This is a genomic window from Pseudomonas savastanoi, from assembly GCF_020917325.1.
GTDB classification, from domain to species: Bacteria; Pseudomonadota; Gammaproteobacteria; order Pseudomonadales; family Pseudomonadaceae; genus Aquipseudomonas; species Aquipseudomonas amygdali.
In genome coordinates this window covers 4,279,949-4,336,326 of record NZ_CP076652.1, presented here as the reverse complement: position 1 = coordinate 4,336,326, position 56,378 = coordinate 4,279,949, and the positions used below count along the sequence as shown (strand labels likewise).

Below are 56,378 nucleotides of genomic sequence, written 5' to 3'. Positions count from 1 at the left end.
TCTCTACAACGGCAAGACCGACGACGGCCTGCCTATAGAAATGGCCCTGTCCGGGCCCATGCTGCGCCGTGACCCCGAGCTGTGCTGGAAATACATCGCCGAGCTGGGCAGGGCGTGTCTGGGTGGCGAGCCGAATATCGCGCATTACGCCATCGCCCAGTTGCAGCGCATCAAGGCCGAGTGCTGGGTGCTGACCCAGAACGTCGACGGCTATCATCGCGCCGCCGGCAGCCCGCCGGAGCGCCTGATCGAAATTCACGGGCAACTCTCGCCACTGTTTTGCCAATCCTGTGGTGCTGAAGATCCGCAATTGAGTGAGCACTTGCAGCGTCCTTTGCCCCCTTTATGCCCGGCATGTAGTGGCGTTATGCGACCGCCCGTCGTTCTTTTTCAGGAAATGCTCCCTGAAAGAGCACTGGAAACACTGTATGAACAACTGGCTAAAGGCTATGACGCAGTCCTGAGTATCGGTACCACGGCAAGCTTCCCCTACATTCATGAACCGGTCATTCGCACCAGAGTTTCCGGGGGTTTTACGGCGGAAATCAATCCGCAGCCGACCGATCACAGCGCGCAGATGGACGTCTTTTTGCAGTGCCGCGCAGCACATGTCATGGCGGAACTCATAAGTCACATCTAGTTCGATTGAATTTGCAAATCACCTTCATAAAAGGCATAGTCTCGCCATCTTAACTAGTCAGCCACGGTTGTGCCCATGCAGGTTGTTCGCTTCGCACCCCTCGTGCCTCTCGCACTCGTTACATTCCTCTTCGGTTGCTCGGCCAATATGCCGGTCGCACAGCAAGAACAGGCTCAGCCCGTTGCGCGTTATCAGAACGCAGCAAACGCTCAGTCCGCAGCCCGTCGCGCCGACGCCGCAGCCTTGCAGGACGAGATTGCCACCGAAGACGAACTCGCTCACTTCGCCGACAACAAGTCCTACCAGCTGCCGGTTCTGGCCGACAGCATCCTGGAACGTGGCAAATCCCTGATCGGCACGCGTTACAAGTTCGGCGGCACGTCGACTTCATCGGGTTTCGATTGCAGCGGCTTCATTGGTTATCTGTTTCGCGAAGAGGCTGGCATGAGCCTGCCGCGCTCCACGCGTGAAATGATCAACGTTGACGCACCGCTGGTATCGCGCAAAAACCTTCAGCCTGGTGATGTACTGTTCTTCAGTACCCGTGGCCGTGGTCGCGTAAGCCATGCAGCGATCTACGCCGGTAATCAGCAGTTCATTCACTCCAGCAGCCGTCGCAGTGGCGGTGTACGCATCGACAGCCTCGATGACGCCTACTGGAGCAAGACGTTTATCGAGGCCAAGCGTCCTCTGGCAATGGCGCCAGGTACGGTCGCGGTAAAGTCGACGCCTGATGCCGCGCAGACAACAGCGATGACTTCGACTACAGTCAAGACCGCGCCAAAGCGGCGTAAATAAAATAGAACGCGCAGAACAAGACCTTCGGGTCTTTCTGCGTTTTTGAGCTTCTCGGCAGCGTAAGCCGCATCCGGATAGGTTGTTGTGGTTATGTCGATTGCGTTGCGCCTGATAGTCATCTCTGTTGCTGCGTTGCTGGGTGCTTGCGCCAGCGCGCCGCCACCGCCCAAAGCACCCCGGATCGTTCAGCGTCCGGTGGTCACTGCTCCCCCTCAGATTCTTTCTCCGGCTGCCGAAGACGTGCTGTTTCGTGCGTTGGGGCTGGTTGGCACGCCTTATCGCTGGGGTGGCAACACGCCTGACTCCGGTTTTGATTGCAGCGGTCTTATAGGTTATGTCTATCGCGATGCAGCGGGCATTTCCCTGCCGCGTTCCACGCGCGAGATGATCGTGATGGGCGTGCCGAATATCCGTCGCGAGCAATTGCAATCAGGGGATCTGGTGTTCTTCGCCACCTCGGGCGGCTCGCAGGTGTCCCACGCGGGCATCTACGTCGGCGAAGGCCGCTTCGTGCATGCCCCGGCCAGCGGCGGCACGGTCAAGCTCGACAGCCTCGACAAGCCTTACTGGCAAAAAGCCTACCTCAACGCCAAGCGCGTCATTCAACCAGCAAATCTGGCGCAGATTCGGCCGTAGCGCTTCGCCTGCCAGCGGTCTGCCTGGAACCTGCAGCACAAAACCTATCGTGCGGCGCTCCGCGTCGCATGCCGTTCCGGACGTGCGGAACGATCATCGCGCCTATCGTGCGACGCAGAGCGTCGAGAACTGCATTCCCACGCTGGAGCGTAGGGAACGATCATCTCAACTGCCGTACGGCGCTCTGCGTCGACATGCCGTTCCGGACGTGCGGAACGATCATCGCAATTATCGTGCGACGCTCCGCGTCGCATGCCGTTCCGGACGCTCCGCGTCCTCTTGCGACGCAGAGCGTCGAGAACTGCATTCCCACGCTGGAGCGTAGGGAACGATCATCTCAACTAACGTACGACCCTCTGCGTCGACATATCGATCCGGACGTGCGGCACGATCATCGCAATTATCGTGCGGCGCTCCGCGTCGCATGCCGTTCCGGACGCTCTGCGTCCTCTTGCGACGCAGAGCGTCGAGAACTGCATTCCCACGCTGGAGCGTAGGGAACGATCATCTCAACTAACGTACGACCCTCTGCGTCGCATGCCGTTCCGGACGTGCGGCACGATCATCGCGCCTATCGTGCGACGCTCTGCGTCGCATGCCTTTCCGGACGCTCTGCGTCCTCTTGCGACGCAGAGCGTCGAGAACTGCATTCCCACGCTGGAGCGTAGGGAACGATAATCTCAACTACCGTAAGGCGCTCCGCGTCGACATGCCGTTCCGGACGTGCGGCACGATCATCGCAATTATCGTGCGACGCTCCGCGTCGCATGCCGTTCCGGACGCTCTGCGTCCTCTTGCGACGCGGAGCGTCGAGAACTGCATTCCCACGCTGGAGCGTAGGGAACGATAATCTCAACTACCGTACGGCGCTCTGCGTCGCATGCCGTTCCGGACGCTCCGCGTCCTCTTGCGACGCGGAGCGTCGAGAACTGCATTACCACGCTGGAGCGTGCGGAACGATAACTCAACTAACGTCCGACGATCCGCGTCAAACCTCTACGCTCGGCGTTATTGAGCTGCCTTGGCCGAGGTCACGCGCCAGATCTTGTTGCCGACATCATCTGCCACCAGCAAGCCGCCGCGCTGATCATTGACCACGCCAACCGGGCGGCCCATGGCTTTTTCGTCTTTGTTGAGGAAACCGGTCAGCACATCGACCGGAGCGCCGTTGGGCTTGCCGCCGCTGAAGGGCACGAACACCACTTTATAGCCGCTGTGCGGTTTGCGGTTCCATGAGCCGTGCTGGCCAATGAACAGACCTTCGTTGAACGGTGCCGCCAGTGTCTTGCCATCGGCGAATACCAGGCCCAGCGAGGCCGTGTGCGGGCCGACTGCGTAATCCGGTGCGATGGCCTTGGCGACCAGTGCCGGGTTCTGCGGTTTGACGCGCTCGTCGACATGCTGGCCGTAGTAGCTGTAGGGCCAGCCGTAGAAAGCGCCATCCTGCACCGAGGTCACGTAGTCAGGCACCAGGTCGCTGCCGATTTCGTCACGCTCGTTGACCGCTGTCCACAGCTTGCCGGTTTTGGGCTCCCAGTCCATGCCGTTGGGGTTGCGAAGGCCGGAGGCGAAAATGCGGTGATTGCCGGTGGCAGCGTCCACTTCCCAGATGGCTGCACGACCTTCTTCCTTGTCCATGCCGTTCTCGGCCACGTTGCTGTTGGAGCCCACTGTGACGTACAGCTTGCTGCCATCCTTGCTGGCGATGACGTTTTTGGTCCAGTGATGGTTGAGCGTGCCGCCCGGCAGGTCGACCACTTTGGTCGGCTGCGCGCTGATCGAGGTCTGACCCGCTTCATACGGGAAGCTGATCAGGCGGTCGGTGTCGGCGACATACAGCTTGTTGCCCACTAGGGTCATGCCAAACGGCGAATTGAGGTTTTGCAGGAACACGGTGCGGGTCTCCGCGACGCCGTCCTTGTCCACGTCACGCAGCAGAGTAATGCGGTTGGCGCTTGGCACGCCCGCACCGGCGCGGCCCATGACTTTTTCCATTACCCAGCCACGAATACCCTTGGAATCATCCGGTTTGGCCGGCGAATTGGTTTCCGCCACCAGCACGTCGCCATTGGGCAATACATACAGCCAGCGCGGGTGGTCCAGGTTTTCGGCGAACGCTGCCACCTGTGTGCCCGGCGCGGCGACCGGTTTTGCGCCTTTTTCCCAACCTACGGCGGGGGCGATGTTGACGGTCGGGATCAGCGTCTTGTTGGGCTCCGGCAGTTTGGGCGAGGGGCCTGTTCCATCCGAGACTTGCAGGGTCGAAGACTCGCCGCAGGCAGCAAGGCCACCGGCAACCAGAAGCAACACTGCGTAGTGGGGTCTGAGTCTGAACATGGTGAATCTCCATAAACAAGGGCGTGGTCCGATAATTGATAGAGGCACTGCGAACCGTCTGGGTTCAATCACGTTTCACAGCGTCGGTGTCGATTGACGCTCCCAGCCCAACCCTCTACCCTTCGCGGTTTGTTTCAGGTGCTCTGCAATCCTTGATTGGCAGGGTGAAACAGGGAAGCCGGTGTGGATCAATCGATCCGATCCCGGCGCTGCCCCCGCAACGGTAAATGAGTCAAGGCTGTGCCTGACGCCACTGTGTTTCGACATGGGAAGGCGCGCAGCCGGGGTAACCCGCTCATGAGCCCGGAGACCGGCCTGAACCACTCAATGGCATCACGGAGGGTGATGCTCTGTGCAGGGCGTTGCCGTGCTGTCCAGTGCTGTCCTTCCGTCTGTTGTCGACTGCCACGAGCGGAGAACCCGGATGAACGAATCCCCCGAACGCGACGAACGCCATCTGGCGCGCATGCTGCGCAAGAAAGCCGTGATGGACGAGCGCATTGCCAGCTCACCCAACGAGTGCGGCCTGCTGCTGGTCTTGACCGGCAACGGCAAAGGCAAGAGCAGCTCGGCATTCGGCATGCTTGCCAGGGCCATGGGCCACGACATGCAGTGCGGCGTGGTGCAGTTCATCAAGGGCCGCAACAGCACTGGCGAAGAAATGTTTTTCCGCCGTTTCCCCGAGCAGGTGCGCTATCACGTGATGGGCGAGGGCTTCACCTGGGAAACCCAGGATCGCCAGCGTGACATTGCCGCTGCCGAAGCCGCCTGGGCCGTGTCTCGGGAAATGCTTCGCGACCCGGCCATTGGTCTGGTGGTGCTCGACGAACTGAACATTGCCCTCAAGCATGGCTACCTCGACCTTGAACAGGTGCTGAGTGATCTGCAGGCCCGCCCGCCGATGCAGCATGTGCTGGTGACCGGCCGCGGAGCCAAACCCGAATTGATCGACCTGGCTGATACGGTTTCCGATATCGGCGTGGTCAAGCATGCGTTTCAGGCCGGTATCCGGGCGCAGAAAGGTATCGAGCTTTGAACCCTTCATCATTGAGCGCACTGCAATGAGAGCTCCGCGCGATTGCCCGGCGGTTTTGATCGCCGCGCCTGCCTCCGGGCAAGGCAAGACCACCGTCACCGCGGCACTGGCACGTTTGCACCGCAATCAGGGCCGCAAGGTTCGGGTGTTCAAGTGCGGGCCGGATTTTCTCGACCCGATGATTCTCGAGCGGGCCAGCGGCGCACCGGTCTACCAGCTGGACATGTGGATGGTCGGTGCCGACGAAAGCCGTCGCCTGTTGTGGGAAGCCGCAGATGAGGCAGACCTGATCCTGATCGAAGGGGTCATGGGGCTGTTCGACGGTACACCGTCCAGCGCCGACCTGGCCCGCCACTTTGGCGTACCGGTGTTGGGGGTGATCGACGGCACGGCGATGGCGCAGACGTTTGGCGCGCTGGCGCTCGGGCTGGCGCGTTATCAGCCGGATCTGCCGTTTGCCGGCGTGCTGGCCAATCGAGTTGGCACGGTACGCCACGCGCAGTTGCTGGAGAACAGCCTGACCGAAGGCCTGCGCTGGTATGGCGCACTGTCCCGGGAAGTCGGTTTCGAATTGCCCAGCCGCCATCTGGGGCTGGTCCAGGCCAGTGAGCTCAACGATCTGGACGTGCGGCTGGACATGGCTGCCGCCGCGCTGGCCAGCACCTGCGAAGTGGCCTTGCCGCCAGCCATAACCTTCACCGCGCCTGACCCGGTTCAGGTCGAGCCGTTGCTCCGCGGTGTGCGCATCGCCATTGCCCGCGACGAGGCCTTTGCCTTTCTGTACGGCGCAAGCCTGGAACTGCTGCGAAACATGGGCGCAGAGCTGAGTTTCTTTTCGCCGATTCATGACCGCGAGCTTCCCGACGCCGACAGCCTGTACCTGCCGGGTGGCTATCCGGAGCTGCATCACGTTGCGCTGGCGGAAAACCTGACGATGCAGGCGTCGATCAGGGCGCACCATATTGCTGGCAAGCCGATTCTGGCCGAGTGCGGCGGCATGCTTTATTTACTCGAAGCGCTGACCGATGTGGAGGGTGTGCGCGCCGAACTGGTCGGCTTGCTGTCCGGTGAGGCGGTCATGCAGAAGCGTCTGGCGGCGCTGGCCTTGCAAGCGGTTGAATTGCCCGAGGGCACGCTGCACGGCCACACGTACCACCATTCGCTGACCAGCACCGAGTTGCAGCCGATTGCCCGTGGCGTCAGCCCCAACGGCGGGCGTGGCGCAGAGGCAGTCTATCGCCTGGGTCGTCTGACCGCGTCCTACGTGCATTTCTATTTCCCTTCCTGCCCTCAGGCGATTGCGGCGCTGTTCAAACCATGACCGAACAAGCGTTCAGCCCTGAAGAGCGGGCTGCGGTGTACCGGGCCATCGCCGAGCGTCGCGACATGCGCCACTTCGTCGGCGGCACGGTGGCGCCCGAGTTGCTGGCGCGCTTGCTGGAAGCCGCACACCAGGCACCCAGTGTCGGGCTGATGCAGCCGTGGCGCTTCATTCGCATCAGCGATCCGGCGTTGCGCGGAAAAATGCAGGCGCAGGTAGAAGAAGAGCGTATCCGCACTGCCCAGGCGTTGGGTGAGCGCACCGACGAGTTCATGAAGCTCAAGGTCGAAGGCATCAACGACTGCGCCGAGGTGCTGGTCGCCGCACTGATGGAAGGCCGTGAACAGCACATTTTCGGCCGCCGTACCTTGCCGGAAATGGATATGGCCTCGTTGTCCTGCGCCATCCAGAACCTGTGGCTGGCGTCGCGTGCCGAGGGGCTTGGCATGGGCTGGGTGTCGCTGTTCGACCCGGAGGCGCTGGCCGAACTGCTGGGCATGCCTGACGGCGCCAAGCCGCTGGCGATCATTTGCCTGGGGCCGGTCAAGGAATTTTATCCTGCGCCCATGCTGGTCATGGAAGGCTGGGCGCAGGCGCGTCCGCTGCATGAGTTGCTGTATGAGAATCAATGGGGAGTGAGTCAATGAGTGTGGCGCTGTTGAGCGTCGCCGGTGTGGCGCTGGACGCGCTGCTCGGTGAGCCAAAACGATGGCATCCGCTGGTGGCGTTCGGCAACTTCGCCAGCCGGGTCGAGCAGCGTTTCAATAGTGGCGGCCGTGGCTGGCGCAGTCACGGCGTCACCGCCTGGGTCATCACCGTTGTGCCGCTGACGCTGCTGGCCACGCTACTGAGCTGGCTGCCCGGTATTGGCTGGCTGGTCGAGGTTCTGGCGCTTTATTGCGCGCTGGGCATGCGCAGCCTGGGCGAGCATGTTCAGCCGGTGGCGCAAGCGCTGCGCAGTGACGATCTGGTCGAGGCACGCCAGCGGGTCGGTTATCTGGTCAGTCGCCAGACCAGCGAACTGGATGCCACCGAAGTGGCTCGCGCGGCGACCGAGTCAGTGCTGGAGAACGGCAGTGATGCGGTGTTCGCCGCGCTGTTCTGGTTTGTCGTGGCCGGTGCGCCCGGCGTGGTGCTGTACCGGCTGAGCAACACGCTGGACGCCATGTGGGGCTACCGTAACGAGCGCTTCGAGCGTTTCGGCTGGGCTGCGGCAAAGATCGACGATCTGCTCAACTACCTTCCTGCACGCCTTGTGGCATTGACTTACGCGTTGCTGGGCAAGACCCGATTGGCGCTGCGTTGCTGGCGCACGCAGGCTCCGACCTGGGACAGTCCGAATGCCGGTCCGGTGATGGCCGCTGGAGCAGGCGCGTTGGGTGTCGAACTGGGCGGGGCGGCGATCTATCACGGCGAGCTGCATCAGCGTCCGCAACTGGGTGAAGGTGCGCCTGCCGATGCGGATTCCATTGATCGCGGCTGGCAATTGGTGCAGCGCGGCGTCTGGTTGTGGTTGCTGGTCATATGCGTGGTAGCTGAATTCTATGCTTGAGCACGGCGGTCGGTTGCGCGCCGCAGCGCAGCATTACGGTATCGAACTGGCCGACTGGCTGGACCTGTCCACGGGCATTGCACCCTGGTCGTGGCCTGTGCCGCAGATCCCGATGCACGCCTGGGCGCGTTTGCCCGAGACCGATGATGGCCTGGAAGCAGCGGCCTGCCGTTATTACGGCGTGCCTCGCTTATTGCCGGTGTCCGGCTCGCAGGCCGCGATTCAAGCGTTGCCGCGGGTACGCAGCGGAGGTCGGGTTGGCGTGCTGTCGCCATGCTACGCCGAGCATGCACATGCATGGCGCAAGAACGGCTTCGTGGTCCGCGAGGTAGGCGAGCAGGAGGTCGAATACTTTCTCGACACTCTTGATGTGCTGGTGGTGGTCAATCCGAACAATCCGACCGGTCTGCACCTGAGCGCCGAACGCCTGCTGGAGTGGCATGCACGACTGGCCGAGCGCGGTGGCTGGCTGGTCGTCGATGAAGCGTTCATGGATAACACGCCGGGCCTGAGCCTGGCTGCCGAGACGTGGCGCACCGGGCTGATTGTGCTGCGCTCGTTCGGCAAGTTTTTTGGCCTGGCCGGTGTCAGGCTCGGTTTTGTCATGGCCGAACCGGTATTGCTGAGGATGCTCGCGCAGGAAATCGGCCCTTGGTCGGTCAGCGGGCCAACACGGATCATCGGTCAGGTGTGCCTCAATGATCAGGAAGGGCAGGCCCGTCAGCGTGAACGCAGCGAGCAGGCTCGCGAGCGTCTGGTGGCCTTGCTCGACCAGTACGGTCTGAGCCCGCAGGGCGGCTGTGCGCTGTTTCAGTGGCGCATGACCCCTGAAGCGCAAACGCTCTACGAGTTCTGTGCGCGACGTGGCGTATTGTTGCGTCTGTTCCAGGGCGGCACACCCGAGTCCGCCAGCCTGCGCTTCGGTCTGCCCCGCGACGAGGCCGACTGGCTGCGCCTGCACACTGTTCTGCTTGAATACCGCAAGGAATACCCATGACCACGCTGATGGTACAAGGCACCACCTCCGACGCCGGCAAAAGCACACTGGTGACGGCGCTGTGCCGCTGGCTGACCCGACAGGGCGTCAAGGTCGTGCCGTTCAAGCCGCAGAACATGGCGCTCAACAGCGCGGTGACGGCGGACGGCGGTGAGATCGGCCGCGCTCAGGCCGTGCAGGCGCAGGCGTGCTTTCTGGAGCCGCACACCGACATGAACCCGGTGCTGCTCAAGCCCAACAGTGATACCGGTGCGCAGGTGATCATTCACGGTCGCGCCGTCACCACCATGAACGCGGTGGCTTACCACGGCTATAAAGAGATCGCCATGCAGGCGGTGCTGGAGTCGCATCGGCGGCTGGGCCAGAGCTATCCGGTGATCATGGTCGAAGGCGCGGGCTCCCCGGCCGAGATCAACCTGCGCGCCAACGATATCGCCAACATGGGCTTTGCCGAGGCGGTCGACTGCCCGGTGCTGTTGATTGCCGACATCAATCGCGGCGGGGTCTTTGCCCATCTGGTCGGCACGCTGGAGTTGCTGTCGCCCAGCGAACAGGCGCGGGTCAAGGGGTTCATCATCAACCGTTTTCGCGGCGACATCGCCTTGCTGCAACCGGGCCTGGACTGGCTGGAGGCGCGCACCGGCAAACCGGTGGTTGGCGTGTTGCCTTATGTAATGGACCTGCACCTGGAGGCCGAAGACGGTCTCGATCAGCGCCAGACCGACAAGGTCGAGCAGGTCCTGAACGTGATGGTGCCAGTGCTGCCGCGCATCAGCAACCATACCGATTTCGACCCGTTGCGCCTGCATCCTCAGGTCAACCTGCAATTTGTCGGTCCCGGTCAGGACATTCCTCCTGCTGACCTGATCATTCTGCCCGGCTCGAAAAGCGTGCGCAGCGACCTGAAGTACCTGCGCAGCAACGGCTGGGACACCGCCATCGAGCGGCATTTGCGCTACGGCGGCAAGCTGCTGGGTATCTGCGGCGGTCTGCAAATGCTCGGCGAGCAGGTGCACGACCCGCTGGGGCTGGAGGGCGCAGCCGGTTCCAGCCCCGGTCTTGGTCTGCTGGCGATGAGCACGGTGCTGGAGGCGGAAAAACAATTGCGCAATGTGCGCGGTCGTCTGACCCTGGAAGACGCCGAGGTCAGCGGCTACGAAATTCATGCCGGGGTAACGACAGGGCCGGCGCTGGAGCAGGCTGCCGTGCAACTGGACGACGGGCGTTGCGATGGCGCGCAGAGTGTCGACGGGCAGGTGCTCGGGACTTACCTGCACGGCCTGTTCGAATCACCTGCGGCCTGTAGCGCGTTACTGCGCTGGGCGGGGTTGGCGAACGTGCAGTCCGTCGACTATCACGCCCTGCGCGAGCGCGACATAGAACGTTTGGCGGACCTGGTGGAAAAACACCTGGACGGCCCATTGCTTCGCGAATTGTGCGGCCTGGAGGCAAACTGAAATGCTGCAACTGATCCTTGGCGGCGCACGTTCCGGCAAGAGCCGACTGGCTGAGAAACTGGCCGCCGACTCAGCGCTGAAGGTGATTTACATCGCCACCAGCCAGCCTCTCGATGGCGAAATGAACCAGCGCGTCGCCAGCCATCGCGCCCGTCGTCCCGAGCACTGGGGGTTGGTCGAAGAAACGCTCGAGCTGGCGCGGGTGTTGCGCGAAAATGCTGCGTCAGACCGCTGCCTGCTGGTCGATTGCCTGACCCTCTGGCTGACCAATCTGCTGATGCTCGACGACCCAGAGCATCTGCTCCAGGAGCGAGAAGCCCTGCTCGACAGCCTGGCCGGTTTGCCGGGCGAAATCATTTTTGTCAGCAACGAAACCGGGCTTGGCGTCGTGCCGCTGGGTGAGCTGACGCGCCGCTATGTCGACGAAGCCGGTCTGTTGCATCAAGCGCTGGCCGAGCGTTGCCAGCGTGTCGTGTTGACCGTTGCCGGCTTGCCCCTGACTTTGAAAGGAACCGCGCTATGAGTAATTCCTGGTGGCTCAAGCCCGCACAGGCTATCGATTTACCAATGCGCGAGGCGGCACTGGCCCGTCAGCAACAGTTGACCAAGCCTGCGGGTTCGCTGGCGCAACTGGAGCGGCTGGCGGTGCAGCTCGCCGGCCTGCAAGGGCGCGAGCGTCCGTCTGCCGACAAGCTGTGGATCGCGATCTTTGCCGGCGATCATGGTGTGGTGGCCGAAGGTGTATCGGCCTATCCACAGGAAGTCACCGGCCAGATGCTGCATAACTTCGTCAACGGCGGCGCAGCGATCAGCGTGCTGGCGCGCCAGCTCTCGGCGCAGCTGGACGTGGTGGATCTGGGTACCGTGGCGCCTCTGGATTTGCCGGGCGTGCGTCATTTGCGCATCGGCGCGGGCACCGCCAATTTCGCCCACGGGCCAGCCATGAGCGCCGAACAGGGGCTTGCTGCTCTGCAGGCCGGGCGCGACAGCGTGTTGCGCGCCAAGGCGGTCGGCACCGAGCTGTTCATCGGTGGCGAGATGGGCATTGGCAATACCACGGCGGCCAGCGCCGTTGCCTGCTCGGTACTGGAATGTGCTGCGCCGTTGCTGGTTGGTCCCGGTACCGGGCTGAACGCCGAAGGTATCGAGCACAAGACCCGTGTCATCGAACGCGCACTGGTGCTGCATGCCGAGCACGCGGGCGACCCGCTGCATAGCCTGTTCTGCCTGGGTGGTTTCGAGATTGCCGCGCTGACCGGCGCTTATCTGGCCTGTGCGCAGGAAGGCATCGTGGCGCTGGTCGACGGTTTCATTTGCAGCGTGGCCGCGTTGGTGGCGGTGCGTCTGAATCCGTCTTGCCGCAACTGGCTGTTGTTCGGCCACCGTGGCGCCGAACCGGGCCACCGGCACTTGCTGGAAACGCTACAGGCCGAACCGCTGCTGGACCTCGGCTTGCGTCTGGGCGAGGGCAGTGGCGCAGCGCTGGCGGTGCCACTGGTGCGTCTGGCCTGCGAGCTGCATAACGGCATGGCAACGTTTGCCGAAGCGGCAGTGGCGGATCGCCCCGCATGACCTTGCGTCTGGACTTGCTGCGTCATGGCGAAACAGAGCTGGGCGGTGGTCTGCGCGGCAGCCTCGACGACGCTCTGACTGAACTCGGCTGGCAGCAGATGCGTGCGGCGGTGGTTGATGGCGGTCCCTGGAAACGGATTGTCAGCTCGCCTTTGCAGCGCTGTGCACGTTTTTCCGAAGAGCTGGCGCAGCGCCTGTCGCTGCCCATACACCTGGAGCCGGGTTTGCAGGAGCTGCATTTCGGCGACTGGGAAGGCCACAGCCCTGCGCAGCTTATGGAGACCGATGCCGAAGGCCTTGGCCTGTTCTGGGCTGATCCCTACGCCTTCACGCCGCCCAATGGCGAGCCTGTGATCGATTTTTCGACACGGGTGCTGAATGCTGTAGAGCGTCTGCATCAGGCGTATGCCGGTGAACGCGTGTTGCTGGTCAGTCACGGCGGTGTAATGCGCCTGCTGCTGGCGCAGGCGCGTGGTCTGCCGCGCGAGCAGCTGTTGCAGGTAGTGGTCGGCCATGGCGCACTGCTGTCGATTCAGGTCGCCGCTGATGGCGTACTCACGGAGGTCTGAGATGCTGCCGTTCTGGATCGCCCTGCAATTTCTCGGCAGCCTGCCGATTCGTCTGCCCGGCATGCCGCGCCCGGAAGAGCTTGGGCGTTCGTTATTGTTCTACCCACTGGTAGGGGTGGTATTCGGCACGCTGCTGCTGGGTTTCAGTGCGCTACTCAATGGTACGCCGCTCATGCTGCATGCCGCGCTGGTGCTCAGTGCCTGGGTGCTGCTCAGCGGCGGGCTGCATCTGGACGGTCTGGCCGACAGTGCCGACGCCTGGCTGGGCGGTTTTGGTGATCGCGAACGTACCTTGCAGATCATGAAGGACCCGCGTAGCGGGCCGATTGCCGTGGTCACGCTGGTGCTGGTGCTGCTGCTCAAATTTGCAGCGATTCTGGCGCTGATCGAAAGTCACAGCAGTATCGGGCTGCTGTTGGCACCGCTGATCGGACGCGCGGCCATGCTTGGGCTTTTTCTGGGCACACCTTACGTGCGTTCTGGCGGACTGGGTCAGGCTCTTGCAGATCATCTGCCGCATGGTCCGGCGCGTAAGGTGTTGTTGGCCAGTGCGCTAGCGTGTGTGCTGCTGGCCGGTTGGTCAGGCGTCGCGGCGCTGCTGGCCTGTGCCGCGTGTTTCTTGTGGTTGCGGCACATAATGATGCGCCGTCTGGGCGGTAGCACGGGCGACACCGCCGGGGCGCTGCTCGAACTGTTGGAGCTGGCAGTTCTGCTGACGCTGGCGCTGCTATAACAGCCTTGCCAATGCTTTGTTGACAGCTTTTACCGGCAGCGCGTAGTTTCGCGATTCGCAGGTAAAACCATGTAACAAAGTGCAGGGAGCTTAACCATGACATCGATCTGGCGTACCAGCGGCTGGGTTCTGCTGGGCAGTGCGTTGATCCTTGCGCTTTCGCTGGGCACGCGGCACGGTTTCGGCCTGTTTCTGGCGCCCATGAGCGCGGATTTTGGCTGGGGGCGTGAGGTGTTTGCCTTTGCCATCGCCTTGCAAAACCTGATGTGGGGCCTGGCGCAGCCGTTTGCCGGGGCGCTGGCAGATCGATTTGGCGCGGCCAAGGTCGTCTTCGTCGGCGGTGTGCTGTATGCCGTAGGGCTAATGTGCATGAGTATGGCTGACTCGTCTCTCAGCCTTTCCCTGAGTGCTGGTTTGCTGATCGGTATTGGTCTGTCCGGCACGTCTTTTTCGGTCATTCTGGGTGTTGTGGGACGTGCGCTGCCTGCGGAAAAACGCAGCATGGGCATGGGTATCGCCAGCGCGGCGGGGTCATTCGGCCAGTTCGCCATGTTGCCCGGCACATTGGGCTTGATCAGCTGGTTGGGCTGGTCCGGTGCGTTGCTGGTGCTGGGCGTGATGGTGGCGTTGATCCTGCCCTTGGTAGGCATGCTCAAGGATACGCCGAGCGTGTCTACCGGTATCGAGCTGACGCTGGGCGAGGCGCTGCGTGAAGCCTGCTCGCATTCGGGGTTCTGGCTGCTGGCACTGGGTTTCTTCGTCTGTGGCTTTCAAGTGGTGTTCATCGGCGTGCACCTGCCGGCCTATCTGGTGGATCAACACTTGCCTGCCAAGGTCGGTACAACGGTGCTGGCCTTGATCGGGTTGTTCAATATCTTTGGCACCTACACCGCTGGCTGGCTGGGCGGGCGCATGTCCAAACCTCGACTGTTGACCGCGCTTTATCTGTTGCGCGCGGTGGTGATCGTGTTGTTTCTGTGGGTCCCGTTGAGCCAGACCACTGCCTATCTGTTCGGCGTAGCAATGGGCCTGCTGTGGCTGTCCACCGTGCCGCTGACCAACGGCACGGTCGCGACACTGTTTGGTGTGCGCAACCTGTCGATGCTGGGCGGTATCGTCTTCCTGTTTCACCAGTTAGGCGCATTCCTCGGCGGCTGGCTGGGCGGGCTGGTGTATGACCGCACTGGCAACTACGACCTCGTCTGGCAAGTCTCGATACTGCTGAGTCTGCTGGCCGCCGCGTTGAACTGGCCGGTGCGTGAGCGCCCTGTGGCCAGGTTGCAGGCGCAGGGCAGTCTGGCATGAGCCGTCGCTGGCCTGTGCTGGCGGCGTTGCTGGCAGGCGCGGTGGTGTTGGGGCTGGTCTGGTGGGCCTGGCAGCACGTCGGGCTGGCCGCGTTGCAACTGGGAATGGGCGCTTGCTAGGCAGACAGCCTGGCATGGGGTAGCGTGTCGACAAACGACAACACTATCCAGGGCCGCCATGATGAACATTCGCTTTGTTTCGATTCCTCTTCTGCTGCTGGCCATGAGTGGCGCTGCAATGGCTGCCGACTGTCCGCCGTTGCTGCAGGGCGAGTTGCCCAAGCTGCGTGCCAAGGAAAACATCGACCTGTGCAAACGCTTTGCCGGCAAGCCGCTGGTGGTGGTCAATACCGCCAGTTTCTGTGGCTTCGCCCCACAGTTCAAAGGGCTTGAAGAGCTGAGTCAGCGCTACAAGGAGCAGGGGCTTGAGGTATTGGGCGTGCCGTCCAATGACTTCAAACAGGAAGCTAAGGATGGTGAGGAGACCGCCAAGGTCTGCTACGTCAATTACGGCGTGACCTTCACCATGACCGAGCCGCAGGCCGTACGCGGCGATGATGCGACCCATTTGTTCAAGGTCCTGGCCGAACAGAGCAGTGCGCCGCGCTGGAACTTCTACAAGTACGTGGTTGATCGCCAGGGTAAGGTCATTGCCAACTTCTCCAGCATGACCAAGCCGGATGATCCTGAGCTGATCGCAGCCATTGAAAAGGCGATTGCGTCGAAGCCTTAGGGGAGGGCTTGAGTCTTGTCTGAATCTGCCTGACATTGCAGAAGCCTTGTGTGACGCGGAGCGCCACAGAGAGGACGCAGAGCGTCCAGAAATGCATGCCGACGCGGAGCGTCGCCACGATAGTCAGTCAGTGAGGCGGAGCATCAAAAAGCCCGCAACCATTACTGGTTGCGGGCTTTTTTCAGCCTGGCAGTTGCTATCAGAAGCGATAGGTAACCGAAGTGCCCAGGCCGTGAGCGGTGTTGCGGTAGTCGGCGCTGTACGAACCTTTGGTCGCGCTGGAGTCGCGGATCTTGGTTTCGTCTTCACGCAGGTACGAGTACGCCACGTCGATGGTCAGGTCGTCGGTCGGGCTCCAGCCTGCACCGAAGCTGATGATCTTGCGATCGCCAGTCGGGATGCGTGGGGAGCGGTTGACGTTGTTGGTCGGCGACTGATCAACGGAGAAGCCGGTGCGCAGTGTCCACTCTTTGTTGACCTTGTACGAAGCACCGATGGCGTGTGCCCAGGTGTCGTGCCAGTTCTGTTCTTCGGTGATGGTGCCGATCGGGCCGGCAGAACCGCCCAGCAGGGCAGGGACGCCATCGTTGTTGACTGTGATGTCCTGCAGACGGCTCCAGCGAGTCCAGGTACTGCCTGCGTAAACAGTCCAGTTTTCGTCGAGTTGCTGGGTGATGGAGAAGTCCACCGACTCAGGCGTGGAGATGTCCAGCGAAGCATCGTACTTCTGACCGGAAAATCCGCCGAAACCTGAGCCTTCGATCTTGGTTTTGCCCTTGAGCTTGTAATCGACCTTGGAGTGGTATGTCAGGCCCAGGCGAGTGGTGTCGGTAGCCTGCACCAAAATGCCGGCATTGAAGCCGATTGCGGTGTCATCGCCTTCGATCTTCACCTTGCCGTCGTTAGTGCCTGGGCTTCGGCCGTTCAATGTTGCCGAGGTCAGTTCACCGTCGATGCGGTTGATCGTCGGGCCGAAACCGATGGAAACCTTGTCATTGAATGCATAGCTGACAGTTGGCTGGAAGGTCACGACCTGCACGTGACTCTTGTCGCCCCAGTAGCGGCCGGCGAAGCCTTTTTCGTAATCAGTGACCAGGCCGAACGGTACGTACACGCCCAGACCAAATGCCCAGTGATCATCGATAGGTTTGACGTAATAGCCCATTGGCACGCCGACCACCGGAACCATGTCACCGTCGTTGCTGCCGCCGAATGTGCCACGACCGTTGTCGATGTCGGTCTTGGCGATCACGGCTGCGGCGCCGACGCTGATTTGTTCGCGTTTGATTCGGGACATACCGGCAGGGTTGCCGAATACGGTGCTTGCATCATCGGCTGACGAGGAGCGACCTGCAAAGCCTGTGCCCATGCCGCTGATGCTTTGTTCATTGAGGGCAAAACCGGCTGCAAGCAGTTGAGAAGAAGCCAGACCCAGGGCGAGTCCAAGTGTTGTCCGGTTCAGTGCTTTTGTCATTATTTTCATTATTAGAACTCCTTGTTGTTCACCGGTCGAAAATTACCAACATTTTCGATGGCGCGCTATAGGCTGAGGAGCCCGATTTAGAGCTATTCTTGTAGGACAATCTTGATAATGCTGTAGGAGTTGCAATTTAGACAAAGTTCCAGTGCCGCACACTGGTCAATGTCGTCAATAAATAGCGGGCATAAAAAAGCCCCGCTTTGCAGGGCGGGGCTTTTTGGCGTGCGATGAATCGTTTGCGTCAGGCGATGAGGGCCTGACGGGTACGCTCGATCACGGCTTGCAGCGGTTCGGCGCTTGCGTACTGATCGGGGTACAGGCGTTCGCTGTGACGGGCGATGCCGTGTTCGTTGACGATGGTGAAACTGAAGCAGCCTTTGCGAGCGGCCATGATCAGGCAGTTCATCGGGGCAAAAGCGTTGGTCAATGTGTGAATTGCGTGTTGGGTTTGAGTATTCATATTCAAGGTGTTTCCTGAAACAACACGGAACAATACCGTGCATAAATAAAGATTCCAGTAAACGCGGGCCGACATTTGATACAAAAGCCTGGCTGGGCGGAGAACCTGACTGGAATAGAGACAGGCAGTTGAAGCGCGCTTTATCGTATGGCGCTCTGGCTGACCGGTAGGTACTTAGGAGGGCAGGCAACACAACAGGAGCAAAGGTTCGACGCTCCGGGTGAAGATCCTGATCAATTGCAGGCTGGTTGAAGCAGACCATGAGAGCCATGACTGCACTGTCACCCCAAATGGTGCATCAGCGCGAAAGGTTCATGTCTGGAAACCATCGAGGTGGTCGATCCCTTGTTGCCAACATTCTCGTCGCATGGAGGAGTGTCTGTCGGGGGACTTGTCGACCGGAATTGATTTTCAGCTTGGTACTAACGGCGGCCATGCTACCCGTCATGTCGAAGCATTGCAAGCGGCGCTGAATAAATTTTACCAGTGCCCGACCAGGCGGTAGATCAGCACGGTCACGGACGCGACCATCGAGCAGCCGAGCAGGTAGGCAGCGATGGTCAGGCGCAGAGACTTGCGGCTTTCGATGGCGCGCATGATGTCGCCTGCCTTGTTGATACGTCCATTGCTCAGGTCGCTGCAGATGATCAGCAGCAGTGCAATTGCCGACAACAGCACGCTGTAGGCGAAGACGCCGCCGTCCGGCGGTGGCAGGACAATACTGGCCGCGAGGGCGACGATGCAGACGGCCAACAGCAGCAGGAAGAACTTCACTATCTCCTTCATGGGCCTTCACTGAATCCTTGGTGGCTGATATTTGGTCTTTTTTGGCAGTGGTTGGACCGCGAGATGCACGATTTGTCGCCCGCATTGTTTTCAAGGTGTCTGGTGAGGTGCGGGCTTCGTTGGCGGCAGGCCGATTCCAGCGGCTGAAAGACTGCTGAAAGCCACGTATTCATTGAGAATAAGATGCAATCGAGCAACAATCATATGATGCCCGAAATGGCTGAAAAGGGCCCCGGCAAGGAGTTGTGCACATTAGCTGAACAAGCTGCCACATCACTGTCACAAGCGTTGCTAAGGGTTTGATTTATGGTGGTGAATTATTAAGTCAATGAAAAACATCGTTTTTTTTAGTTGGTGAAAAAATCGTCAGTTTGAGCGCAGGCCGCATCCTGCTTGCGTTTGCGAGAGTTAAAGGGGGGTTGTCCACTGAGTTATCCACAGCTTCTGTGGATTGTCCCGGCTGAAATGTCCCCGAAATGGGGGCTGTGCACGTTGTAGAAAGCGCGTACAATCCGTCCCCCCGATTTAACCCCCGCCTGTTGATCTTGCCTCGCCCAAGACGACGTTTCTGCTGCACTATCACGCGCTTACCCACACTGCCGCTGGCGATGATTCAGCCTGCATGGAGTCTTTATGGCACTGGACCTGAACAGCCTGTTACTGGGGCTTGCTGCAGCTGCTGTGCCCTTGCTGGCATTGCTTTGGCAGTTACAGCGTCGTCTGGCGCTTCGTCAGGCCGAGAGCGCGCTGCTGGACGAGCGCCTGAGCATGGCGCAGATGGCGCAGGAAGGCCTCAATGCGCAACTGGATGCCTGCCGCGACGAGGTAAGCGACCTCGGACAGGCCAATGCGGCCAAACAGGCCGACCTTGCAGCGCTGCGGCGCGAGGTCGAGTTGCTGCGTCAGGAAAGTGATAGCGCTCGCGAAACGGCGCATGCCTGGAATCGTGAGCGTGCCGGCAGAGAAGCCGAGTTGCGTCGTCTGGATGCGCACTGCGCAGCATTGAACGCTGAGCTGCGTGAACAGCAGGACAGCCATCAGCAGCGCCTGAATGATCTGCAGGGTTCCCGGGATGAGCTGCGTGCGCAGTTCGCCGAGTTGGCAGGCAAGATATTCGATGAGCGTGAGCAGCGTTTTGCCGAAACCAGCCAGCAGCAACTGGGGCAATTGCTCACGCCGCTCAAGGAACGTATCCAGTCGTTCGAAAAGCGCGTCGAGGAAAGTTATCAGAACGAAGCCCGTGAACGCTTTTCGTTGGCCAAGGAGCTGGAACGTCTGCAGCAGTTGAATCAACGCTTGAGCGATGAAGCCACCAACCTGACGCGCGCCCTGAAAGGGCAGAAGACCCAGGGCAACTGGGGTGAACTGATTCTTGAGCGAGTGCTGGAGCATGCCGGGCTTGAAAAGGGCCGTGAATACCAGACGCAAATAAGCCTCAAGGGGCCGGACGGCGAGCGCTTTCAGCCTGATGTACTGATCATGCTGCCCGGTGACAAGCAAGTGGTGGTCGATGCCAAGGTCAGCCTGACGGCGTATCAGCAGTACGTATCGGCTGATGACGACGTTATCGGTCAGGCTGCGCTCAAGCAGCATGTGCTGTCGCTGCGCAATCACGTCAAAGGTCTCTCGGGCAAGGATTACAAGCGCCTTGAAGGGCTGCACAGTCTGGATTTCGTTCTGCTCTTCGTGCCTATCGAAGCGGCTTTTTCTGCAGCCTTGCAGGCGGAGCCGAATCTGTTTCAGGAAGCTTTTGATCGCAACATCGTGATTGTCAGCCCCACCACACTGCTGGCCACCTTGCGGGTCATCGACAGTCTGTGGAAGCAGGAACGTCAGAGCCAGAACGCACGCGAGATTGCCGAACGGGCAGGTTGGCTATACGACAAGTTTGTGTTGTTCATTCAGGATCTGGACGAGGTAGGCAACCGTCTGCAGCAACTGGACAAGGCCTACTCGGCGGCGCGCAACAAGCTGACGGAGGGGCGCGGCAACCTGATCAGCCGCAGCGAGCAACTCAAACTGCTGGGCGCGCGTGCCAGCAAGAGTCTGCCGGCGGACTTGCTTGAACGGGCGATGACTGACAATGACGGCCTGATCAGTCCGCCTGAATGATCAGTTTGCTTGGTCGGCGCAACGTTCAGTAACAGGCCGTCCGTCGCAAAGACTAGAAGCGATGCTGCACAACTGTCACATTGGCTCCATCGGGAAAATTGTTTCTCGTTGCACTCGGCTAACAGTTCATTTGCTTCTATGATCTCTAGTGAGTGATGAGTACGGATTGACTGCCGGGTATTTCCCTCAAGGGGGCTCTATGAATAGCAAACTGCAAGAATGGCTCCACGATGTAGGCGTTGCACTGGGTCTGATAGAACGCCCAAAACTGCAACCCATTCCGGTTCGTGCCGACGACGATCGTCGCCGTCAACGCCGGTAAGCCTCTCGCCTGATCCTGGCCACAGGGTAGTGCGCATGTTGAATTTCGTCGGGGCGCACAGGGCGTCCCGATACAAGAGCTGGCGTTAGTGCTGATGCCCGGGCTCGTTCTTCGGCTCTATCGAGCCCTTTTCCGTCTCCTGCAATAAAATCAGTCCTATGATCCTGTGCAACGCAAGCTGTCCTGGGCTGGCGATTACCGCTGTCCTGATGGTTTCCGTGAGTGTGAAGCCGATGGCTTCCTTCAGTTCGAGGAAAAACAGCTCGATATCATCGTCATCAAGGGCCAGATCGGCGAGCGTGGCGTCATCCTGAATCGCACTCTTGTCCACTAGAATGATGCCTAGGGCGTTGAATACCTTTTGCCTGATCTCTTCGCGATTCATGAAAGCCCCTGATGTGGATCTTGTCAGATACAACAGGCGTACTTCATTTCTCCAGCCCAGACCCATGAGGCTAGCTCAAATCGCCGTTGCGGCTGTGGATTGCCCCGCCGTTATGGTGCCGATTTGTTTAAAATGCAGGGCTGTTCGACAGGCGGTTGGTGGCAACGCTGATTCGTTGTGCTTTGCAGCACCTTTAACCTTGTGAGATAGACCGAGTACTGATCCATGTCCCGCGCCCGTTGTGAGCGTTGTCTGCGTCCTGCCACGCATTGTCTGTGCGCCCTGATTCCGCAACTGGACAGTCGCACGCGAGTGTTGATCCTGCAGCATCCCGATGAAGTCAGCCACGCGCTGAATACGGCGCGACTGGCCGCACTGGGTCTGGTCAATGCGCAGTTGTTGGTGGGCGAAGTGTTCGACGATCTGCAAGAGATTCTGAATCCGCCCGGCTATCAGCCTCGATTGCTGTTTCCGGGTGAGGCTGCGCAGACGCTGACGCCTTATGCGCAGAATTCGCTGCCCATGCTGCTGGTCGTGCCGGATGGCACCTGGCGCAAGGCGCGCAAACTGCTGCATCTCAATCCCTTGCTTGCTGAGCTGCCAAGGGTCACACCAGGCACTGTGCCGGTTTCGCGTTATCGCTTGCGCAAAGCGCCGGGCCCGGACGCCTTATCGACGCTTGAGGCTATCGTTCATACCTTGCAGACGCTGGAAGCGCCACGCTCTTTCGAGGCGCTGCTGAAGCCTTTCGACGCCTTGATCGAAGGTCAGATTCAGGCCATGGGCAGTGAGACGTATCAGCGCAATCACGGCGGTCAGGGGTAAAGAACACAATTGGTGGCGTTAACTGCGCCCAGCTGTAACTGTTGCTTTGCCGATCAGCGCCTAGAATGAGTAGCTTGTTCTATCTCTTGCGGAAGGTTCAATGCACATCTCGTCTGGTCGCTGGGTCTATGGCCTTTGTCTGTCGCTGTTGACTGCGTTGCTCTGGGGCATTCTGCCAATCAAGCTCAAGCAGGTTCTGCAGGTGATGGACCCAGTCACTGTGACCTGGTTTCGCCTGTCTGTTTCCGGCGCGCTGTTGTTCATCTGGCTGGCGTCGGTCAAGCGCCTGCCCAGCTTCAAGGTGCTGGGACGCAAGGGCCAGATACTGGTGGGGCTGGCGGTATTCGGCCTGGTCGGCAACTACGTGCTGTACCTCATCGGCTTGCGGCTGCTGAGCCCCGGTACCACGCAATTACTGGTTCAGGTCGGCCCGATCTTCCTGTTGATCAGCAGTATCTTTTTGTTCAAGGAACGTTTCAGTCTGGGGCAGGGCATTGGTCTGGTCGTCCTGCTGATTGGTTTCGGCTTCTTTTTCAATCAGCGTCTGGTGGAGCTGTTCACCTCCTTGGGCGATTACACCCTTGGTGTGCTGGTGGTGCTCCTGGCCTCGACCATCTGGACGTTCTACGGGCTGAGTCAGAAGCAGCTTCTGACGGTATGGAATTCGCTGCAGGTGATGATGGTGATCTACCTGTTTTGCGCGCTGTTGCTCACGCCTTGGGCGCACCCTGCCGAGGCGCTATTGTTGAGCCCGTTGCAGGGCTGGCTGCTACTCGCTTGCTGTCTGAATACGCTGGTGGCCTATGGTGCTTTCGCTGAAGCGCTGGCACATTGGGAGGCGTCACGGGTAAGCGCGACGCTTGCGTTGACGCCGCTGGTCACGCTGACCGCCGTGGCTGCCGCCGCGTGGCTATGGCCTGATTATGTGCAGGCAGAGGAATTGAACGTGCTGGGTTACGGCGGCGCGATGCTGGTCGTAACGGGGTCGGCGCTGACCGCGCTTGGCCCTTCACTGGTCGCCGGCCTCAGAGCGCGCAAGGCAAGGCTGGCGCAGGCCTGAATTCGCTGCCCGAACAGGTCAGCGCTTGCCCAGTGCCTGTGCCTGTAGAATCCATTCCTGGCGTTGCTGTTCGCTGGCGCTATGCACCGGGGCAAATTCGCTAAGGCGTTTGGTCTTTATCCCGCAAAAGCCCAATATCGTCCGCACCATCTGCCGGTGAGCCGGCGCGCCGTAAATCCAGTGAAAGTAGCGTGGCGGCGTGTCCATGGTGACCAGCAGCTCCGCCGTCCGTCCTCGGAGCAGCTCATTGGAGGATTGCTTGCGGCCGTGAGTTTTGAACGCAAAACCGGGCGTCAGTACCCGGTCGAAAAAGCCCGTCAGTAGCGCCGGCAAGCCGCCCCACCAGACCGGATAAACGAATACCAGATGCTCGGCCCAGTGAATCTGGCGCTGGGCTTCGAGCAGGTCCGGTTCAAGTGTCTGGGTCTGATCGTAGCCATTGTGCAGAATGGGGTCGAAATCCAGCTCACCCAGCTTGAGTTCCCGCACCACATGCCCTTCACTGCGCGCAGCCTGTGCATAGGCTTCGCCCAGGGCGTGGCAGAGACTGATGGCTTTCGGCGTACCGTAAACCATCAGAATCCGTTTGCCGTTACCTTCCAGTGGCGTTGCGCCGCTTCTGGCATCAGCCATTACTGCCTGCCTCGAGCATTTTGTCCGGACGCACCCAGGCGTCGAACTCCTCATCGGTCAGATAACCCAGCGCCAACGCGGCTTCGCGCAGGGTCAGCCCCTCGGTGTAGGCTTTCTTGGCAATCTGCGCCGACTTGTCATAGCCGATATGCGGATTAAGTGCAGTAACCAGCATCAGTCCGCGCTCGAGGTGCTCAGCCATTTTTTCAGCATCCGGCTCCATGCCTGCAATGCAGTGCTCGTTGAAATTGCTGCAGCCATCGGCCAGCAGGCGAATCGACTGCAGCACATTGTGAATGATCACCGGTTTGTAGACGTTGAGTTGCAGGTGGCCCTGGCTGGCGGCAAAGCCGATGGTCACGTCGTTGCCCATGACCTGGCAGGCCAGCATCGACAAGGCCTCGCACTGGGTCGGGTTGACCTTGCCGGGCATGATCGAACTGCCGGGCTCGTTGGCGGGCAGTCTGACTTCGGCCAGCCCGGCACGCGGGCCGGAGCCCAGCAGACGCAGGTCGTTGGCGATTTTCATCAGGGTTCCGGCCAGGGTCTTCAATGCGCCGGAAAGCGCTGCAAGCGGCTCGTGACCGGCCAGTGCGGCGAACTTGTTGGGCGCAGTGACGAACGGCAGCCCGGACAGTGCAGCCAGCTCTGCTGCAATGGCCTCGGCAAAGCCTTTCGGTGAGTTGAGCCCGGTACCGACCGCAGTACCGCCCTGGGCCAGCTCATAGACGGCGGGCAGCGCAGCGCGAATGGCCTTTTCTGCGTAATCCAGTTGCGCGACGAACCCCGAAAGCTCCTGGCCAAAGGTGATAGGGGTCGCATCCATCATGTGCGTGCGCCCGGTCTTGACCAGTTTCATGTGTCGCGCAGCCTGCTCGGCCAGTCCGCTGGAAAGCTCGGCGATGGCTGGCAGCAGCTGTGCCTTGACCGCCTGAGCAGTGGCGATGTGCATGGCGGTCGGGAAGCAGTCATTGGAGCTTTGCGAGCGATTGACGTGATCGTTGGGGTGGACCGGCGATTTGCCGCCACGGCCTTGGCCAGCCAGTTCGTTGGCCCGGCCTGCGATCACTTCGTTGACGTTCATGTTGCTTTGCGTGCCACTGCCGGTCTGCCAGACCACCAGCGGGAATTGCGCGTCGTGCTGACCGTCGAGCACCTCATCGGCAGCCTGTTCGATCAGGCGGGCAATGTCGGCGGGCAGGTCGCCGTTACGGTCGTTGACGCGTGCCGCGGCTTTCTTGATCAGGGTCAGCGCGTGCAGAACGGGCAAAGGCATTCGCTGGTCGCCAATCGCAAAATTGATCAGTGAGCGTTGGGTCTGCGCGCCCCAGTAGGCATCTTCGGGGACTTCGATCGGGCCAATGCTGTCGGTTTCGGTGCGGCTCACTGTTCTTACTCCTTTAAGTGCGTTGCAGGGTTAGGTGTCCATATGCCGACAGGGTTCCCGCGCAGTGCTTTTTAACCGCTGGGTGAACCGGGGGTTGAGCCAAAAGCCCAGATAAGCGCAGAATGGTCGGCCCTGGGGTAATGCCTCGTTTGCTAGATAAGGAAACTCGATGACCCGTCTTCGTGCCATTTGTACCGCGGTAGCCCTGGTCTGTGCCAGCGGCCAGGTCTTCGCCGACACCGCCAGTCACAACGCGAGCGCCGAAACGTTCCTGAAGCTTGCCAACGCCGATCGCTTGGGCGCTCCGGTCTATGCACAGGTTCAGCAGATGTTCGCCCAGCGTTTTGCTGAAACCAAGGCACCTGCATCGAAAAAAGCCCTGCTTGAAACCTATCAGGCCAAAGCCAACACGGCTCTGGACCAGGCCATTGGCTGGAACAAGCTCAAGCCTGAGATGGTCAAGCTGTACACCGCCAATTTCACTGAAAGCGAGCTGAAGGACCTGGTTGCGTTCTACCAGTCTCCGCTGGGCAAGAAAGTGATGACCAAAATGCCTGAGCTGGCTCAGCAATCGGCTCAACTGACCCAGAGCAAACTGGAAGGCGCAGTGCCGGTCGTCAACAAGCTTCTGGCTGACATGACTGCCGAACTGGAACCTGCCAAGGCAGCCGCTCCAGCTCCTGCCAAAAAGCCCTGACAGGCGATTGCTGCCATGACCATGACCATGCAACAACGAATCGAGTCGGCGCTTGCGCTGCTGCAACCGCACCATCTGCAAGTGCTCGACGAGAGCCACATGCACAGTCGTGGTCAGCAGACCCATTACAAGGCTGTTCTGGTCAGTGATCAGTTTCAGGGCCTGAATTCGGTCAAGCGGCACCAGAAGGTTTACGCCACGCTGGGTGCCCTGATGGGCGAGTTTCATGCGCTGGCGTTGCACACCTACACGCCCGAAGAATGGTCGAAGGTCGGTGCAGCGCCTGCTTCACCGACTTGCGCTGGCGGTCACTGATCAGGCTTTTTGGCTGATTTGCGCCCTTTTACCGGGGCGATTGATCCGCTGACCTGCCTGCTGCACTCCGGCTTTTGCTAGAATCCGCACCGCGCCGCCTGGCCGGTGCGTTTTTTTGTCCGCACATTTTTACCCGGTAGGCCCTTTGCGAGGGTCGCCACTGGAGAGATACATGACTCAAGAGCCGATGACTCAGCCGATCGTCGTAGCTGCGCTATACAAGTTCGTGACCCTCAGCGATTACGTGGCATTGCGCGAGCCGCTGTTGCAGGCGATGGTCGACAACGGCATCAAGGGCACGCTGTTGATCGCCGATGAAGGCATCAACGGTACGGTGTCCGGCAGCCGCGAAGGCATTGACGGCCTGATGGCCTGGTTGAAGAGCGATCCGCGTCTGATCGACATCGACCACAAGGAATCCTACTGCGACGAGCAGCCGTTCTATCGCACCAAGGTCAAGCTCAAGAAAGAGATCGTGACCCTGGGCGTAGAGGGTGTCGACCCCAACAAGAGCGTCGGTACGTACGTCGAGCCCAAGGATTGGAACGAGCTGATCACTGATCCTGAAGTGCTATTGATCGATACCCGCAACGACTACGAAGTCTCGATTGGCACCTTCGAGGGCGCCATCGATCCGAAGACCACGTCCTTTCGCGAGTTTCCGGAGTACATCAAGGCGCATTTCGACCCGGCGGTGCACAAGAAGGTCGCCATGTTCTGCACCGGTGGCATTCGCTGCGAAAAAGCTTCCAGTTACATGCTGGGCGAAGGTTTTGAAGAGGTCTATCACCTCAAGGGCGGGATTCTCAAATACCTGGAAGAGGTCCCTGAGCAGGAAAGTCAGTGGCGCGGCGAGTGTTTCGTGTTCGACAACCGGGTCACGGTGCGCCACGACCTGACCGAAGGCGACTACGACCAGTGCCATGCCTGCCGTACGCCGATCAGTGCCGAGGATCGCGCCAGCGAGCATTACTCACCGGGTGTCAGCTGCCCGCATTGTTGGGATTCGCTGAGCGAGAAGACTCGCCGCAGCGCCATCGACCGGCAAAAACAGATCGAACTGGCCAAGGCACGTAACCAGCCCCATCCGATTGGTCGTAACTATCGTCTACCCTCCGAGGCCTGAGCCATGTCTGCCCGCCTGATCTATGTCATGGACCCTATGTGTTCGTGGTGCTGGGGCTTCGCTCCGGTTGCCGACGCATTGGTGCAACAGGCTCGGGCGGCGGGTGTGCCGCTGCATCTGGTCATGGGCGGTCTGCGCTCTGAGGGTGCAGCGCTGGAACCGGCCAAGCGTCGTTACATTCTTGAGCATTGGCAGGCGGTCGAAGAGGCCACCGGCCAGCCGTTTCTTCGCGACGGTGCGCTGCCGGAAGGGTTTGTCTACGACACCACGCCTGCCTGTCTGGCCGTCACTGCGGCGCGGCAGTTGGACCCGGACCGCGCCTGGGAACTGGTCGGGCTGATTCAGCGGGCTTTCTACGGCGAAGGCCGTGACGTAACCCGCCCTTCATTGCTGGCCGAGCTGGCCGAGCAGACGGGGTTGTCGCGTCAGGCATTTGCCGATGAATTCGAGAGTAAGGAGCGGCAAGCTGCCACGGCCGCTGATTTCGCCTGGGCGCAGGATCTGGGCATCGCCGGCTTTCCGACTCTGCTTGCCGAGCGCAACGGCCAGCTGGCGCTGTTGACCAACGGTTATCAGCCGTTGAGCAGCCTTTCGCCCTTGCTGGGTCGATGGCTGGAGCGTGCAGCCAGTGCGTGATGAATCGCCCGAGGCCGCCCGACAGTCGCACGCCCCGCATGGCGATGCGTTGAGTTGGGCCGAGATCCGTCGTCTTGCATTGCGGCACAAAAAAGCCCTGTGGCTGGCCAATGGTGTCGCGGTTCTGGCGACGTTGTGCAGCGTGCCGATCCCGTTGTTGCTGCCGTTGCTGGTTGACGAAGTGTTGTTGGGGCGCGGCGATGCGGCACTGAAAGTCATGAATCACTTGCTGCCTGATGGCCTGCAAAAGGCTGCGGGCTACATCGGCCTGATGCTCTTGCTGACCCTGGTGTTGCGTGTCGGGGCGCTGGTGTTCAACGTTCTGCAGGCGCGGCTGTTTGCCGGGCTGGCCAAGGACATCGTCTACCGTATCCGGCTACGTCTGATCGAACGGCTCAAGCGTATTTCCCTGCGTGAATACGAAAGCCTGGGCAGCGGCACGGTGACCACGCATCTGGTGACCGATCTGGACACGCTGGACAAGTTTGTCGGCGAAACCCTCAGTCGGCTGCTGGTAGCCACGCTGACCCTGGCAGGCACGGCGGGCATTCTGATGTGGATGCACTGGAAGCTGGCGCTGTTGATCATGCTGTTCAACCCGCTGGTGATTCTGCTCACGGTGAAGCTGGGCAAGCGCGTCAAGCACCTCAAAAAGCTGGAGAACGACAGCACGTCGCGTTTTACCCAGGCGTTGAGCGAAACGCTCGATGCAATTCAGGAAGTCAGGGCGGGTAATCGACAGGGTTTCTTCCTTGGCCGCCTGGGCGTGCGGGCGCAGGAAGTGCGGGATTACGCCACCAATTCGCAATGGAAAAGCGACGCCTCGGGGCGTGCCAGCGGGCTGCTGTTCCAGTTCGGTATCGATATCTTTCGCGCCGCAGCGATGCTCACGGTGCTGTTCTCGGACCTGTCGATCGGGCAGATGCTCGCAGTGTTCAGCTACCTGTGGTTCATGATGACGCCGGTGGAGCAACTGTTGAATCTGCAATATGCCTACTACGCGGCGGGTGGTGCTCTGACGCGCATCAACGAGCTGCTGGCGCGTGCCGACGAGCCGCAATATGCCGGCGGTACTGATCCATTCGAAGGTAAGGAAACCGTAGGGGTCGAAGTGCGTGGCCTGACTTTCGGCTATGGCGAAGACCTGGTGCTGGACCAGCTGAACCTGAGCATCGCGCCGGGTGAAAAAGTCGCTATCGTCGGGGCCAGTGGTGGTGGCAAGAGCACCTTGGTGCAGTTGCTGCTGGGCCTGTATACGGCCCGCACCGGAGTGATCCGTTTTGGCGGCGTCAGTCAGCAGGATATCGGTCTGGACACGGTGCGTGAGAACGTTGCCGTGGTGCTGCAGCATCCCGCCCTGTTCAACGACACGGTGCGTGCCAACCTGACCATGGGTCGTGACTGCAGCGACGAAGCCTGCTGGCGTGCGCTGGAAGTTGCGCAACTGGAGTCAGCCATTCGCGATCTGCCGCAAGGGCTGGACAGCGTGGTAGGGCGCTCCGGGGTCAGAATGTCGGGGGGGCAGCGTCAGCGCATGGCCATCGCGCGCATGGTGTTGTCCGACCCCAAAGTGGTTATTCTCGATGAAGCGACCTCGGCGCTGGATGCGGCTACCGAGTACAACCTGCATCAGGCCCTCGCCCGTTTTCTGCGTAGCCGCACAACGCTGATCATCGCTCACCGCTTGTCGGCCGTGAAGCAGGCTGACCGGGTTCTGGTGTTTGATGGCGGGCGGATTGTCGAAGACGGTGGACATCAACAGTTGATTGCCGATGGAGGTCTTTACGCAAAGTTGTACGGACACTTGCAACAAATCTGATGTGCGATGCTTCGATCAGCGCACAGGTTGGCTCGATTGCGGGAGAATCACCTGCCATCATTCACGAATCTAGCCTAGTCTCTGCGCTAGACGTTTATTCAGGCATGTGGTGAGGTGAAACCCATGAAACAACCATGGACCTTCTCCAAGCCCCGTCTGTTGGGCATCGTATGGCCATTCATTGCCGTCGCGCTGTTTCAGGCGTTGCTGGGGTGTGTCAGCCTCTACACCATGTCTGCGGTGCGCAGCTATGTGGCGGGCGAGAGTCTCTGGTCCAAGGGCCAGAAAGATGCCATCCATTACCTGAGCCTATACGCCATCACGCATGATGAGCGTGACTATCTGAAGTATCAGAACGCCTTTTCCGTCCCTCAGGGTGGCCACGCCTTGCGCAAGGCGCTCGATCAGCCCATTCCGTCCATGGCAGATGCCAGGGCCGGGATCATCCAGGGCGGCAATCACCCCGATGACGCTAATGGCATCATCTGGATGTACCTGAACTTCCATAACTTCAGTTTCATGAAGCAGGCCATTCACTTTTGGGAGGTGGGTGATGGCTACCTCATGCAACTCAATGAGCTTGCCCGGCATATTCACGACCGGGTCGGTGAGGGCGGCGTATCTGCCGCCGAGGTCAATCAGTGGCGAGTGCAGATCAATGTCATCAATGAAGGGGTAACGCCCGCAGCACGGGCGTTCAGTGATGCGCTGGGCGAGGGGTCCAGGTTTATCCTCAACCTGCTGATTGCGGTCAATCTGGTCACCGCCGTTTTACTGATTCTTCTGGCGCTGCTGCGTGTGCGTCGTCTGATTGTCCAGCGGCGCGTGTTTGCTGATGCCCTGCAACTTGAGAAAGAGCGCGCCCAGACTACCCTGGAGTCCATCGGCGACGGGGTGATCACCATCGACGTGGCCGGGGCCATTGTCTATATGAACCCTGCAGCCGAGGGCCTGACGCACTGGAAAAGCACCCAGGCCAGCGGGCTACCGCTGACAGCGCTGTTCAATCTGCTGGATGAAAACGATCAGAAGGACACGTCGACGCTGGTCGAACAGATCGTTACCGGCAAGCTCAAGGGCGGCAGCGCCAACAGCAAGCTTATCCAGCGGCTGGATGGCAGTACGGTCTCGGTAGCGCTGGTCGGTACGCCGATCTACAACGAAGGCGTGGTCAGTGGGGCGGTGCTGGTGCTGCATGACATGACACAGGAGCGTCAGTACATCGCCGATCTGTCATGGCAGGCCGCTCATGATCCGCTGACCGGGCTGGTTAATCGCAGTGAATTCGAGCACCGCCTGCAGCGGGTACTGGATACTGTTGACGGTCAGGCAGGCAGCCATTGCCTGATGTTTCTTGACCTTGACCAGTTCAAGCTGGTCAATGACACCGGTGGTCATGCGGCGGGCGATGAGCTGCTGCGCCAGCTTTGCCGGGCACTGCCGCAGGGCTTGCGTGACGGTGACACACTGGCCCGGCTGGGAGGTGACGAGTTCGGCGTGTTGCTGGTCGATTGCCCCGCCGACACGGCCCTCGATATAGCCGAGGCGCTGCGCGAGATCGTGCAGACCCTGCATTTCATGTGGAAAGGTCGGCCATTCATGACTACCGTAAGTATTGGTCTGGTGCAGCTTGGCGATACACCCGCCACGCTTGAGGGGTCGTTGTCTGCTGCCGACATGGCCTGTTATATGGCCAAGGAGAGGGGCCGCAACCGGGTTCAGGTCTACAGTGTTGATGACCTGACCCTGTCGATGCGTTTCGGCGAGATGGCCTGGATACAGCGTCTGCACATGGCAATGGATGAAAATCGCTTTTGCCTTTATGCGCAGGAAATCGCGTCGATCAAAGGTGAAGGCGACGAGGTGCGGCACATTGAAATTCTTCTGCGCCTGCGTGACGAGTCCGGACGAATGGTGGTTCCGGACAACTTTATCCCGGCTGCCGAGCGCTACGGCCTTATGACTACGCTGGATCGCTGGGTGGTGCACAATGTCTTCAAAGTGATCGCCCAATGCCAGAGTGATGATCGGCATCAGGTGCCACAGGCGCTATGTGCTATAAATTTATCCGGTTCAAGTATCGGAGATGATACGTTTCTCGAATACCTGAAGCAGCAGTTCAAGGCGTTTGCCGTATCGCCTGGAATGATCTGTTTCGAGATCACTGAAACCAGTGCCATTGCAGACCTGGACAGCGCAATTCGCTTTATCAACGAGTTGAAAGGGCTGGGCTGTCAGTTTTCCCTTGATGACTTCTGTTCGGGCATGTCGTCCTTTGCCTACCTCAAACACTTGCCTGTGGATTATCTGAAGATCGATGGCAGTTTTGTAAAGGACATGCTCGACAATCCGATCAACAAGGCTATGGTCGAGGTCATCAACAATATTGGTCATGTGATGGGCAAGCGCACCATTGCCGAGTACGTAGAAACGCCGCAGATAGAGTTTGCGTTGCAGGAAATGGGCGTGGATTTTGCACAAGGGTATCTGATAGCACGCCCTGAATTGTTCACTTGCGAGAGTCTTTACATTCAGCCCGTACGGCCTGACCCCCTGATGTTCGGCGCGCCAGGAACGCTACGTTAATCAGTTGAAACCCTATAAGGAGATACCCAGTGATCGACACTTTCGAGAGAACCGGTCCGCTCATGGAAGCCAGCAGTTATCCGGCCTGGGCGCAGCAGTTGATCAAGGATTGCAGCGCTGCAAAGGCACGGGTGGTCGAGCACGAGTTGTACCAGCAGATGCGTGATGCAAAGCTGAGCCCGCAGATCATGCGCCATTACCTGATCGGCGGTTGGCCGGTTGTCGAGCAGTTCGCGGTGTACATGGCCAAGAACCTCACCAAGACCCGCTTTGGTCGTCATCCCGGCGAAGACATGGCGCGCCGCTGGCTGATGCGCAATATTCGCGTCGAACTCAATCATGCCGACTACTGGGTGAACTGGTGTGCGGCGCACGACGTGACGCTTGAAGATCTCCACGATCAACGAGTTGCGCCTGAGCTGCATGCACTGAGCCACTGGTGCTGGCAGACCAGCTCTTCGGATTCACTGGCTGTTGCGATGGCGGCCACCAACTATGCCATTGAAGGGGCAACGGGCGAGTGGTCGGCAGTGGTCTGCTCCAATGGGGTCTACGCCGAAGCATTCCCTGAAGAAACCCGCAAGAAAGCCATGAAGTGGCTCAAGATGCATGCACAGTACGACGACGCGCACCCTTGGGAGGCGCTCGAGATCATTTGCACACTGGTGGGTAACAAGCCGAGCCTGCAGCTGCAGGCCGAGCTGCGTCAGGCTGTTACCAAGAGCTACGATTACATGCATTTGTTCCTTGAACGCTGCATGCAGCTGGACAAGGTCAAGCCTGCGCGTGGGCGTGTTGCCGCGCTGGAAGTGTAGAGGCAGGGCGAGAGAGGCAGAAAAGTGCTAGCTGGCCATGGCGAGTCGGTTGCGACCTTCGCGCTTGGCGACATACAGAGCGTTGTCTGCCCTGCGCAGCAGGCTGTCGGCGGTTTCTGCCGGCAGCAGTGTCGAGCATCCCAGGCTGACAGTCATGGTCAGTGCCGGGTCTAGCTCGCGAAACTCGAGGTTCCGCACGGCCTGGCGCAGGCGTTCGCCGATCAGTTCAGCCGAGCTGGCTCCGGTGTTGGAAAGAATCACCACGAACTCTTCGCCGCCGTAGCGGAACACACGATCAATATTGCGCAGTTGCGCTTTCAGGCTTTGCGCAACGGTTTTCAGTACATCATCGCCAGTATGATGGCCGTACTCGTCGTTCACTTTCTTGAAATGATCGATATCCAGCATCAGCAATGAAAGCGGTTGCTTGTGACGACGCGATATCTCTATCTCGCGAGCCAGGCCCTGATCCATTGCGATACGGTTACCGGTACTGGTCAAAGGGTCGCGCAACGCCGTCTGTGTAGCGATGCGATAGAGCAGTGCATTCAGTAGCGGATAGACCAGACAGACCAGCAGCGATTCAAGGTCGCTCAGCTGCCGGGTATCAAATGGCTTGGCGCCTTGAAACTCCAGCTCACCGATGCACTTGCCCTCGTGACGCAGGTGAAAAGTGGCGCTGTCGGATGACATCTCGCCCAGACGCAGATTCAGGTCACTTTCGATATGTCGATAGGCCAGGCCGCTCAATGGCAGGAACCGTTGCACACCCTGAAAAAACAGGGTCAGTATCCGCTCGGCTTCCAGGCTGGTCTGCAATTGTCGCCCAAGCTGATAAACCAGCTCGGGCAGTGACGGGGGTGGAAGTATGGCGTCGGGTCGATTTCGAAAACCCAGGCGTTGCAGTTCAGCCGTATCGAAATCGATTGCATGGGTCTGGGTAGGAAAATTCATCTCTTCGCTCCTCAGCACATATTGCTGGCTTGGCTGGGTTAGAGGGGATGTCGTGCCATTCGGTTCATTTTTGCCCGGACTTATTAAAATCAGTGGTTTAGCTGACGCCATCTCTCTGACAGTGAGGGCGAGTCGGCAATTCCTTGACTTAAAATGCCGCTAAAAACGCCTGCCGTGACAGTTTTCCGTCACGGCAATGTCTGGTTATTTTTGCTCACTGAGCATTCAGCGCCTGCCCGTTTATGCCCTTACTGTCCGGCCCCATCAAGTACAGGTAGACCGGCATGATGTCTTCGGGCGCGGGATTATTCTGCGGGTTTTCGTCAGGGTAGGCCTGCGCACGCATGCCGGTGCGGGTAGCACCCGGGTTGATGCTGTTGGCTCGCACGCTGGTAACGCCTTCAAGCTCGTCGGCGAGGGTTTGCATCAGGCCTTCGGTAGCAAATTTCGACACCCCGTACGCGCCCCATTGTGCGCGACCCTTGCGGCCCACGCTGCTGGAGGTGAAGGCTATCGATGCATCCGTTGAACGCTGAAGCAGCGGCAGTAGTGCCTGGGTGAGCATGAAGGTGGCATTGACGTTGACGTGCATGACCTGCATGAAGTCTTCGCCTGGCAGGTGTTCCACGGAAGTGCGCGGGCCGATGATCGAGGCGTTGTGCAGCAGCCCGTCAAGACGGCCGACTTTGCGCTCGATCATGGTCGCCAGGTCGTGATACTGCGCGGGGTCGGTGCTTTCCAGGTCGAAGGGTATGACCAACGGCAGCAGATGACCTGCTGCCTGTATCTCGTCATGGACCTGAGCCAGGCTGGCTTCAGTCCTGCCCAGCAGCAGAACAGTCGCGCCGTGGGCAGCGTAGGTTTTTGCGGCTGCAGCACCGATGCCGCGAGCGGCACCGGTGACTAGAATGATCCGGCCCTTGAGCAGTTCCGGGTGCGCGGAGTAGTCAAACATGTAAAAACCTCGTTCAGCAGCTGCACAGTGCGTTATCCAGCACCTTGCGCAGTTCCAGCGGATGATCGACCACCACGTCGGCACCCCAGTGATCGGGGTTGTCGTCGGGGTGGATATAGCCGTAGCGCACGGCAGCGGTCTTGGTGCCTGCGTCGCGACCGGACTCTATGTCGCGCAGATCGTCGCCTACGAACAGGACGCTGGCCGGGTCGAGGTCGAGCATCTTGCAGGCCAGAATCATCGGCTCGGGGTGCGGCTTGCTGTGCGTGACATGGTCAGGGCAGACCAGTACGGCGGAGCGTTCGGCCAGGCCGAGTTGTTCCATGATCGGCTGAGCAAAACGCACCGGCTTGTTTGTCACCACGCCCCAGATCAGGCCGGCCTTCTCGATGTCGGCCAGCAACTCGGCCATGCCATCGAACAGCCTGCTGTGGACGGCGCAGTCACGCTGATAGCGCTCCAGAAACTCGAGGCGCAATGCTTCGAATTGCGGCGCTTGCGGCGACATTGCGAAGGCCGCTGCCACCATGGTCCTGGCACCCCCTGAAACTTCATCGCGGATCAGTTTTTCCGGTACCGGGGGAAGGCTGCGGTCAGCCAGCATCGCCTGAGCAATGGCGATGAAGTCCGGTGCGGTGTCGAGCAGGGTGCCGTCCATGTCGAATAAAACCGCTCTCAAACGCATCTCTCACGCCTCCCGCAGGGTCTGGATCATGTAGTTGACGTCGACGTCGGAGGCCAGCTTGTAATGCTTGGTCAGCGGGTTGTAGGTCAGGCCGATGATGTCCTTGACCTGCAAGCCTGCATCGCGGCTCCAGGCACCCAGCTCGGAAGGGCGGATGAATTTTTTGAAGTCGTGAGTCCCGCGCGGCAGCAGGTTGAGGATGTACTCGGCACCGACCACGGCGAACAGATAAGCTTTCGGGTTGCGGTTGATGGTCGAGAAAAACACCTGACCGCCCGGCTTGACCATGCGGTAGCAGGCACGGATCACCGACGATGGGTCCGGTACGTGCTCAAGCATTTCCAGGCACGTCACCACATCGAACTGCTCGGGCATCTCTTCGGCCATGTCCTCGGCGGTAATCTGCCGATATTCGACGCTGACGCCTGATTCAAGCTGATGCAGCTGTGCAACGGCCAGCGGCGCTTCGCCCATGTCGATGCCGGTGACTGTTGCGCCGCGCAGGGCCATCGCCTCACTCAGAATGCCGCCGCCGCAGCCGACGTCCAGTACTTTCTTGCCTGCCAGACCGACACGCTCGTCGATCCAGTTGACGCGCAGCGGGTTGATGTCATGCAGCGGCTTGAATTCGCTTTCGCGGTCCCACCAGCGATGGGCCAGGGCCTCGAATTTGGCGATTTCTGCGCGGTCGACGTTGCTCATGGGTGTCCCTCTTGAACTCAAAATTCTTTTTCATCAGTCAGGCTTATAGATAAGCCTGACTGGCATGTGTTCGGTCCGAATCGAATTATTCGGCTTTACCGGAAATACGCTTGCCCCACGCAATCGCGGTGTCGCGCAGTGCGGGTTCATCCATGCGGGTCAGCCGGCGAGCGTCGAGCAATTGCTTGCCGGCCACCCAGACATGGCTTACGCAGTCGCGGCCAGTGGCATATATAAGCTGCGATACCGGGTCGTAGATCGGTTGCTGGGCCAGACCCGACAGGTCGAACGCGACCATGTCCGCCGCCTTGCCGATCTCCAGCGAGCCGGTCTCGGCTTGAATGCCCAGTGCGCGGGCACCGTTGAGGGTCGCCATGCGTAGCGCGCGGTGGGCATCCAGCGCCGTGGCCGAGCCAGCGACAGCCTTGGCCAGCAAGGCCGCGGTGCGGGTTTCGCCGAGCAGGTCCAGGTCATTGTTGCTGGCCGCGCCATCGGTACCCACTGCAACGTTCACACCGGCCTGCCACAATCGCTCGACCGGGCAGAAACCGCTGGCCAGCTTGAGGTTGGATTCGGGGCAATGAATGACGTTGGTATTGCTTTCCACCAGCAATGCCAGATCCTCATCGTTGATCTGCGTCATGTGCACGGCCTGGAAGCGCGGGCCGAGCATGCCGAGGCGATTCAAGCGGGCGAGAGGGCGCTCCTGGCGCTGTTCGACAGCCTGCTCGACTTCGAATGCGGTCTCGTGGACATGCATCTGAATCATGGCGTCCAGTTCATCGGCGATAACCCGGACCTTTTCGAGGTTTTCATCACCCACGGTATAAGGCGCATGCGGGCCAAAGGCGATCTTGATGCGTGGATGATGAGCGAGGTCGTTGAACAGCTCGATACCGTTGTGCAGTGCTTCATCGGTGGTGTGAGCCCCCGGAATCGGGAAATCCAGCACCGGAACGGTGATCTGTGCGCGCATGCCGCTGGCGTGGACGCGCTCGGCAGCTACCTTGGGGTAGAAATACATGTCGGAGAAGCAGGTGATGCCGCCCTTGAGCTGCTCGGCGATGGCCAGGTCGGTGCCATCGTGGACGAAGTCTTCGTTGACCCATTTGCCTTCGGCAGGCCAGATATGGTCCTGCAGCCAGGTCATCAGTGGCAGGTCATCGGCCAGTCCGCGAAACAGCGTCATGGCTGCATGACCGTGGGCGTTGATCAGGCCGGGGCTGAGCAGCATGCCGGGAAGCTCCTGCACCTGCACCGCATTCTGCCTCAATGCCTCGGCCCGTGGGCCTATATAGACGATACAGCCATCGCGCACGCCGATGCCGTGGTCCTTGAGCACCACGCCTGCGGGCTCGACCGGCACCAGCCAGGCGGGCAGGAGCAAAAGGTCGAGCGGTGCTGTCGCGTTCGGCATGAGAAGGTTTCCATCGTTTATTACGTTGATGGCGAAGTATACCCGAGCGTCTTCGCAGGCGGCTCGCTATAATCAGCGGCTTTTGATGCTGGGTTTCGGATGTTCAAGATGGAGTTGGCGATGCGCGATCGACTGTTGGCTGCAGAGAAAGTTAAGGCCATCGATTGGCGAGACGACGCTCTGTACCTGCTGGACCAGCGGGTACTGCCGTTCGAGGAAGTCTGGCACCGCTATACCACCGCCGAGGGAGTCGCCGAGGCGATTCGCACGATGGTCGTGCGCGGGGCACCGGCTATCGGTATCAGTGCCGCCTACGGCGCGGTGCTGGGCGCACGTGCGCGCATTGCCGAAGGCGAAGACTGGTATCCGGCGCTGGAAGAAGACATGCAGTTGCTGGCCGATTCACGCCCGACTGCCGTGAATCTGTTCTGGGCATTGAACCGGATGCGTGATCGTCTGATGCGTGTCAAGGACGGCGACGATCCGCTCGTGGCCCTTGAGGCAGAAGCCGTGGCGATTCACCTGAGTGATCGCGAGGCCAACCTGACCATGGCGCAACTGGGCGCCGACCTGATCCGCAGGCATCAGGGCAATCTGCAGACGGTGCTCACCCACTGCAATACCGGAGCGCTGGCCACCGGTGGTTTCGGGACTGCGCTGGGCGTGATCCGCGCGGCGCATCTGGAAGGCATGATCGAGCGGGTCTATGCCGATGAAACCCGGCCCTGGCTGCAGGGTTCGCGGCTTACCGCCTGGGAGCTGGCCAACGAAGGCATTCCGGTCACCTTGAATGCAGACTCTGCCGCTGCGCACCTGATGCGTACCAAGGGCATTACCTGGGTCATCGTCGGGGCCGACCGCATCACCGCCAATGGTGACGTGGCGAACAAGATCGGCACCTATCAGCTTGCCGTAGCCGCGATGCACCACGGGGTGCGCTTCATGGTGGTGGCACCGAGTTCGACCATCGACATGGAAATGGCCAGCGGCGACGACATCATCATTGAAGAACGCGACGGTCGTGAGCTGCTTGAAGTGGGCGGTCAGCGGGTCGGCGCGGATGTCGAGGCCTTCAATCCGGTGTTCGATGTGACACCGGCAGACCTGATCGATGCCATTGTGACCGAGAAGGGCATTGTCGAGCGTCCCGATACCGCGCGCATGGCGCAATTGATGAGTCGTAAACACCTTCACTGATGCGCACAGGCTCGAGCCGTTGCCGCTGTGCAATGCGGCTGGGCGGGCCTGTAAGCGTTTCTCAGGCGTCTTGCACGCCGGTGGCTCGTTTTCAGCGCCTGCAAAGGATGTGAGCACCTCGGCGATTGTGGTAATATCCGGCGGTTATCGGGGACACTGATTGTAGTCGCCCACGCTGCGTAGATTCATGGCATAACTCGTTGATTTGTCGTAAGTCGCTGCCCTGCACATGCTGGCAGCGGCGAGCTTCGTATACCCCGAATGGGTTTGCGAGGTTTCACCAGAAAAAGGAATCAGGCTTCTCATGGGCGAACTGGCCAAAGAAATCCTCCCGGTCAATATCGAAGACGAGCTGAAGCAGTCCTACCTCGACTACGCGATGAGCGTAATCGTCGGTCGGGCACTGCCCGATGCACGCGACGGCTTGAAGCCCGTGCACCGGCGCGTGTTGTTCGCAATGAGCGAGCTGGGTAACGACTGGAACAAGCCGTACAAGAAATCCGCCCGTGTGGTTGGTGACGTGATCGGTAAGTATCACCCGCACGGCGATACAGCCGTGTACGACACCATCGTTCGTATGGCTCAGCCATTCTCGCTGCGCTATCTGCTGGTAGACGGTCAGGGCAACTTCGGTTCGGTCGACGGCGACAACGCTGCGGCCATGCGATACACCGAAGTGCGCATGACCAAGCTGGCGCACGAGCTGCTGGCCGACCTGCACAAGGAAACCGTGGACTGGGTGCCGAACTACGACGGCACCGAAATGATCCCCGCGGTCATGCCGACCCGTATTCCCAACCTGCTGGTCAACGGCTCCAGCGGTATTGCTGTGGGCATGGCGACCAACATTCCGCCGCACAACCTCGGTGAAGTCATCGACGGTTGCCTGGCACTGATCGACAACCCAGAGTTGACGGTCGACGAACTGATGCAGTACATCCCCGGCCCGGATTTCCCGACAGCGGCGATCATCAACGGCCGTGCGGGCATCATCGAAGCCTATCGCACGGGTCGTGGACGCATTTACATGCGTGCCCGCTCCATCGTCGAAGACATCGACAAGGTTGGCGGTCGTCAGCAGATCGTCATCACCGAGCTGCCTTACCAGCTGAACAAGGCACGTCTTATCGAGAAGATCGCCGAGCTGGTCAAGGAAAAGAAACTCGAAGGCATTACCGAGCTGCGCGACGAGTCCGACAAGGACGGTATGCGCGTGGTTATCGAGCTGCGTCGTGGCGAAGTGCCGGAGGTTGTTCTCAACAATCTTTATGCCCAGACCCAGCTGCAAAGCGTTTTCGGTATCAACATCGTTGCCCTGATTGACGGCCGTCCACGCATCCTTAACCTCAAGGACTTGCTGGAAGCCTTTGTTCGTCACCGTCGCGAAGTGGTTACCCGCCGTACCGTATTCGAACTGCGCAAGGCCCGCGAGCGTGGCCATATCCTTGAAGGCCAGGCTGTTGCGCTGTCCAACATCGACCCGGTCATCGCCCTCATCAAGGCCTCTCCGACACCTGCAGAAGCCAAGGAAGCGCTGATCAAGACGCCTTGGGAATCGAGCGCAGTGGTCGAAATGGTCGAGCGTGCCGGTGCCGATTCGTGCCGCCCCGAGAACCTCGATCCGCAATACGGCCTGCGTGAAGGCAAGTATTTCCTGTCGCCGGAACAGGCTCAGGCCATTCTGGAGCTGCGTCTGCATCGCCTGACCGGCCTGGAACACGAGAAGCTGCTGGGCGAGTACCAGGAAATCCTCAACCAGATCGGCGAGCTGATCCGCATCCTCAACAGCGCAACGCGCCTGATGGAAGTGATCCGCGAAGAGCTGGAAGTGATCCGCTCCGAGTACGGCGACGCCCGTCGTACCGAAATTCTCGATGCACGTCTGGACCTGACCCTGGGTGACCTGATCACCGAAGAAGAGCGCGTGGTCACCATCTCCCATGGCGGCTATGCCAAGACCCAGCCATTGGCGGTCTATCAGGCTCAGCGTCGTGGCGGCAAGGGCAAGTCGGCCACCGGCATCAAGGATGAGGACTACATTGCTCACCTGCTGGTCGCCAACAGCCACACCACGCTGCTGATGTTCTCCAGCAAGGGCAAGGTGTACTGGCTCAAGACCTACGAGATCCCGGAGGCCTCCCGCGCTGCCCGTGGTCGTCCGTTGGTCAACCTGTTGCCGCTGAGCGACGGCGAATACATCACCACCATGCTGCCGGTCGACCTCGAAGCGATGCGCAAGCGTGCCGACGAAGAAGGCGAAGCCCTTGAAGGCGAGCTGGACGACGCGGAAAACAGCAGCGAGACCGAAGAAGAGCGCAAGGCCCGTATCAAGGCTGCCGACAAGAAGAAGGCTCCGTTCATCTTCATGTCCACCGCCAACGGTACTGTCAAGAAGACCCCGCTGGTTGCATTCAGCCGTCAGCGCAGCTCGGGCCTTATCGCCCTTGAGCTGGACGAGGGCGACATCCTGATCTCTGCGGCCATTACCGATGGCGAGCAGGAAATCATGCTGTTCTCCGACGGTGGCAAGGTGACCCGTTTCAAGGAATCCGACGTGCGCGCCATGGGCCGTACCGCTCGCGGTGTTCGTGGCATGCGTCTGCCAGAAGGGCAAAAGCTGATTTCGATGCTGATCCCGGAAGAAGGCAGCCAGATTCTGACTGCTTCCGAGCGCGGCTACGGCAAGCGTACGGCCATTTCCGAGTTCCCTGAGTACAAGCGTGGCGGTCAGGGCGTCATCGCCATGGTCAGCAACGAGCGTAACGGCCGTCTGGTCGGCGCGGTTCAGGTGCTTGATGGCGAAGAAATCATGCTGATTTCCGATCAGGGCACGCTGGTGCGTACCCGGGTCGGCGAAGTGTCCAGTCTGGGCCGTAACACCCAGGGCGTTACCCTGATCAAGCTGGCCAGCGACGAGAAGCTGGTCGGTCTGGAGCGTGTTCAGGAGCCGTCGGAAGTCGAAGGCGAAGAGCTTGAAGGCGAAGAGGTTATCGACGGCGTGATCGTCGATGCCGCTGAAGCTGAAGTGGACGATGCCGGTGAAGACCTGCAGGCGGACGCTGCGCCAGATGAAGACGAACCGCAGAACTGAGCTGTAACGTAAATCAGGTAAGGGCTGGCTCGTCTGTGAGTGCATGTGCATTCCAGGCAAGTCCAGCCCTTGCAACATTCGGCCAGCCCTGCAGCCGGATCAGAATTTCAGCAAGGAGCTGCCAGTCGCTGCGGCGTCTGTCTGCTCGTGGCAAGCAACCAGAAACAAGCGCGTACAGACCCAACGTATTTGACGAGAGTGGATATGAGCAAGCGAGCCTTTAACTTCTGCGCAGGTCCTGCCGCGCTTCCTGAAGCTGTTCTGCTGCGTGCCCAGGCGGAACTCCTCGACTGGCACGGCAAAGGCCTTTCCGTCATGGAAATGAGCCACCGCAGTGACGAGTTCGTCTCCATTGCCACCAAGGCCGAGCAGGATCTGCGCGATCTGCTGTCCATCCCCTCCAATTACAAAGTGCTGTTCCTGCAAGGCGGCGCGAGCCAGCAGTTCGCCCAGATTGCGCTGAACCTGCTGCCGGAAAACGGCAAGGCCGACTACATCGATACCGGCATCTGGTCGCAGAAGGCTATCGACGAGGCATCGCGCTATGGCACGGTCAACGTCGCCGCCAGCGCCAAGCCTTACGATTACTTTGCCATTCCCGGTCAGAACGAGTGGAAGCTGTCCAAGGATGCTGCCTACGTTCACTACGCGCCAAACGAAACCATTGGTGGTCTGGAATTCAACTGGATTCCCGAAACCGGCGACGTGCCGCTGGTTGCCGACATGTCTTCGGACATCCTCTCGCGCCCGGTGGACATCTCGCGTTTCGGCATGATCTACGCTGGCGCCCAGAAGAACATCGGCCCCAGCGGCATCGTGGTGGTGATCATTCGCGAAGACCTGCTGGGTCGCGCGCGCTCGCTGTGCCCGACCATGCTCGACTACAAGGTCGCTGCCGACAACGGCTCGATGTACAACACGCCGCCGACTCTCGCCTGGTACCTGTCGGGGCTGGTCTTCGAATGGCTCAAGGAGCAGGGCGGTGTCGAGGCAATCGGCAAGCGCAACGAAATCAAACAGCGCACGCTGTATGACTTTATCGACGCCAGCGAGCTGTACAGCAACCCGATCAACAAGCCCGATCGTTCGTGGATGAACGTGCCGTTCCGTCTGGCTGACGATCGTCTCGACAAGCCGTTCCTGGCCGGTGCCGACGCAAACGGTCTGCTCAACCTCAAGGGCCATCGCTCGGTGGGCGGCATGCGTGCATCCATCTACAACGCAATCGATATCAACGCCATCAACGCGTTGGTGGCCTACATGAAAGACTTCGAGAAGGAGCACGGCTGATGTCCGAGCAAGAACTCAAGGCGCTTCGCGTCCGTATCGACAGCCTCGATGAGAAAGTTCTGGAGCTGATCAGCGAGCGTGCCCGCTGTGCCCAGGAAGTGGCCAGGGTCAAGATGTCCTCGCTGGCTGAAGGCGAAGTGCCTGTGTTCTATCGCCCGGAGCGCGAAGCTGCAGTGCTTCGGCGAGTCATGGAACGCAATCGCGGGCCGTTGAGCAACGAAGAGATGGCGCGGCTGTTCCGCGAAATCATGTCTTCCTGCCTCGCGCTTGAACAGCCGCTCAAGGTCGCCTATCTCGGCCCTGAGGGTACGTTTACCCAGGCCGCCGCGATGAAGCATTTCGGGCATGCAGTCATCAGTCTGCCGATGGCTGCGATTGACGAAGTGTTTCGTGAAGTGGTTGCCGGTGCCGTGAATTTTGGCGTGGTCCCGGTGGAAAACTCCACCGAAGGCGCGGTCAACCACACGCTCGACAGCTTTCTTGAACACGACATGGTCATCTGTGGCGAAGTCGAGCTGCGTATCCACCACCATTTGCTGGTGGGCGAAAGCACCAAGACGCAAAGCATCACGCGCATCTATTCCCACGCTCAGTCGCTGGCCCAGTGCCGCAAATGGCTGGATGCCCATTACCCGAATGTCGAGCGCGTCGCCGTTGCCAGCAACGCCGAAGCCGCCAAGCGGGTCAAGGGCGAGTGGAACTCGGCGGCCATCGCTGGCGATATGGCAGCAGGTCTGTATGGTCTGACGCGTCTTGCAGAAAAGATCGAAGATCGCCCGGACAACTCCACGCGCTTCCTCATCATCGGCAATCAGGAAGTGCCGCCGACCGGCGATGACAAGACCTCGATCATTGTGTCGATGAGCAACAAGCCGGGTGCGCTGCACGAGCTGCTGGTGCCGTTTCACGAGAGCGGTCTGGACCTGACACGCATCGAAACCCGCCCGTCGCGCAGTGGCAAGTGGACCTACGTGTTTTTCATCGACTTCGTCGGCCATCACCAGGACCCGCTGGTCAAGGCCGTGCTGGAAAAAATCAGCAGTGAAGCCGTTGCCTTGAAGGTGCTGGGTTCCTACCCGAAAGCGGTTCTTTGAGGGCGTTGTACATGATCCGTTTGTTTGTTGTCTTGTCGGGCTGTCAGGTGTGTTCGCGTGGTTGATGTAATTTCGGAACAAGCGGCCCGGCCGTTGATCGGTCGTCTGGTGGTCGTGGGGCTTGGGCTGATCGGCGGCTCCTTCGCCAAGGGCGTGCGCGAAAGCGGCCTGTGCCGCGAAGTCGTCGGCGTCGATCTTGATCCGCAGTCGCGAAAGCTGGCAGTCGAATTGGGCGTTGTGGATCGCTGTGAAGCCGATCTTGCCGTGGCCTGTCGTGGCGCCGACGTGATTCAGTTGGCGGTGCCGATTCTGGCTATGGAAAAGCTCCTGGCGCTGCTTGCACCGCTGGAGCTGGGTGACGCAATTCTCACCGATGTTGGCAGCGCCAAAGGCAATGTGGTCAGCGCTGCACGCCAGGCATTCGGCCATATGCCGTCACGTTTTGTGCCTGGGCATCCGATTGCCGGGTCCGAGCAGAGTGGCGTTGAAGCGTCCAATGCGGCGCTGTTCAGGCGTCATAAGGTCATTCTGACCCCGCTGGCTGAGACCGATCCTCAAGCGGTGACGATTGTCGACCGGCTGTGGTCTGCCTTGGGTGCCGATGTCGAGCACATGCAGGTCGAGCGTCACGATGAGGTGTTGGCTGCAACCAGCCACCTGCCACATTTGCTGGCATTCGGTCTGGTCGACTCACTGGCCAAGCGTAATGAAAATCTGGACATATTCAGGTATGCCGCTGGCGGCTTCCGTGATTTCACGCGTATCGCAGGCAGCGATCCGACCATGTGGCACGACATCTTCATGGCCAATCGGCAAGCAGTACTGCGCACGCTGGACAGCTTTCGTACAGATCTCGATGCCTTGCGCGACGCGGTAGATGCAGGCGACGGCGCACAACTGATGGACGTGTTCAGACGCGCTCGCGCAGCCAGGGAGCACTTCGGCAGAATTCTGGCCAGTCGTGCCCGGGTCGATACAGCGTCTGGCGACCATCGTGAGGTTCGCGGCGGGCCTGCGGATAGCGTGAGCCACCACATCAAAGGGCCGGTGGATGTCATGTCTGCGGTGCTGTTCATGGTGGCGACGTCGATCAGCGAAGGGTGCGACTTGCTGCTCGAGGACGTCCCGGTCAGTTCCCCTTGTGAGGGGGCGATCGATATCCTGCGCCTGATGGGCGGCGATATCGTGCTGCAAAATGTCCGCAAACTGGCGAGCGGGACGCTCGCAGACCTGCATGTCCGCTCCGCCCGGCTGAAAGGGGCTGATATTCCTGAAGCGCTGGTGCCGTTGGCGATCAATACATTTCCGGTGCTGCTTGTTGCCGCAGCGTGTGCAGAAGGGCGTACCATTCTGCGCGGCGCACAGGCGCTGCAAGCCGATGAGTCAGAGTGCGTCAGGCTGATGGCCGATGGTCTGCTGGCTCTGGGTATCGAAGCCGAGCCTGTGCTGGATGGCATTATTATCGAAGGCGGTGTGCCGGGTGGTGGCGAGGTTGATGCTCGCAGCGATCAGCGTATCGTCATGGCGTTTCGCGTTGCATCGTTGAGGGCTTCGGCGCCCATCCGTATTCAAGCGTGCGCGGATGCCGCCGCATCGTTTCCCCATTTTCTGGCGCTGTGCGCTCAAGTTGGCATGCGTGTAGCGCAAGAGGACAAAAAGTGAAAATCAAAGCTCCCGTTATCACCATCGACGGACCCAGCGGTTCCGGAAAGGGCACTGTAGCCGGATTGCTGGCCAGAAAACTCGGCTGGTGCCTGCTTGATTCCGGTGCCTTGTATCGCCTGCTGGCTTTTGCCGCGCGCAATCATGGCGTCGACCTGACCAATGAAGAAGCGCTCAAGCTTCTGGCCGCTCATCTGGATGTCCAGTTCGAAGCGACTGCGGCCGGGCAGGGGCAGCGCATCATTCTGGAAGGCGAGGATGTCACCCACGCCATTCGCAACGAGCAGGTAGGCAGCGGCGCGTCGCAGGTAGCTTCGCTGCCGGCGGTGCGCGACGCCTTGCTGTTGCGCCAGCGCGCTTTTCAGGAGGAGCCGGGGCTTGTTGCGGATGGTCGCGACATGGGCACCGTGGTGTTCCCGGATGCGCCACTGAAGATTTTCCTCACTGCCAGTGCCGAGGAGCGTGCGCGTCGACGTTACTTGCAGTTGAAGGCCAAGGGCGATGATGTTAGTCTGTCGAGTCTGCTAGATGAGATATGTGCACGCGACGAGCGTGACACCCAGCGAGCGGTAGCACCGCTGAAGCCGGCGCACGACGCCATACAGCTGGATTCCACTGAATTGTCCATCGAGCAGGTGCTGGAACGCATTCTGAGCGAAATCGCACTTCGCGGTATCGCCGGATGACGAAGAAGCGTGTGGGAGACCAGTCATAGTCCCGCAGGCTTTCTTTTACTTGAACGAAACCCACGTTGTCTGGAGCGTGGCAGATGGGCGTATTCTTCGCCCTTGATCAACAGGAATTAAAATGAGCGAAAGCTTTGCAGAACTTTTTGAAGAAAGCCTAAAGACCCTCAACCTTCAGGCTGGTTCGATCATCACCGCTATCATCGTTGATATCGACTACCAGGCAGGTTGGGTTACGGTTCACGCCGGTCTGAAATCTGAAGGCCTCATCCCGCTGGAACAGTTCCACAACGACGCTGGCGAGCTGACCATCAAGATCGGCGATGAAGTTCACGTTGCGCTGGACGCGGTCGAAGATGGCTTTGGCGAAACCAAGCTGTCCCGCGAAAAAGCCAAGCGTGCCGAGTGCTGGATCGTTCTGGAAGCGGCTTTCGCAGCTGAAGAAGTGGTCAAGGGCGTTATCAACGGTAAGGTTAAAGGCGGCTTCACTGTCGACGTTAACGGCATCCGTGCGTTCCTGCCTGGTTCTCTGGTTGACGTCCGCCCTGTGCGTGACACGACTCACCTGGAAGGCAAAGAGCTCGAGTTCAAGGTCATCAAGCTGGACCAGAAGCGCAACAACGTTGTCGTTTCCCGTCGCAGTGTTCTGGAAGCCGAGAACAGTGCCGAGCGCGAAGCTCTGCTCGAGTCCCTGCAGGAAGGTCAACAGGTCAAGGGTATCGTCAAGAACCTCACCGATTACGGCGCATTCGTCGATCTGGGTGGCGTCGATGGCCTGCTGCACATCACCGACATGGCCTGGAAGCGCATCAAGCATCCATCGGAAATCGTCAACGTTGGCGATGAGATCGATGTAAAGGTCCTGAAGTACGATCGCGAGCGCAATCGTGTTTCCCTGGGTCTGAAGCAACTGGGTGAAGATCCATGGGTTGCTATCAAGGCTCGCTACCCGGAAAGCACCCGCGTTACCGCGCGTGTTACCAACCTGACCGACTACGGCTGCTTCGCAGAGCTGGAAGAAGGCGTGGAAGGCCTGGTACACGTTTCCGAAATGGACTGGACCAACAAGAACATCCACCCTTCGAAAGTCGTTCAGGTTGGCGACGAAGTGGAAGTCATGGTTCTGGACATCGACGAAGAGCGTCGTCGTATCTCCCTCGGCATCAAACAGTGCAAATCCAACCCATGGGAAGATTTCTCTGGCCAGTTCAACAAGGGCGATAAAATCTCCGGCACCATCAAGTCGATCACCGATTTCGGTATCTTCATTGGTCTGGACGGCGGCATCGACGGCCTGGTTCACCTGTCCGACATCTCCTGGAACGAAGTGGGCGAAGAAGCCGTACGTCGCTTCAAGAAGGGCGACGAGCTCGACACCGTGATCCTGTCTGTTGATCCTGAGCGTGAGCGCATCTCGCTGGGTATCAAGCAGCTGGAAAGCGATCCGTTCTCCGAGTACGTCACTGTCAATGACAAGGGCGCTATCGTTCGCGGTATCGTTAAAGAAGTTGACGCCAAAGGCGCCATCATCACCCTGGCCGACGACATCGAAGCGACCCTCAAAGCCTCCGAAATCAGCCGTGACCGCGTTGAAGACGCGCGTAACGTTCTGAAAGAAGGCGAAGAGATCGAAGCCAAGATCATCAGCGTTGACCGCAAGAGCCGCGTAATCAGCTTGTCCATCAAGTCGAAAGATGTTGAAGACGAGAAAGAAGCCATTCAGAGCCTGCGTAGCAAGCCTGAAGTCGCTGAAAGCACTGGTCCTACCACCATTGGTGACCTGCTGCGCGCGCAAATGGAAAAACAGAACTAAGTTCTGCTTGACCACAAAAAGGACGACTTCGGTCGTCCTTTTTTATTTCTGCTGCTAAGGTCTTACAGGCTCTTGTTTAGGGAATGTCTGCACAGGCACTCCCCAGGCTGCCAAATGTCCTCAGTGGCCTCTCAGGCCGTCTCTATTCTTCGAATGCTTCAGCTCCCTTCCGATACGTCTCGCCTGTAATGTGGGTGTAATCTTTTCATGCCTGGTAGACAGTATTGAACGTAAGTCAATAGATGGGCTGTTCAAATTCATCCGGTCATGCTAAAACCTTCCAAGCGCTGATCTAGCTGCTTGAAAAAGAAGGGAAAAATATGACGAAGTCGGAGTTGATCGAACGAATTGTCACCCATCAAGGGCTGCTCTCATCCAAGGATGTCGAGCTGGCCATCAAGACCATGCTTGAACAAATGTCCCAGTGCCTGGCGACCGGTGACCGAATCGAAATTCGGGGTTTTGGCAGCTTTTCACTGCATTACCGTGCACCGCGAGTAGGGCGCAACCCGAAGACCGGCCAGTCGGTTAGTCTCGACGGCAAGTTTGTCCCGCATTTCAAACCAGGCAAAGAGCTGCGGGATCGGGTCAATGAGGATGAAGAAGAGGGCTTTTGAAGCCATTTACCACAGGATCACCAGATGCGTATCTTCAAACGAGTCATTTTGATCGTCGCCGTGTTGCTTGCTGTTTTGGCAACAACCGTGTTCGTGCTTGAAAACAGGCAATCTGTCGCGGTAACTTTTTTCGGCTGGTCAGCGCCCCAGCTTCCGTTGGCATTGCCAGTTGTCCTGGCTCTGCTGCTGGGCATGGTTATCGGTCCGGTGCTGACATGGATATCCAGTCTTCGCAAAAAACGTACGCCTTCCCCTCGCTCCGTTTGAGCAGCGCTGATCAGGCGTCGCCGAATGCATTTCTGGCGACGTAATATGCGTATTCTCCACGCCCTTGCACCCCATCGAATGGCATGCGGCGTTTCGAGGCTGGCGTTTGCTTCACGCTTATCGTCGGTATTCTTCAAAAAATCGGGCTTATAATTCTGTCAGTTTATTCTTCTGTTGTACGAAGAGTAGTTACTTTAGTGTGTAGGATTAATCTCTTTTTTAATTCAGGTGCCCATTCTAAAGGGGTAGCCGGTTATCTTCTTTAGCAGCGCCGATTGCTGCTGTCCTGACAGCTTTGTGTCAAGTCTTGAAAATAAGCCTTTCACGTGCAGAATGCGCCGAAACTTACTGTTCAGATCCGATGCCGGATGTTGCAAACATCAAGTACAGGCTGGCAAGAAAAGGTAACTGCATGTCTTATCCGGAAATCATTCATCACGGTGCTGTCGATACGGTAACCGGTTCCTGTCATCAATTGTGTATGGACGCCTCGAGCAACCTGTTGATCGACTGCGGCTCGGTGCAGGAGCGCGGTGAGCGTGCCGCCTCATTCGGGTTCGACCCAGAGACTATCAGGGCGCTGCTGGTCACCCATGTGCACAATGACCATGTCGGGCGTATCCCCGAGTTGCTGGCCTCTGGCTACAAGGGACCCATACTGTGCAGCGAGCCCAGCGCCCATCTGCTGCCACTGGTCATGGAAGATATCCTGAAGATCGAGTTTGCGCATGACCCCGAACAAATACAGCGTTACCTGGAGCTCATCAACAAGAGAATCATCGCGCTGCCATTCGATAACTGGTTCAGTCTGGTCGAACACGAAACATTGCACTGCCGGGTTCGTCTGCAGCGTGCCGGACATATACTCGGTTCTGCCTATATCGAGTGCGATCTGCACTACCCTGCGCAAGGGCGTTCCCTGCGGGTAGTGTTCTCCGGTGATCTCGGCGCAAGTCACACACCGTTTCTGCCAGCCCCCAAGCCCCCGGAACGCGCGGATGTTCTGATTCTGGAAAGCACTTACGGTGATCGCCTTCACGAGGATCGCAGCATTCGCCAGCAGGCACTTGAGCAGATCATAGACAAGGCACTCGAAGATAACGGCACGGTTCTGATACCGGCGTTCAGCATCGGCCGTACTCAGGAATTGCTCTACGAGCTGGAGGATATTCTGCGGCGCAAAATGCCGTCGAATCATTCTGCTGAAAACAGTGTGCTCCCGTCTGGAGGTGAAATACCGCCTGCCGATTGGTCGAGGTTGCCGATCATTCTTGACTCGCCTCTGGCGAGCCGGTTCACGAAGGTCTATCAGGCATTTGAAGACTATTGGGATGAGGATGCCCGGCTAAGACTCGATGTCGGCAGAAAGCCGCTGGGCTTCGAGCAACTGATCACTGTCGATACGCATGAGGAGCACCTGCGTACCGTCAACTACCTGACCAGCACTGCGCGTCCGGCCATCGTGATTGCCGGCAACGGCATGTGCGCCGGAGGCAGAATTGTCAATTACCTGAAAGCCATGCTGGGCGACGCCAGGCATAACGTGGTGTTTGTGGGCTATCAGGGCAAGGGCACACCTGGTGCAGCCATTCAGTTGCACGGTCCGTTGGGCGGCTATGTCGAACTGGATCGTGAACGCTTTGATATTCACGCAGGGGTTCATACCGCCAAAGGCTATTCTGCTCATGCTGATCAGGCCGGACTCGTCGGTTTCGTCACGGGCATGAAAGAGTGGCCTGTGCAGATTCGATTGGTGCACGGCGAGGCAACTGCGAAAAAGGTGCTGGGGAATATTCTGGGTCGTAAATACGCGCTTGAAAAAAGAACGGTAGAGCTGCTTATTCCTTGATAGGCGAGCGCGCTAGTTATCAGTTGAAGGCGTAATTGAATTTTCAAGGTGTGCACCTGGCCCTGGTTAATGTAAATCACCTACGTCCCATACGGGAGGACCGAGGGTCACTGATGCAGGCATTTATACAGTTGATTCAGGTGCACTGCCGAAAAGGGTTTTTTACGCCGACGGGAAAGTTATAAAATGGATTGAAGATATTTTCAGTTGTCAAAAAGCGTCACATACGGAATATTTGGCCAATTTTGAAGGGCGTTCTTGCATGAGCGGTGATGTTGCATTGGTTGCAATAACAGGTGCGACAGGTTTCGTGGGCAGTGCTGTTGTGCGCCGATTGATCGAGCGCACCGGTCATTCTGTTCGGGTTGCGGTGCGGGGTGCCTATGCCTGCTCTTCAGAACGCATCAAGGTTGTCAGCGCACAGTCGCTGGCTCCGGATAACCAGTGGTCTGATCTTGTAACCGGGGCGCATGTGGTTATTCATTGTGCTGCCCGGGTCCATGTACTCAACGAGACCGCTGACGAGCCGGATCAGGAATACTTTCGCGCCAATGTCACTGCGACGCTGAATCTTGCCGAGCAAGCCGCAGCGGCGGGGGTCAGGCGCTTTATCTTCCTCAGCTCCATCAAGGCCAACGGCGAGTTTACCCATCCCGGTGCGCCGTTCAGAGCCGACGATCCATGTAATCCACTGGATGCTTATGGCGTTTCCAAGCAGAAAGCCGAGGAGGGGTTACGCGAGCTGTCTGCCCGAACCGGTATGCAGGTTGTGATCATTCGCCCGGTTCTGGTCTACGGCCCGGGAGTCAAGGCCAACTTCAAGAGCATGATGCGCTGGCTCGACAAAGGGCTGCCGCTTCCGCTCGGGTCCATCAATAATCGTCGAAGCCTGGTGGCGGTGGATAATCTGGCTGATCTGGTCATGGTCTGCATCGATCATCCTGCAGCAGCTGACCAGACATTTCTGGTCAGTGACGCGGATGACCTGTCCACAGCCCGGCTTTTGCGCGAAATGGGCAAGGCCCTTGGAAAACCGGCCCGCTTGCTGCCGGTGCCTGAAGCGCTGTTGAAAAGCGCTGCAGCATTGCTTGGCAAGAAAGCCTTCTCACAACGGTTATGCAGCTCGCTGCAGGTCGACATCAGTAAAACCTGTACGATGCTGGACTGGCATCCACCTGTGAGTATTGAACACGCCATGCAGGATACTGCTCGATATTATCTGGAACACGACAAGCATGATTGAGTGGCTGTCAGTAATTGCTATTGCCTTTGTGTCTCTGCTTTTAACGGCGTTGCTGCGCAAGTATGCCCTTGCCAGAAGTTTGATCGATATTCCAAATGCCCGCAGCTCACATTCCATACCTACACCCAGGGGCGGCGGCGTTTCCATCGTCGTTGCCTTTGTCATTGCGATGGCAATTCTGGCCTGGGTGGGGCATCTGTCTGCATCGGTTTTTTTCGCAGTTGTTGGTTCGGGGGGACTGGTCGCCGTGATCGGTTTCATGGACGATCATGGGCACATCGCTGCACGATGGCGCCTGCTGGGGCATTTTCTTGCCGCTGCCTGGGCTTTGTTCTGGCTCGACGGGCTCGCTCCGGTTGACATCCTGGGGTGGACATTCACCCCCGGTGCTGTCGGCCAGGTACTCGCAGCGTTCTACCTGGTATGGATGTTGAATCTTTATAACTTCATGGACGGCATCGACGGTATCGCCGGTATCGAGGCAGTTACGGTGTGTCTGGGCATGAGCATCATTTATGCGCTGGGTGATTATGTCGGGCTGTCGTGGGAGGTGCTTCTGCTTGCCGCTGCCGTTGCCGGTTTCCTTTACTGGAATTTTCCGCCGGCGAAGATATTCATGGGCGATGCAGGCAGCGGATTTCTCGGAATTGTGCTCGGTGTGCTATCCATTCAGGGTTCCTGGGCCTCGCCTCAGTTATTCTGGTCCTGGCTGATTCTGCTGGGTGTGTTTATTGTCGACGCCACGGTAACGCTTGTCCGACGTCTGTTGCGCAGAGAAAAGCTCTACGAGGCCCATCGCAGCCATGCGTATCAGTTCGCGTCACGTCATTACGGCAGGCATTCGCCGGTCACGCTGACTGTGGGGCTGATCAATCTGGTTTGGCTGCTACCTATAGCGATGTGGGTGGCGTTGGGCGATGGCGAAGGGCTGATATGGACGGTAATTGCTTACGTCCCCCTTGTATTACTGGCGCTCAGGTTCCGCGCCGGTGAGGCGGAAATCGGGTAACGAAGCGGTTTTCTGGTTGTCTCAGACTCGTGGTTGTTTCACAAATACCGGTTTGAGGTGATATTTCAACCGGTAGCATAACGGAGCATTAAACAATTGATGAGCAGGTTGCGGGCCAGTTTGCTGGCCCTACCACGCCGCAAAAAGCGAATAATTCAGGTAGCTGCTGACGTTGTTCTTGTCTGGCTCGCCCTGTGGATGTCGTTTCTCGTGCGGTTGGGAATTGATGAGTTGATCAATCCTCTGGAGAAACATACCTGGCTGTTCATCAGTGCGCCGCTTGCAGCTATTCCACTGTTCATTCGTTTTGGCATGTACCGAGCGGTGATGCGCTATTTCGGCAACGACGCCCTGATTGCGATCATCAAGGCCGTTACGATGTCTTCGTTGATCCTCGGTTGCATGGTCTACGTTTACAGCAATCACCAGCAATTGGTCCCGCGCTCGGTCATCTTCAACTACTGGTGGCTGAGCATGGTGATGATCGGCGGCCTGCGTCTGGCCATGCGCCAGTATTTTCTCGGCGACTGGTTCGCGGCAGCGCAACACGTCCCCTTTGCCAAGAGCGACAATGGTCTGCAGAAAGTCGCCATTTACGGCGCGGGCGCGGCAGGAAACCAGTTGGTTGCTGCCTTGCGCATGGGACGCCTGATGCATCCGGTGGCGTTCATTGATGATGACGAATCGATTTCCAATCGGGTGATTTCCGGCCTGCAGGTCTACAAACCCCGAAATATCCAGCGAATGATAGATTCCACCGGTGCTCAGGAAATCCTGTTGGCGATCCCGTCTTCATCGCGCGGGCGTCGCCGGGAAATTCTGGGCTTTCTGGAAGGCTTTCCGTTGCACGTACGAAGCGTTCCCGGCTTCATGGACCTTGCCGCCGGCAGGGTCAAGGTAGACGACCTTCAGGAAGTCGATATCGCTGACCTTCTGGGGCGCGACGCGGTACCGGCCCGAGACAACCTGCTAGAGCACTGCATCAAGGGCAAAACGGTGCTGGTAACCGGGGCAGGTGGCTCGATCGGCTCAGAACTGTGCCGACAGATATTACTGTTGCAGCCCACCCAGTTGCTGTTGCTCGACCACAGCGAGTTCAACCTCTACAGCATTCTTACCGAACTTGAGCAGCGAGCGGCTCGCGAGTCTCTTTCGGTCAAGTTACTGCCCATACTCGGTTCGGTACGCAATCATCCCAAACTGCTGTCGATCATGAAAACCTGGAAGGTCGACACGGTCTATCACGCTGCAGCCTACAAGCACGTCCCGATGGTCGAGCATAATATTGCCGAGGGAGTCATCAATAACGTTGTCGGTACGCTCAATACCGCACAGGCGGCGTTGCAGGCGGGTGTTTCCAACTTCGTTCTGATCTCTACTGACAAGGCCGTGCGCCCGACCAACGTGATGGGCAGCACCAAGCGCCTTGCCGAACTGATACTGCAGGCGCTGAGCCGCGAGACCGCGCCGGTGATCTTCGGCGACAAGGCCAACGTTTATCAGGTCAACAAAACGCGCTTCACGATGGTTCGTTTCGGTAATGTGCTCGGGTCGTCCGGTTCGGTCATTCCGCTGTTTCACAAACAGATCCAATCAGGCGGACCGTTGACGGTGACGCATCCCAAGATCACCCGTTACTTCATGACCATCCCCGAGGCCGCGCAATTGGTCATCCAGGCGGGTTCCATGGGGCATGGCGGGGATGTATTCGTTCTGGACATGGGCGAGCCGGTCAAGATTGTCGAACTGGCCGAGAAAATGATCCACCTGTCCGGTCTGTCCATTCGCTCCGAAAAAAACCCGCAGGGCGATATCTCCATCGAGTTCACCGGGTTGCGTCCCGGTGAAAAACTCTATGAAGAGCTATTGATCGGTGACAACGTCGTCGCCACCGAGCACCCGATGATCATGAGTGCGAATGAGGATTTCCTGCAGTGGGATGTCTTGAAGGGCCGTCTTGTAAAACTGCTGGATGCGGTGGACCGCGACGATTACAACAGCGTGCGTCAATTGCTGCGAGAAACCGTAAACGGGTATGCGCCGGAAGGTGAAATCGTTGACTGGATGTATCAGGAACGCAGCGGCGAACCGTGATTTGATCAACGATTACCGAAGGCCCGGCAACGGCAGACATACGTTGATTGATCTGGACATAGGCAGCAACGCTCGACTTCTTTTCCAGGCGGCGGCAGTGCTCTAAGTTTCAGGCACAGCATGTGAAATGCTGCCTCGAACTGTTATGGAGCCTTATCTATGCGAACCCGTATCTTCAGTGCTTTGATCTTTGCCTTGCTCACCAGTGCCTCGGTTGCGGTCAACGCCACTGCGGCACCGTCTTCCTCCGCCGTGTCGCCCGCCACCATGGAAAACGCAGCGCCCGCGGCCGTTCACGAGCAACGTAACGATAAGGTCAATCTCAATACCGCCGATGCGCAAATGCTTCAGAAAGAACTGGCAGGTATCGGAAAAAACAAGGCCGATGCCATCGTTGCTTACCGGGACGCCAATGGCGAGTTTACCTCCATCGATGAATTGATCGAAGTAAAGGGCATTGGCAAGGCTATTCTGGAGAGGAATCGCGAGAAGCTGGCAATTGATTAAGCCTCGCTCTATCCATTAAAAAAAACAGGCCGATCAATGATCGGCCTGTCTGTTTATGCACGCTTTATCGAGAACGGATCTTGATAACGTTCTGTTTTCGATAAGTCAGTTGGCGCT

General features: G+C 59.1%; 54 protein-coding genes and 1 riboswitch (2 of these 55 running past the window's edge). Of the genes, 41 read left to right on the top strand and 13 right to left on the bottom strand.

The genetic code is table 11. From position 1 onward, the window contains the following. The 3 genes from KP808_RS18335 to KP808_RS18325 form a co-directional block, all read left to right on the top strand. Positions 1-640, top strand: the 3' portion of a protein-coding gene (locus KP808_RS18335) for an NAD-dependent deacylase (RefSeq protein ID WP_230016622.1). It extends 125 nt beyond the left edge of the window; only the last 640 of its 765 coding nucleotides appear in the window; its start codon lies off the left edge, out of view; its stop codon occupies positions 638-640. 75 nt (positions 641-715) lie between these two features. Then, positions 716-1,438, top strand: coding sequence for a C40 family peptidase (locus tag KP808_RS18330; protein ID WP_058400188.1), 723 nt, complete (start codon positions 716-718; stop codon positions 1,436-1,438). A gap of 90 nt (positions 1,439-1,528) precedes the next feature. Then, positions 1,529-2,074, top strand: a complete 546-nt coding sequence (locus tag KP808_RS18325) for a C40 family peptidase (RefSeq protein WP_058400189.1) — start codon at positions 1,529-1,531, stop codon at positions 2,072-2,074. A gap of 1,008 nt (positions 2,075-3,082) precedes the next feature. Here the strand turns inward: KP808_RS18325 and KP808_RS18320 are convergent. Continuing rightward, on the bottom strand, positions 3,083-4,411 hold the full coding sequence (locus tag KP808_RS18320) for a PQQ-dependent sugar dehydrogenase (protein WP_005782621.1): 1,329 nt from the start codon (positions 4,409-4,411) through the stop codon (positions 3,083-3,085). Positions 4,412-4,530: 119 nt separating this feature from the next. Beyond that, a riboswitch (cobalamin riboswitch) is annotated at positions 4,531-4,744 on the top strand. A 91-nt stretch (positions 4,745-4,835) separates the two neighbouring features. Between KP808_RS18320 and cobO the strand changes: the two genes are divergently transcribed. The 13 genes from cobO to KP808_RS18260 all read left to right on the top strand — a co-directional run bounded on the left by cobO (position 4,836) and on the right by KP808_RS18260 (position 15,685). Continuing rightward, positions 4,836-5,447: a cob(I)yrinic acid a,c-diamide adenosyltransferase gene (gene cobO / locus KP808_RS18315; protein ID WP_002554602.1), complete on the top strand. Its 612-nt coding sequence runs from the start codon at positions 4,836-4,838 to the stop codon at positions 5,445-5,447. 25 nt (positions 5,448-5,472) lie between these two features. Further along, the gene (locus KP808_RS18310) at positions 5,473-6,768 is read left to right on the top strand and encodes a cobyrinate a,c-diamide synthase (protein WP_230016621.1); all 1,296 of its coding nucleotides are present in this window, start codon (positions 5,473-5,475) and stop codon (positions 6,766-6,768) included. Next, a complete protein-coding gene (bluB, locus tag KP808_RS18305) occupies positions 6,765-7,415 on the top strand; it encodes a 5,6-dimethylbenzimidazole synthase (RefSeq protein WP_058401250.1) in 651 nt (216 codons plus the stop codon). The genes KP808_RS18310 and bluB overlap by 4 nt, the downstream gene beginning before the upstream one ends. Continuing rightward, a complete protein-coding gene (gene cbiB / locus KP808_RS18300; RefSeq protein ID WP_122258042.1) occupies positions 7,412-8,320 on the top strand; it encodes an adenosylcobinamide-phosphate synthase CbiB in 909 nt (302 codons plus the stop codon). The genes bluB and cbiB overlap by 4 nt, the downstream gene beginning before the upstream one ends. Beyond that, complete coding sequence (cobD, locus tag KP808_RS18295; RefSeq protein ID WP_230016620.1) at positions 8,313-9,317, top strand: threonine-phosphate decarboxylase CobD; 1,005 nt, start codon at positions 8,313-8,315, stop codon at positions 9,315-9,317. Before cbiB ends, cobD begins: the two co-directional genes overlap by 8 nt. After that, positions 9,314-10,774 (top strand): cobyric acid synthase, encoded by a 1,461-nt coding sequence (locus tag KP808_RS18290; protein WP_230016619.1) that lies wholly within the window; start codon positions 9,314-9,316, stop codon positions 10,772-10,774. Before cobD ends, KP808_RS18290 begins: the two co-directional genes overlap by 4 nt. Before the next feature lies 1 nt (position 10,775). Then, a complete protein-coding gene (gene cobU / locus KP808_RS18285) occupies positions 10,776-11,297 on the top strand; it encodes a bifunctional adenosylcobinamide kinase/adenosylcobinamide-phosphate guanylyltransferase (protein WP_230016618.1) in 522 nt (173 codons plus the stop codon). Beyond that, positions 11,294-12,346, top strand: a complete 1,053-nt coding sequence (cobT, locus tag KP808_RS18280; protein ID WP_230016617.1) for a nicotinate-nucleotide--dimethylbenzimidazole phosphoribosyltransferase — start codon at positions 11,294-11,296, stop codon at positions 12,344-12,346. Before cobU ends, cobT begins: the two co-directional genes overlap by 4 nt. Then, positions 12,343-12,915, top strand: coding sequence for an alpha-ribazole phosphatase family protein (cobC, locus tag KP808_RS18275; RefSeq protein WP_230016616.1), 573 nt, complete (start codon positions 12,343-12,345; stop codon positions 12,913-12,915). Before cobT ends, cobC begins: the two co-directional genes overlap by 4 nt. 1 nt (position 12,916) lies before the next feature. Continuing rightward, entirely contained in the window at positions 12,917-13,648 is a 732-nt protein-coding gene (locus tag KP808_RS18270; protein WP_122258046.1) for an adenosylcobinamide-GDP ribazoletransferase, read from the top strand. A 96-nt stretch (positions 13,649-13,744) separates the two neighbouring features. Beyond that, a complete protein-coding gene (locus tag KP808_RS18265) occupies positions 13,745-14,953 on the top strand; it encodes an MFS transporter (RefSeq protein WP_057403447.1) in 1,209 nt (402 codons plus the stop codon). Beyond that, entirely contained in the window at positions 14,950-15,072 is a 123-nt protein-coding gene (locus KP808_RS25925) for a hypothetical protein (RefSeq protein ID WP_057403446.1), read from the top strand. Before KP808_RS18265 ends, KP808_RS25925 begins: the two co-directional genes overlap by 4 nt. A 61-nt stretch (positions 15,073-15,133) precedes the next feature. After that, positions 15,134-15,685 (top strand): glutathione peroxidase, encoded by a 552-nt coding sequence (locus tag KP808_RS18260; protein WP_057403445.1) that lies wholly within the window; start codon positions 15,134-15,136, stop codon positions 15,683-15,685. Between the two features lie 199 nt (positions 15,686-15,884). Here the strand turns inward: KP808_RS18260 and KP808_RS18255 are convergent, their stop codons facing one another. From KP808_RS18255 to KP808_RS18245, 3 genes are all read right to left on the bottom strand, one after another. Continuing rightward, the gene (locus tag KP808_RS18255) at positions 15,885-17,168 is read right to left on the bottom strand and encodes an OmpP1/FadL family transporter (RefSeq protein WP_080394843.1); all 1,284 of its coding nucleotides are present in this window, start codon (positions 17,166-17,168) and stop codon (positions 15,885-15,887) included. 238 nt (positions 17,169-17,406) lie between these two features. After that, positions 17,407-17,625, bottom strand: a complete 219-nt coding sequence (locus KP808_RS18250) for a hypothetical protein (protein WP_002554588.1) — start codon at positions 17,623-17,625, stop codon at positions 17,407-17,409. Positions 17,626-18,105: 480 nt separating this feature from the next. After that, complete coding sequence (locus KP808_RS18245) at positions 18,106-18,411, bottom strand: hypothetical protein (RefSeq protein ID WP_058401259.1); 306 nt, start codon at positions 18,409-18,411, stop codon at positions 18,106-18,108. A gap of 747 nt (positions 18,412-19,158) precedes the next feature. On the opposite strand from KP808_RS18245, the gene rmuC reads away from it, so the two are divergent. Both rmuC and KP808_RS25980 read left to right on the top strand, forming a co-directional pair. Further along, positions 19,159-20,523 carry a DNA recombination protein RmuC gene (gene rmuC / locus KP808_RS18240; protein WP_202906751.1) on the top strand — a complete coding sequence of 455 codons (1,365 nt, stop codon included), beginning with the start codon at positions 19,159-19,161 and terminating at the stop codon, positions 20,521-20,523. Positions 20,524-20,722: 199 nt separating this feature from the next. Next, positions 20,723-20,845, top strand: a complete 123-nt coding sequence (locus KP808_RS25980) for a PA1414 family protein (protein WP_003418154.1) — start codon at positions 20,723-20,725, stop codon at positions 20,843-20,845. Positions 20,846-20,930: 85 nt separating this feature from the next. On the opposite strand, the gene KP808_RS18235 is transcribed toward KP808_RS25980, so the two are convergent. After that, entirely contained in the window at positions 20,931-21,230 is a 300-nt protein-coding gene (locus tag KP808_RS18235) for a hypothetical protein (protein ID WP_230016615.1), read from the bottom strand. A 225-nt stretch (positions 21,231-21,455) separates the two neighbouring features. Between KP808_RS18235 and KP808_RS18230 the strand changes: the two genes are divergently transcribed. After that, a complete protein-coding gene (locus KP808_RS18230; RefSeq protein WP_058408404.1) occupies positions 21,456-22,055 on the top strand; it encodes a tRNA-uridine aminocarboxypropyltransferase in 600 nt (199 codons plus the stop codon). Between the two features lie 100 nt (positions 22,056-22,155). Further along, a complete protein-coding gene (locus KP808_RS18225) occupies positions 22,156-23,115 on the top strand; it encodes a DMT family transporter (RefSeq protein WP_122281667.1) in 960 nt (319 codons plus the stop codon). Positions 23,116-23,133: 18 nt separating this feature from the next. On the opposite strand, the gene KP808_RS18220 is transcribed toward KP808_RS18225, so the two are convergent. Together KP808_RS18220 and KP808_RS18215 are read right to left on the bottom strand one after the other, a co-directional pair. After that, positions 23,134-23,748, bottom strand: a complete 615-nt coding sequence (locus KP808_RS18220) for an NAD(P)H-dependent oxidoreductase (protein WP_058408402.1) — start codon at positions 23,746-23,748, stop codon at positions 23,134-23,136. After that, positions 23,741-25,135 (bottom strand): class II fumarate hydratase, encoded by a 1,395-nt coding sequence (locus KP808_RS18215; protein ID WP_054096977.1) that lies wholly within the window; start codon positions 25,133-25,135, stop codon positions 23,741-23,743. Before KP808_RS18215 ends, KP808_RS18220 begins: the two co-directional genes overlap by 8 nt. 169 nt (positions 25,136-25,304) lie before the next feature. Between KP808_RS18215 and KP808_RS18210 the strand changes: the two genes are divergently transcribed. From KP808_RS18210 to KP808_RS18180, 7 genes are all read left to right on the top strand, one after another. Further along, positions 25,305-25,832 carry a DUF2059 domain-containing protein gene (locus KP808_RS18210; RefSeq protein WP_230016614.1) on the top strand — a complete coding sequence of 176 codons (528 nt, stop codon included), beginning with the start codon at positions 25,305-25,307 and terminating at the stop codon, positions 25,830-25,832. A gap of 21 nt (positions 25,833-25,853) precedes the next feature. After that, positions 25,854-26,147 carry a BolA family protein gene (locus tag KP808_RS18205; RefSeq protein WP_002554579.1) on the top strand — a complete coding sequence of 98 codons (294 nt, stop codon included), beginning with the start codon at positions 25,854-25,856 and terminating at the stop codon, positions 26,145-26,147. Positions 26,148-26,334: 187 nt separating this feature from the next. Further along, positions 26,335-27,273, top strand: a complete 939-nt coding sequence (trhO, locus tag KP808_RS18200) for an oxygen-dependent tRNA uridine(34) hydroxylase TrhO (RefSeq protein ID WP_032701549.1) — start codon at positions 26,335-26,337, stop codon at positions 27,271-27,273. Between the two features lie 3 nt (positions 27,274-27,276). Next, a complete protein-coding gene (locus KP808_RS18195; protein WP_057403438.1) occupies positions 27,277-27,909 on the top strand; it encodes a DsbA family protein in 633 nt (210 codons plus the stop codon). Then, positions 27,902-29,728: an ABC transporter ATP-binding protein gene (locus KP808_RS18190; protein ID WP_230016613.1), complete on the top strand. Its 1,827-nt coding sequence runs from the start codon at positions 27,902-27,904 to the stop codon at positions 29,726-29,728. The genes KP808_RS18195 and KP808_RS18190 overlap by 8 nt, the downstream gene beginning before the upstream one ends. 123 nt (positions 29,729-29,851) lie before the next feature. Further along, the gene (locus KP808_RS18185; protein WP_057407809.1) at positions 29,852-32,314 is read left to right on the top strand and encodes an EAL domain-containing protein; all 2,463 of its coding nucleotides are present in this window, start codon (positions 29,852-29,854) and stop codon (positions 32,312-32,314) included. Positions 32,315-32,343: 29 nt separating this feature from the next. After that, a complete protein-coding gene (locus KP808_RS18180; RefSeq protein ID WP_058401266.1) occupies positions 32,344-33,129 on the top strand; it encodes a TenA family transcriptional regulator in 786 nt (261 codons plus the stop codon). Positions 33,130-33,156: 27 nt separating this feature from the next. On the opposite strand, the gene KP808_RS18175 is transcribed toward KP808_RS18180, so the two are convergent. The 5 genes from KP808_RS18175 to KP808_RS18155 form a co-directional block, all read right to left on the bottom strand. Further along, positions 33,157-34,083, bottom strand: a complete 927-nt coding sequence (locus KP808_RS18175) for a GGDEF domain-containing protein (RefSeq protein ID WP_002554573.1) — start codon at positions 34,081-34,083, stop codon at positions 33,157-33,159. 214 nt (positions 34,084-34,297) lie between these two features. Beyond that, positions 34,298-35,038, bottom strand: coding sequence for a YciK family oxidoreductase (locus KP808_RS18170; RefSeq protein ID WP_058408399.1), 741 nt, complete (start codon positions 35,036-35,038; stop codon positions 34,298-34,300). Between the two features lie 13 nt (positions 35,039-35,051). Then, a complete protein-coding gene (gene mupP, locus KP808_RS18165; protein ID WP_230016612.1) occupies positions 35,052-35,723 on the bottom strand; it encodes an N-acetylmuramic acid 6-phosphate phosphatase MupP in 672 nt (223 codons plus the stop codon). Between the two features lie 3 nt (positions 35,724-35,726). Then, positions 35,727-36,425, bottom strand: a complete 699-nt coding sequence (gene ubiG, locus KP808_RS18160) for a bifunctional 2-polyprenyl-6-hydroxyphenol methylase/3-demethylubiquinol 3-O-methyltransferase UbiG (RefSeq protein ID WP_002554570.1) — start codon at positions 36,423-36,425, stop codon at positions 35,727-35,729. An 85-nt stretch (positions 36,426-36,510) separates the two neighbouring features. Further along, the gene (locus KP808_RS18155) at positions 36,511-37,842 is read right to left on the bottom strand and encodes a TRZ/ATZ family hydrolase (protein WP_230016611.1); all 1,332 of its coding nucleotides are present in this window, start codon (positions 37,840-37,842) and stop codon (positions 36,511-36,513) included. A 120-nt stretch (positions 37,843-37,962) separates the two neighbouring features. Here KP808_RS18155 and mtnA point away from each other — a divergent pair, with 120 nt between their 5' ends. The 14 genes from mtnA to KP808_RS18085 all read left to right on the top strand — a co-directional run bounded on the left by mtnA (position 37,963) and on the right by KP808_RS18085 (position 56,261). Beyond that, the gene (mtnA, locus tag KP808_RS18150; RefSeq protein WP_058401270.1) at positions 37,963-39,039 is read left to right on the top strand and encodes an S-methyl-5-thioribose-1-phosphate isomerase; all 1,077 of its coding nucleotides are present in this window, start codon (positions 37,963-37,965) and stop codon (positions 39,037-39,039) included. A gap of 304 nt (positions 39,040-39,343) precedes the next feature. Beyond that, a complete protein-coding gene (gene gyrA, locus KP808_RS18145; RefSeq protein ID WP_058401271.1) occupies positions 39,344-42,130 on the top strand; it encodes a DNA gyrase subunit A in 2,787 nt (928 codons plus the stop codon). Between the two features lie 204 nt (positions 42,131-42,334). Next, positions 42,335-43,420 carry a 3-phosphoserine/phosphohydroxythreonine transaminase gene (gene serC, locus KP808_RS18140; RefSeq protein ID WP_002554566.1) on the top strand — a complete coding sequence of 362 codons (1,086 nt, stop codon included), beginning with the start codon at positions 42,335-42,337 and terminating at the stop codon, positions 43,418-43,420. Next, entirely contained in the window at positions 43,420-44,514 is a 1,095-nt protein-coding gene (gene pheA, locus KP808_RS18135; protein ID WP_002554565.1) for a prephenate dehydratase, read from the top strand. Before serC ends, pheA begins: the two co-directional genes overlap by 1 nt. Before the next feature lie 57 nt (positions 44,515-44,571). Then, entirely contained in the window at positions 44,572-46,176 is a 1,605-nt protein-coding gene (locus KP808_RS18130) for a prephenate dehydrogenase/arogenate dehydrogenase family protein (RefSeq protein ID WP_230016610.1), read from the top strand. After that, on the top strand, positions 46,173-46,862 hold the full coding sequence (gene cmk / locus KP808_RS18125; protein WP_002554563.1) for a (d)CMP kinase: 690 nt from the start codon (positions 46,173-46,175) through the stop codon (positions 46,860-46,862). Before KP808_RS18130 ends, cmk begins: the two co-directional genes overlap by 4 nt. Positions 46,863-46,983: 121 nt before the next feature. Beyond that, positions 46,984-48,675, top strand: coding sequence for a 30S ribosomal protein S1 (gene rpsA / locus KP808_RS18120; protein WP_002554562.1), 1,692 nt, complete (start codon positions 46,984-46,986; stop codon positions 48,673-48,675). Between the two features lie 320 nt (positions 48,676-48,995). Beyond that, positions 48,996-49,292, top strand: a complete 297-nt coding sequence (gene ihfB / locus KP808_RS18115; protein ID WP_002554561.1) for an integration host factor subunit beta — start codon at positions 48,996-48,998, stop codon at positions 49,290-49,292. 24 nt (positions 49,293-49,316) lie between these two features. Beyond that, the gene (locus KP808_RS18110) at positions 49,317-49,559 is read left to right on the top strand and encodes a lipopolysaccharide assembly protein LapA domain-containing protein (protein WP_002554560.1); all 243 of its coding nucleotides are present in this window, start codon (positions 49,317-49,319) and stop codon (positions 49,557-49,559) included. A gap of 412 nt (positions 49,560-49,971) precedes the next feature. Next, positions 49,972-51,408 (top strand): MBL fold metallo-hydrolase, encoded by a 1,437-nt coding sequence (locus KP808_RS18105; RefSeq protein ID WP_230016609.1) that lies wholly within the window; start codon positions 49,972-49,974, stop codon positions 51,406-51,408. A 262-nt stretch (positions 51,409-51,670) separates the two neighbouring features. Then, complete coding sequence (locus KP808_RS18100; RefSeq protein ID WP_058408394.1) at positions 51,671-52,651, top strand: UDP-glucose 4-epimerase family protein; 981 nt, start codon at positions 51,671-51,673, stop codon at positions 52,649-52,651. Further along, complete coding sequence (locus KP808_RS18095) at positions 52,644-53,660, top strand: MraY family glycosyltransferase (protein WP_058408393.1); 1,017 nt, start codon at positions 52,644-52,646, stop codon at positions 53,658-53,660. Before KP808_RS18100 ends, KP808_RS18095 begins: the two co-directional genes overlap by 8 nt. A 99-nt stretch (positions 53,661-53,759) precedes the next feature. Further along, the gene (locus KP808_RS18090) at positions 53,760-55,754 is read left to right on the top strand and encodes a polysaccharide biosynthesis protein (RefSeq protein ID WP_058401276.1); all 1,995 of its coding nucleotides are present in this window, start codon (positions 53,760-53,762) and stop codon (positions 55,752-55,754) included. A gap of 159 nt (positions 55,755-55,913) precedes the next feature. Continuing rightward, entirely contained in the window at positions 55,914-56,261 is a 348-nt protein-coding gene (locus KP808_RS18085; RefSeq protein WP_044345380.1) for a ComEA family DNA-binding protein, read from the top strand. Between the two features lie 105 nt (positions 56,262-56,366). On the opposite strand, the gene KP808_RS18080 is transcribed toward KP808_RS18085, so the two are convergent. Continuing rightward, positions 56,367-56,378, bottom strand: the final stretch of a protein-coding gene (locus tag KP808_RS18080; RefSeq protein ID WP_058401277.1) for a TetR/AcrR family transcriptional regulator. 558 nt of this gene lie beyond the right edge of the window; 12 of the gene's 570 nt are visible here — the last part of the coding sequence; its start codon lies beyond the right edge, outside the window; its stop codon occupies positions 56,367-56,369.

Excerpts from the sequence above, each read along its gene's own strand:
- KP808_RS18330 (WP_058400188.1), top strand. The coding sequence starts at position 716 with ATGCAGGTTGTTCGCTTCGCACCCCTCGTGCCTCTCGCACTCGTTACA.
- KP808_RS18325 (WP_058400189.1), top strand. The coding sequence starts at position 1,529 with ATGTCGATTGCGTTGCGCCTGATAGTCATCTCTGTTGCTGCGTTGCTG.
- KP808_RS18320 (WP_005782621.1), bottom strand. The coding sequence starts at position 4,411 with ATGTTCAGACTCAGACCCCACTACGCAGTGTTGCTTCTGGTTGCCGGT.
- cobO (WP_002554602.1), top strand. The coding sequence starts at position 4,836 with ATGAACGAATCCCCCGAACGCGACGAACGCCATCTGGCGCGCATGCTG.
- KP808_RS18310 (WP_230016621.1), top strand. The coding sequence starts at position 5,473 with ATGAGAGCTCCGCGCGATTGCCCGGCGGTTTTGATCGCCGCGCCTGCC.
- bluB (WP_058401250.1), top strand. The coding sequence starts at position 6,765 with ATGACCGAACAAGCGTTCAGCCCTGAAGAGCGGGCTGCGGTGTACCGG.
- cbiB (WP_122258042.1), top strand. The coding sequence starts at position 7,412 with ATGAGTGTGGCGCTGTTGAGCGTCGCCGGTGTGGCGCTGGACGCGCTG.
- cobD (WP_230016620.1), top strand. The coding sequence starts at position 8,313 with ATGCTTGAGCACGGCGGTCGGTTGCGCGCCGCAGCGCAGCATTACGGT.
- KP808_RS18290 (WP_230016619.1), top strand. The coding sequence starts at position 9,314 with ATGACCACGCTGATGGTACAAGGCACCACCTCCGACGCCGGCAAAAGC.
- cobU (WP_230016618.1), top strand. The coding sequence starts at position 10,776 with ATGCTGCAACTGATCCTTGGCGGCGCACGTTCCGGCAAGAGCCGACTG.
- cobT (WP_230016617.1), top strand. The coding sequence starts at position 11,294 with ATGAGTAATTCCTGGTGGCTCAAGCCCGCACAGGCTATCGATTTACCA.
- cobC (WP_230016616.1), top strand. The coding sequence starts at position 12,343 with ATGACCTTGCGTCTGGACTTGCTGCGTCATGGCGAAACAGAGCTGGGC.
- KP808_RS18270 (WP_122258046.1), top strand. The coding sequence starts at position 12,917 with ATGCTGCCGTTCTGGATCGCCCTGCAATTTCTCGGCAGCCTGCCGATT.
- KP808_RS18265 (WP_057403447.1), top strand. The coding sequence starts at position 13,745 with ATGACATCGATCTGGCGTACCAGCGGCTGGGTTCTGCTGGGCAGTGCG.
- KP808_RS25925 (WP_057403446.1), top strand. The coding sequence starts at position 14,950 with ATGAGCCGTCGCTGGCCTGTGCTGGCGGCGTTGCTGGCAGGCGCGGTG.
- KP808_RS18260 (WP_057403445.1), top strand. The coding sequence starts at position 15,134 with ATGAACATTCGCTTTGTTTCGATTCCTCTTCTGCTGCTGGCCATGAGT.
- KP808_RS18255 (WP_080394843.1), bottom strand. The coding sequence starts at position 17,168 with ATGAAAATAATGACAAAAGCACTGAACCGGACAACACTTGGACTCGCC.
- KP808_RS18250 (WP_002554588.1), bottom strand. The coding sequence starts at position 17,625 with ATGAATACTCAAACCCAACACGCAATTCACACATTGACCAACGCTTTT.
- KP808_RS18245 (WP_058401259.1), bottom strand. The coding sequence starts at position 18,411 with ATGAAGGAGATAGTGAAGTTCTTCCTGCTGCTGTTGGCCGTCTGCATC.
- KP808_RS25980 (WP_003418154.1), top strand. The coding sequence starts at position 20,723 with ATGAATAGCAAACTGCAAGAATGGCTCCACGATGTAGGCGTTGCACTG.
- KP808_RS18235 (WP_230016615.1), bottom strand. The coding sequence starts at position 21,230 with ATGAATCGCGAAGAGATCAGGCAAAAGGTATTCAACGCCCTAGGCATC.
- KP808_RS18230 (WP_058408404.1), top strand. The coding sequence starts at position 21,456 with ATGTCCCGCGCCCGTTGTGAGCGTTGTCTGCGTCCTGCCACGCATTGT.
- KP808_RS18225 (WP_122281667.1), top strand. The coding sequence starts at position 22,156 with ATGCACATCTCGTCTGGTCGCTGGGTCTATGGCCTTTGTCTGTCGCTG.
- KP808_RS18220 (WP_058408402.1), bottom strand. The coding sequence starts at position 23,748 with ATGGCTGATGCCAGAAGCGGCGCAACGCCACTGGAAGGTAACGGCAAA.
- KP808_RS18210 (WP_230016614.1), top strand. The coding sequence starts at position 25,305 with ATGACCCGTCTTCGTGCCATTTGTACCGCGGTAGCCCTGGTCTGTGCC.
- KP808_RS18205 (WP_002554579.1), top strand. The coding sequence starts at position 25,854 with ATGACCATGCAACAACGAATCGAGTCGGCGCTTGCGCTGCTGCAACCG.
- trhO (WP_032701549.1), top strand. The coding sequence starts at position 26,335 with ATGACTCAGCCGATCGTCGTAGCTGCGCTATACAAGTTCGTGACCCTC.
- KP808_RS18195 (WP_057403438.1), top strand. The coding sequence starts at position 27,277 with ATGTCTGCCCGCCTGATCTATGTCATGGACCCTATGTGTTCGTGGTGC.
- KP808_RS18185 (WP_057407809.1), top strand. The coding sequence starts at position 29,852 with ATGAAACAACCATGGACCTTCTCCAAGCCCCGTCTGTTGGGCATCGTA.
- KP808_RS18175 (WP_002554573.1), bottom strand. The coding sequence starts at position 34,083 with ATGAATTTTCCTACCCAGACCCATGCAATCGATTTCGATACGGCTGAA.
- KP808_RS18170 (WP_058408399.1), bottom strand. The coding sequence starts at position 35,038 with ATGTTTGACTACTCCGCGCACCCGGAACTGCTCAAGGGCCGGATCATT.
- mupP (WP_230016612.1), bottom strand. The coding sequence starts at position 35,723 with ATGCGTTTGAGAGCGGTTTTATTCGACATGGACGGCACCCTGCTCGAC.
- ubiG (WP_002554570.1), bottom strand. The coding sequence starts at position 36,425 with ATGAGCAACGTCGACCGCGCAGAAATCGCCAAATTCGAGGCCCTGGCC.
- KP808_RS18155 (WP_230016611.1), bottom strand. The coding sequence starts at position 37,842 with ATGCCGAACGCGACAGCACCGCTCGACCTTTTGCTCCTGCCCGCCTGG.
- mtnA (WP_058401270.1), top strand. The coding sequence starts at position 37,963 with ATGCGCGATCGACTGTTGGCTGCAGAGAAAGTTAAGGCCATCGATTGG.
- gyrA (WP_058401271.1), top strand. The coding sequence starts at position 39,344 with ATGGGCGAACTGGCCAAAGAAATCCTCCCGGTCAATATCGAAGACGAG.
- serC (WP_002554566.1), top strand. The coding sequence starts at position 42,335 with ATGAGCAAGCGAGCCTTTAACTTCTGCGCAGGTCCTGCCGCGCTTCCT.
- pheA (WP_002554565.1), top strand. The coding sequence starts at position 43,420 with ATGTCCGAGCAAGAACTCAAGGCGCTTCGCGTCCGTATCGACAGCCTC.
- rpsA (WP_002554562.1), top strand. The coding sequence starts at position 46,984 with ATGAGCGAAAGCTTTGCAGAACTTTTTGAAGAAAGCCTAAAGACCCTC.
- ihfB (WP_002554561.1), top strand. The coding sequence starts at position 48,996 with ATGACGAAGTCGGAGTTGATCGAACGAATTGTCACCCATCAAGGGCTG.
- KP808_RS18110 (WP_002554560.1), top strand. The coding sequence starts at position 49,317 with ATGCGTATCTTCAAACGAGTCATTTTGATCGTCGCCGTGTTGCTTGCT.
- KP808_RS18105 (WP_230016609.1), top strand. The coding sequence starts at position 49,972 with ATGTCTTATCCGGAAATCATTCATCACGGTGCTGTCGATACGGTAACC.
- KP808_RS18100 (WP_058408394.1), top strand. The coding sequence starts at position 51,671 with ATGAGCGGTGATGTTGCATTGGTTGCAATAACAGGTGCGACAGGTTTC.
- KP808_RS18095 (WP_058408393.1), top strand. The coding sequence starts at position 52,644 with ATGATTGAGTGGCTGTCAGTAATTGCTATTGCCTTTGTGTCTCTGCTT.
- KP808_RS18090 (WP_058401276.1), top strand. The coding sequence starts at position 53,760 with ATGAGCAGGTTGCGGGCCAGTTTGCTGGCCCTACCACGCCGCAAAAAG.
- KP808_RS18085 (WP_044345380.1), top strand. The coding sequence starts at position 55,914 with ATGCGAACCCGTATCTTCAGTGCTTTGATCTTTGCCTTGCTCACCAGT.